The sequence below is a fragment of the Pyxidicoccus sp. MSG2 genome (assembly GCF_026626705.1).
Lineage (GTDB): Bacteria > Myxococcota > Myxococcia > Myxococcales > Myxococcaceae > Myxococcus.
Map to the genome: position 1 here is coordinate 4,763,334 of NZ_JAPNKC010000001.1, position 57,449 is coordinate 4,820,782.

Annotated in this window: 45 protein-coding genes (2 of these 45 cut by a window edge); 26 read left to right on the forward strand and 19 right to left on the reverse strand. The window is 71.6% G+C overall.

The window, feature by feature from the left end:
• On the forward strand, positions 1 to 515 hold the 3' end of the coding sequence (locus tag OV427_RS18400; protein WP_267857424.1) for an OmpA family protein. 1,036 nt of this gene lie to the left of the window's left edge; only the last 515 of its 1,551 coding nucleotides appear in the window; its start codon lies off the left edge, out of view; it ends in the stop codon at positions 513 to 515.
• A gap of 73 nt (positions 516 to 588) precedes the next feature.
• Positions 589 to 1,170, forward strand: coding sequence for a GNAT family N-acetyltransferase (locus OV427_RS18405; RefSeq protein WP_267857425.1), 582 nt, complete (start codon positions 589 to 591; stop codon positions 1,168 to 1,170).
• A 50-nt stretch (positions 1,171 to 1,220) separates the two neighbouring features.
• Here the strand turns inward: OV427_RS18405 and OV427_RS18410 are convergent, their stop codons facing one another.
• From OV427_RS18410 to OV427_RS18425, 4 genes are all read right to left on the reverse strand, one after another.
• Positions 1,221 to 3,329, reverse strand: a complete 2,109-nt coding sequence (locus OV427_RS18410) for a S9 family peptidase (protein ID WP_267857426.1) — start codon at positions 3,327 to 3,329, stop codon at positions 1,221 to 1,223.
• 103 nt (positions 3,330 to 3,432) lie between these two features.
• On the reverse strand, positions 3,433 to 5,664 hold the full coding sequence (locus tag OV427_RS18415) for a GAF domain-containing sensor histidine kinase (protein ID WP_267857427.1): 2,232 nt from the start codon (positions 5,662 to 5,664) through the stop codon (positions 3,433 to 3,435).
• Between the two features lie 110 nt (positions 5,665 to 5,774).
• Positions 5,775 to 6,557, reverse strand: a complete 783-nt coding sequence (locus tag OV427_RS18420; RefSeq protein WP_267857428.1) for a hypothetical protein — start codon at positions 6,555 to 6,557, stop codon at positions 5,775 to 5,777.
• Between the two features lie 128 nt (positions 6,558 to 6,685).
• Entirely contained in the window at positions 6,686 to 7,438 is a 753-nt protein-coding gene (locus OV427_RS18425) for a DUF1338 domain-containing protein (RefSeq protein ID WP_267857429.1), read from the reverse strand.
• Positions 7,439 to 7,560: 122 nt separating this feature from the next.
• On the opposite strand from OV427_RS18425, the gene OV427_RS18430 reads away from it, so the two are divergent.
• Entirely contained in the window at positions 7,561 to 8,301 is a 741-nt protein-coding gene (locus OV427_RS18430; protein WP_267857430.1) for an SDR family NAD(P)-dependent oxidoreductase, read from the forward strand.
• A 493-nt stretch (positions 8,302 to 8,794) separates the two neighbouring features.
• Here the strand turns inward: OV427_RS18430 and OV427_RS18435 are convergent, their stop codons facing one another.
• The gene (locus tag OV427_RS18435; protein ID WP_267857431.1) at positions 8,795 to 9,316 is read right to left on the reverse strand and encodes a hypothetical protein; all 522 of its coding nucleotides are present in this window, start codon (positions 9,314 to 9,316) and stop codon (positions 8,795 to 8,797) included.
• 165 nt (positions 9,317 to 9,481) lie between these two features.
• Here OV427_RS18435 and OV427_RS18440 point away from each other — a divergent pair, with 165 nt between their 5' ends.
• Entirely contained in the window at positions 9,482 to 10,003 is a 522-nt protein-coding gene (locus tag OV427_RS18440) for a GNAT family N-acetyltransferase (RefSeq protein ID WP_267857432.1), read from the forward strand.
• Positions 10,004 to 10,115: 112 nt separating this feature from the next.
• On the opposite strand, the gene OV427_RS18445 is transcribed toward OV427_RS18440, so the two are convergent.
• Positions 10,116 to 12,509 carry a DUF7151 family protein gene (locus OV427_RS18445; RefSeq protein WP_267857433.1) on the reverse strand — a complete coding sequence of 798 codons (2,394 nt, stop codon included), beginning with the start codon at positions 12,507 to 12,509 and terminating at the stop codon, positions 10,116 to 10,118.
• Positions 12,510 to 12,970: 461 nt separating this feature from the next.
• Here OV427_RS18445 and OV427_RS18450 point away from each other — a divergent pair, with 461 nt between their 5' ends.
• Positions 12,971 to 13,504 (forward strand): phage tail protein, encoded by a 534-nt coding sequence (locus OV427_RS18450; protein WP_267857434.1) that lies wholly within the window; start codon positions 12,971 to 12,973, stop codon positions 13,502 to 13,504.
• A gap of 86 nt (positions 13,505 to 13,590) precedes the next feature.
• Here OV427_RS18450 and OV427_RS18455 read toward each other — a convergent pair whose 3' ends face one another.
• Positions 13,591 to 15,504, reverse strand: coding sequence for a S8 family serine peptidase (locus OV427_RS18455; RefSeq protein WP_267857435.1), 1,914 nt, complete (start codon positions 15,502 to 15,504; stop codon positions 13,591 to 13,593).
• A gap of 177 nt (positions 15,505 to 15,681) precedes the next feature.
• On the opposite strand from OV427_RS18455, the gene OV427_RS18460 reads away from it, so the two are divergent.
• On the forward strand, positions 15,682 to 16,779 hold the full coding sequence (locus OV427_RS18460) for an AI-2E family transporter (RefSeq protein WP_267857436.1): 1,098 nt from the start codon (positions 15,682 to 15,684) through the stop codon (positions 16,777 to 16,779).
• A gap of 129 nt (positions 16,780 to 16,908) precedes the next feature.
• On the opposite strand, the gene bioA is transcribed toward OV427_RS18460, so the two are convergent.
• Complete coding sequence (gene bioA, locus OV427_RS18465) at positions 16,909 to 18,240, reverse strand: adenosylmethionine--8-amino-7-oxononanoate transaminase (RefSeq protein WP_267863441.1); 1,332 nt, start codon at positions 18,238 to 18,240, stop codon at positions 16,909 to 16,911.
• 209 nt (positions 18,241 to 18,449) lie between these two features.
• On the opposite strand from bioA, the gene OV427_RS18470 reads away from it, so the two are divergent.
• From OV427_RS18470 to OV427_RS18480, 3 genes are all read left to right on the forward strand, one after another.
• On the forward strand, positions 18,450 to 19,244 hold the full coding sequence (locus OV427_RS18470) for an acyl-CoA desaturase (protein WP_267857437.1): 795 nt from the start codon (positions 18,450 to 18,452) through the stop codon (positions 19,242 to 19,244).
• A 170-nt stretch (positions 19,245 to 19,414) separates the two neighbouring features.
• Positions 19,415 to 20,614, forward strand: a complete 1,200-nt coding sequence (locus OV427_RS18475) for a GNAT family N-acetyltransferase (RefSeq protein ID WP_267857438.1) — start codon at positions 19,415 to 19,417, stop codon at positions 20,612 to 20,614.
• Positions 20,615 to 20,742: 128 nt separating this feature from the next.
• The gene (locus tag OV427_RS18480; protein WP_267857439.1) at positions 20,743 to 21,429 is read left to right on the forward strand and encodes a suppressor of fused domain protein; all 687 of its coding nucleotides are present in this window, start codon (positions 20,743 to 20,745) and stop codon (positions 21,427 to 21,429) included.
• On the opposite strand, the gene OV427_RS18485 is transcribed toward OV427_RS18480, so the two are convergent.
• Positions 21,430 to 23,454, reverse strand: a complete 2,025-nt coding sequence (locus OV427_RS18485) for an ATP-binding protein (RefSeq protein WP_267857440.1) — start codon at positions 23,452 to 23,454, stop codon at positions 21,430 to 21,432.
• Between the two features lie 291 nt (positions 23,455 to 23,745).
• Here OV427_RS18485 and OV427_RS18490 point away from each other — a divergent pair, with 291 nt between their 5' ends.
• Positions 23,746 to 24,822 (forward strand): dipeptide epimerase, encoded by a 1,077-nt coding sequence (locus tag OV427_RS18490; protein ID WP_267857441.1) that lies wholly within the window; start codon positions 23,746 to 23,748, stop codon positions 24,820 to 24,822.
• A 153-nt stretch (positions 24,823 to 24,975) separates the two neighbouring features.
• The gene (locus tag OV427_RS18495; RefSeq protein ID WP_267857442.1) at positions 24,976 to 30,987 is read left to right on the forward strand and encodes an ELWxxDGT repeat protein; all 6,012 of its coding nucleotides are present in this window, start codon (positions 24,976 to 24,978) and stop codon (positions 30,985 to 30,987) included.
• 48 nt (positions 30,988 to 31,035) lie between these two features.
• On the opposite strand, the gene OV427_RS18500 is transcribed toward OV427_RS18495, so the two are convergent.
• Entirely contained in the window at positions 31,036 to 31,929 is an 894-nt protein-coding gene (locus tag OV427_RS18500) for a LysR family transcriptional regulator (RefSeq protein WP_267857443.1), read from the reverse strand.
• Positions 31,930 to 32,024: 95 nt separating this feature from the next.
• On the opposite strand from OV427_RS18500, the gene OV427_RS18505 reads away from it, so the two are divergent.
• The 3 genes from OV427_RS18505 to OV427_RS18515 all read left to right on the forward strand — a co-directional run bounded on the left by OV427_RS18505 (position 32,025) and on the right by OV427_RS18515 (position 35,949).
• A complete protein-coding gene (locus OV427_RS18505) occupies positions 32,025 to 32,468 on the forward strand; it encodes a DoxX family protein (protein ID WP_267857444.1) in 444 nt (147 codons plus the stop codon).
• Between the two features lie 106 nt (positions 32,469 to 32,574).
• The gene (locus OV427_RS18510) at positions 32,575 to 32,958 is read left to right on the forward strand and encodes a hypothetical protein (RefSeq protein WP_267857445.1); all 384 of its coding nucleotides are present in this window, start codon (positions 32,575 to 32,577) and stop codon (positions 32,956 to 32,958) included.
• A 162-nt stretch (positions 32,959 to 33,120) separates the two neighbouring features.
• On the forward strand, positions 33,121 to 35,949 hold the full coding sequence (locus tag OV427_RS18515; protein WP_267857446.1) for a sigma-54-dependent transcriptional regulator: 2,829 nt from the start codon (positions 33,121 to 33,123) through the stop codon (positions 35,947 to 35,949).
• Here OV427_RS18515 and OV427_RS18520 read toward each other — a convergent pair.
• Positions 35,912 to 36,640, reverse strand: coding sequence for a hypothetical protein (locus OV427_RS18520; protein ID WP_267857447.1), 729 nt, complete (start codon positions 36,638 to 36,640; stop codon positions 35,912 to 35,914). The two genes, OV427_RS18515 and OV427_RS18520, sit on opposite strands and share 38 nt — an antisense overlap.
• A gap of 37 nt (positions 36,641 to 36,677) precedes the next feature.
• Positions 36,678 to 37,433: a hypothetical protein gene (locus OV427_RS18525; RefSeq protein ID WP_267857448.1), complete on the reverse strand. Its 756-nt coding sequence runs from the start codon at positions 37,431 to 37,433 to the stop codon at positions 36,678 to 36,680.
• 215 nt (positions 37,434 to 37,648) lie between these two features.
• Between OV427_RS18525 and OV427_RS18530 the strand changes: the two genes are divergently transcribed.
• A complete protein-coding gene (locus tag OV427_RS18530) occupies positions 37,649 to 38,017 on the forward strand; it encodes a hypothetical protein (RefSeq protein ID WP_267857449.1) in 369 nt (122 codons plus the stop codon).
• 1 nt (position 38,018) lies between these two features.
• On the opposite strand, the gene OV427_RS18535 is transcribed toward OV427_RS18530, so the two are convergent.
• Positions 38,019 to 39,203 carry a S41 family peptidase gene (locus OV427_RS18535; protein WP_267857450.1) on the reverse strand — a complete coding sequence of 395 codons (1,185 nt, stop codon included), beginning with the start codon at positions 39,201 to 39,203 and terminating at the stop codon, positions 38,019 to 38,021.
• A gap of 123 nt (positions 39,204 to 39,326) precedes the next feature.
• Between OV427_RS18535 and OV427_RS18540 the strand changes: the two genes are divergently transcribed.
• The gene (locus OV427_RS18540) at positions 39,327 to 39,971 is read left to right on the forward strand and encodes a response regulator transcription factor (protein ID WP_267857451.1); all 645 of its coding nucleotides are present in this window, start codon (positions 39,327 to 39,329) and stop codon (positions 39,969 to 39,971) included.
• Positions 39,972 to 40,002: 31 nt separating this feature from the next.
• Here OV427_RS18540 and OV427_RS18545 read toward each other — a convergent pair whose 3' ends face one another.
• Positions 40,003 to 40,671, reverse strand: a complete 669-nt coding sequence (locus OV427_RS18545; RefSeq protein WP_267857452.1) for a hypothetical protein — start codon at positions 40,669 to 40,671, stop codon at positions 40,003 to 40,005.
• Entirely contained in the window at positions 40,637 to 41,752 is a 1,116-nt protein-coding gene (locus OV427_RS18550) for an AAA family ATPase (protein WP_324289967.1), read from the reverse strand. The genes OV427_RS18545 and OV427_RS18550 overlap by 35 nt, the downstream gene beginning before the upstream one ends.
• Positions 41,753 to 42,014: 262 nt before the next feature.
• On the opposite strand from OV427_RS18550, the gene OV427_RS18555 reads away from it, so the two are divergent.
• The 6 genes from OV427_RS18555 (at position 42,015) to OV427_RS18580 (ending at position 50,329) form a co-directional block, all read left to right on the forward strand.
• Entirely contained in the window at positions 42,015 to 43,559 is a 1,545-nt protein-coding gene (locus tag OV427_RS18555; protein WP_267857454.1) for an AAA family ATPase, read from the forward strand.
• Entirely contained in the window at positions 43,556 to 44,386 is an 831-nt protein-coding gene (locus tag OV427_RS18560; protein ID WP_267857455.1) for a hypothetical protein, read from the forward strand. Before OV427_RS18555 ends, OV427_RS18560 begins: the two co-directional genes overlap by 4 nt.
• Positions 44,383 to 46,047, forward strand: coding sequence for a M48 family metalloprotease (locus tag OV427_RS18565; RefSeq protein ID WP_267857456.1), 1,665 nt, complete (start codon positions 44,383 to 44,385; stop codon positions 46,045 to 46,047). Before OV427_RS18560 ends, OV427_RS18565 begins: the two co-directional genes overlap by 4 nt.
• Entirely contained in the window at positions 46,047 to 46,610 is a 564-nt protein-coding gene (locus OV427_RS18570) for a hypothetical protein (RefSeq protein ID WP_267857457.1), read from the forward strand. Before OV427_RS18565 ends, OV427_RS18570 begins: the two co-directional genes overlap by 1 nt.
• The gene (locus tag OV427_RS18575; protein WP_267857458.1) at positions 46,607 to 47,926 is read left to right on the forward strand and encodes an AMP-binding protein; all 1,320 of its coding nucleotides are present in this window, start codon (positions 46,607 to 46,609) and stop codon (positions 47,924 to 47,926) included. The genes OV427_RS18570 and OV427_RS18575 overlap by 4 nt, the downstream gene beginning before the upstream one ends.
• 234 nt (positions 47,927 to 48,160) lie before the next feature.
• Positions 48,161 to 50,329 (forward strand): ATP-binding protein, encoded by a 2,169-nt coding sequence (locus OV427_RS18580; RefSeq protein ID WP_267857459.1) that lies wholly within the window; start codon positions 48,161 to 48,163, stop codon positions 50,327 to 50,329.
• A gap of 3 nt (positions 50,330 to 50,332) precedes the next feature.
• Here OV427_RS18580 and OV427_RS18585 read toward each other — a convergent pair whose 3' ends face one another.
• A complete protein-coding gene (locus OV427_RS18585; protein ID WP_324290063.1) occupies positions 50,333 to 51,121 on the reverse strand; it encodes a radical SAM protein in 789 nt (262 codons plus the stop codon).
• Positions 51,122 to 51,175: 54 nt separating this feature from the next.
• Between OV427_RS18585 and OV427_RS18590 the strand changes: the two genes are divergently transcribed.
• Genes OV427_RS18590 through OV427_RS18600 form a run of 3 tightly spaced genes read left to right on the forward strand, consistent with a single transcriptional unit; the run spans position 51,176 to position 54,515 of the window.
• Entirely contained in the window at positions 51,176 to 52,474 is a 1,299-nt protein-coding gene (locus tag OV427_RS18590) for an asparagine synthase C-terminal domain-containing protein (RefSeq protein ID WP_267857461.1), read from the forward strand.
• Positions 52,459 to 53,652: a glycosyltransferase gene (locus OV427_RS18595; RefSeq protein WP_267857462.1), complete on the forward strand. Its 1,194-nt coding sequence runs from the start codon at positions 52,459 to 52,461 to the stop codon at positions 53,650 to 53,652. The genes OV427_RS18590 and OV427_RS18595 overlap by 16 nt, the downstream gene beginning before the upstream one ends.
• On the forward strand, positions 53,649 to 54,515 hold the full coding sequence (locus OV427_RS18600; protein ID WP_267857463.1) for an ROK family protein: 867 nt from the start codon (positions 53,649 to 53,651) through the stop codon (positions 54,513 to 54,515). The genes OV427_RS18595 and OV427_RS18600 overlap by 4 nt, the downstream gene beginning before the upstream one ends.
• On the opposite strand, the gene OV427_RS18605 is transcribed toward OV427_RS18600, so the two are convergent.
• The 3 genes from OV427_RS18605 to OV427_RS18615 all read right to left on the reverse strand — a co-directional run bounded on the left by OV427_RS18605 (position 54,512) and on the right by OV427_RS18615 (position 56,838).
• Complete coding sequence (locus tag OV427_RS18605) at positions 54,512 to 55,051, reverse strand: pyridoxamine 5'-phosphate oxidase family protein (protein ID WP_267857464.1); 540 nt, start codon at positions 55,049 to 55,051, stop codon at positions 54,512 to 54,514. The two genes, OV427_RS18600 and OV427_RS18605, sit on opposite strands and share 4 nt — an antisense overlap.
• A 145-nt stretch (positions 55,052 to 55,196) precedes the next feature.
• A complete protein-coding gene (locus tag OV427_RS18610; protein WP_267863601.1) occupies positions 55,197 to 55,712 on the reverse strand; it encodes a hypothetical protein in 516 nt (171 codons plus the stop codon).
• Complete coding sequence (locus OV427_RS18615; RefSeq protein WP_267857465.1) at positions 55,609 to 56,838, reverse strand: ImmA/IrrE family metallo-endopeptidase; 1,230 nt, start codon at positions 56,836 to 56,838, stop codon at positions 55,609 to 55,611. The genes OV427_RS18610 and OV427_RS18615 overlap by 104 nt, the downstream gene beginning before the upstream one ends.
• Before the next feature lie 288 nt (positions 56,839 to 57,126).
• Here OV427_RS18615 and OV427_RS18620 point away from each other — a divergent pair, with 288 nt between their 5' ends.
• Positions 57,127 to 57,449: the beginning of a S1C family serine protease gene (locus OV427_RS18620; RefSeq protein WP_267857466.1), read on the forward strand. 574 nt of this gene lie beyond the right edge of the window; only the first 323 of its 897 coding nucleotides appear in the window; the start codon lies at positions 57,127 to 57,129; the stop codon falls past the right edge of the window.

The following is a 57,449-nucleotide window of genomic DNA, read 5'->3' on the forward strand; positions in this document are numbered from 1 at the left end:
GCGCGGACCGCGTGCGGGAGTTCCTCACCTCGCGCGGCGTGCCGGCGGAGCGCATCAACATCCGGGGCTTCGGTGAGTACAGGCCGGTGGCGTCCAACGGCACGCCCGAGGGCCGGGCCAACAACCGGCGTGTGGAAATCGTCATCGAGCGCGGCCAGGCCGTGGGTGGCAGTGGTCAGGAGCAGCAGGGCACGGGCGGCACGGGCTCTCAGCAGCAGCCCTCGCAGGAAGGCACGCAGGTCCAACCGCCGCGGGCCACGCCTCCCGAGCGTGGGACGACGGGCAGTGGCGCCCAGCAGGCCACGCCTCCGACGGGTGGAAGCGGCTCGGGCGGCAGCGGGCAGGACGTGGGCACGGGACACTCCGCGCCTCCGGCACAGCCCGCGGCGCCGAGCGGCACCGACGTGCAGGGCCAGGGCGGGAGCGGCTCGCTCGACAGCGACATCCAGGAAGGCGCCACCCCGCCGCAGCCCGGCGCCCAGCCCGGGCAGAGCGACACGCAGCCGCCGCGCTGAACCCGAGCTCCCTTCAGCAGTCGCGACGACCTCCGCCTCCGGGACGCAGTAGCCTCGGGGGCGGTTTCGCGCCATGCCCTCCGACACCACCGCCCTGCTCACCACCGAGCGTCTCTCCCTGGCGCTGCTCCCGCCGGACGCCGCGTGGCGGGTGCTCGCCTACTACGAGGCGAACCGTGAGCACTTCGACCCGGTGTCGCCCGCGCGGCCCGCCAACTTCTTCTCCGTCACCTACTGGCGCACCCGGCTCGCGCAGGACCGCGAGGACTTCCGGCATGACCTGTCCCTGCGCCTGTTCCTCCTGCCGCGCACCGAGCCCCTCGCCACCGCGCCCGTCATCGGCAACATCTCCCTCACCCACATCCGCCGAGGCCCCCTCCAGGCCGCGGACCTCGGCTACGCGCTGGACCAGCGCCACGAGGGCCAGGGCCTCATGACCGAGGGCCTGCGCGCCATCCGCGACTACGCCTTCGGCCCGCTGGGCCTGCACCGGCTCCAGGCCAACCACCTGCCGGAGAACCTCCGGAGCGCCGCCGTGCTGAAGCGCCTCGGCTTCGTCGTGGAGGGCTACGCCCGCGACTTCCTCCTCATCGACGGACGCTGGAGGGACCACGTCCTCACCAGCCTCGTCGCGACTCCAGATGACGCCCGCTGAGCGGGCTACTCCGATGACGCCCGCTGAGCGGGCTACTCCGCTGACGCCCGCTAGCGCAGCGGCATCGGCACCTTCGCCGCGGGCAGGTTCGGCGGCGGCAGGTGCGCGTCGAACCACTCCACCATCCGCAGCGTCCGGTCCTTCAGGTGGTCCGGCTTGCGCAGCCCGTGTCCCTCATCCGCGTAGATGACCAACTGCGTCTCCACGCCCAGCGCCTTGAGCGCCTTGAAGAACTCGTAGCTCTGCGACGCCGGCACCTCCACGTCCCGCTCACCGTGCTCGAGCAGCGTCGGCGTGCGCACCAGCTTCACGAAGTTGATGGGCGAGCTGCGCGCGTACACGTCCGGCTCGTCGTACACGGACGCGCCGAAGTACGGCAGCATCCACGTGTCGATGTGGTTCGTCCCGTAGTAGCTCTGCCAGTTGGAGATGCCCGCCCCCGCCACCGCCGCGCGGAAGCGCTGCGTCTGCGTCACCGCCCACATCGTCATGTAGCCGCCGTAGCTCCACCCCATCACGCCCAGCCGCGCCGGGTCCACCGGCTCGCTCGCCAGCACCGCGTCCACGCCCGACATGATGTCGCGCATGTCGCCGTACCCGAAGTCCCGCCGGTTGGCCTGCACGAAGTCCGCCCCCTGCCCGAAGCTGCCACGCGGGTTGGGGAAGAAGACGTAGTAGCCCTGGCTCGTCAGCATCAGCGCCTGCGACTGGAAGGCGGACAGCACCCCCGACGCCGGCCCGCCGTGAATCACCGTCGCCATCGGCGCCCGCGCGCTGCCCACCGGCGCCGTGGGCGGCGCCAGCAGCCAGCCCTGCACGTCCCGCCCCTCGCTCTTCCACGTCACGCTGCGCACCGGCCCCACCGGCAGCTTCACGTCCGCGTTGAGGCGCGTGACGGGCTTCCACTCCCCCACCGGCCCCACCCACACGTCCGGCGCCCGCGTGAAGGACTCGCGCACCACCGCGCTCGTCACGCCGTCCTCCGCCAGCGACGCGCCCACCACCCCGCCCGCGCTGATGCGCTCGGGGCCCTTCCACAGCATCGTCACCCCACCCTTCACCGGGTCCACCGTCGCCAGCGCCGAGTCCCCCAGCACCTGCGCGCCGAACACCAGCCGCCCCTTCTCCACCCAGTCCAGGCTCGTCGCGGTGGCCTTCATCCCCGGCGTGAGGTTGCGCGCCTTGCCCCCCGCCACCGGCACCGCGTACACGTCCCCGCCGTTGGAGCCCTGGTCGCTCATCAGTCCCTCGATGAACGCCAGTTGCTTCCCGTCGGGGCTCCACGTGGGCTCGGTGAGCTGCCACTTCGGCGTGTACAAGAGCCGCGCGCGGCCCGACTTCACCTCCACCACGTGCAGCTTCGCCACCCACCAGTTCGCGTCCCCCGGCGGCGGCGCGGCCGTCACCGCGAGCTGGTCGCTGTCCGGGCTCCACGCGTACTCGTAGACGAAGAGGTTCTCCGGCGTCACCTTCCGCACGGCGCCGTCGTCCACGTCCACCACCGCCACGCGCCGCACCGGGTGCGCCTCCTGCACCACGCCCGTCTCACGCGCCGCGGGGCCGGTGGGGCCCTTGGCGTGCTCGGCGCCCTCGCCCTCGATGACGAGCAGCGCGAGGGAGTCCCCGTCCGGAGACCACCGCGGCCCGGAGGCCGGGCCCTGGAAGGACGTCAGCTTGCGCACCGGGCCTTCGGACACGTTGGCGACGTAGAGCTGCACCGGCCCGCCCAGCCCCGCGTCGGAGAGGAACGCGAGCTTCCGCCCGTCCGGGCTCCACGCCAGCGAGGACTCGTTGCACGAGCGCATCGCCAGGCAGACGGTGATGCGCTCGGGCTTCGCGTCGGACCCGGTGAGGTCCAGCACCTGGATGATGCTGCCACCCGGGTTCGCCCCGGCGGCTTCCGAGCCGGACTCCACCCACGCCAGGCGCCGGCCATTCGGAGCGAGGGCCACCTGCCGGAAGCGCACGGTGCGCTGGAGCGCCTCGTAGACGGCGTCGAGCGGCGGCCGGACGGCCTTCGCCACCGCGCCCTGGAGCGCCACGTCCGCGCGGCGCACCTCCACGCCCGCGTCACCCGCCTGGCCCTGCTGACCGAGCACCGGCCCCGCGCCCAGCAGCACCACACCCAGTCCGAAGATTCGCGCCACCCGCTGCATCATGTCCCCCAGGAGGTCATGGAAGAGGCACCCAGCCTACAGGAGCGGGCCGCGAATGGTACGCGCACCCCTTCACGTGACGGGTACGCCCTCCCGGGAACTTGACTCAGCGTGGAACGACGACGGTGAACGTCGCCCCCTGCCCCGGGGCGCTGTCCACGTGGATGCGGCCCCCCAGCGCGTCCACCACCTGCTTCACAATCCAGAGTCCCAGGCCGAAGCCGCTGTAGTGACGCTCGCTCGCCAGCCGCTCGAACTTCTGGAACAGCCGGGCCTGGTCCTCCGCGGAGATGCCCAGGCCCCTGTCCTTCACCCGCAGCGTGACGGCGTCCGCGCCGTCCTCCAGCTCCAGGTCCACCGGCTGGCCGTGGCCGTACTTGAGCGCGTTGGACAGCAGGTTCTGCACCACCTGGTCCAGCCGCAGCCGGTCCCACACGCCCTCGACGGACGCGGGAATTCGCAGGCGCAGCTCGCACCCGGCCCGCGCCGCGTCCTCGGCCGCGCGCGCCGCCACCTCGCGCGCCAGCTCCGCCAGGTCCATCGGCTCGGGCTCCAGCTTCAGCCGGCCCTCGGTGATGCGAGAGACGTCCAGCAGCTCGCGGATGAGGCTGGCCAGCCGCGCCACCTGCCGCTGGGCGGACTGGAACTTCGGGCCCACCGCCGGGCGGCCGGGGTGCGCGTCCAGCGGCAGCTGCTCCACCGCGCGCTGCAGCGTTTGCAGGTTGAGCGCCAGCGAGGTGAGCGGCGTGTTCAGCTCGTGCGAGGCCACGCCGAGGAAGGTGTCGCGCGCGGCGACGGCCTCCTGCGCCTCGCGGTAGAGGGCCGCGTTGTCGATGGCGGCGGACGCGCGCAGCGCCAGTTCCTGGGCCAGGTACAGGTCCGCCTCGGTGTAGTGACGGTCCGAGTCCGCGTACACCAGCGTCAGCGCGGCGATGATGCGTCCCCGGCTGCGCAGGGGCACGCAGATGAGGGAGCGGATGCCCAGCGCCCGCACCGCGTCGCGCCGCACCGGGTCCGACCCGGCGGCGTCCACCATCTCCTGGGTGAGGTGCTCCACGAACTCCGGCTCGCCGGTGCGCAGCACCTTGCCGATGCCACCCGCCGCGCTCAGCAAGGGGGGATAGCGGGCGTGGAAATCCATGGCCACCCGCACGCGCTCCGGGTCCTGGTGGGCCACCACCAACTTGCGCACCTGACCGTCGGGCTCGGGCATGTCCACGGCGCACCAGTCCGCCAGCGACGGCACCGCCACCCGGGCCACCGCCGCCAGCGTGCGCTCGTAGTCCAGCGACGAGGACAGGAGCGCGCCCGCCTCGGCGAGGAAGCGCGTGCGGGCCTCGGCGCGCTTGCGCTCGGTGATGTCCGTGCGCTGCGCCTCGAACAGTCGCACCCGCTCCAGCGCCTGCGCGGCGTGCTGGGTGAGAATCTGGAGGAACCAGCGCTCCGCGTCCTCGAAGAGGTGCGGGCCCTGGAACCCGAAGGCCACCCCGCCGATGACCCGTCCCTCCACGTGCAGCGGCAGGCACGCCGCCGTCATCTCATCGCGCAAGACCACCCCGTGGGCGCGCTCGTCCGAGGCAGGCACCCGCCGCGCATACTCGGCCCAGCTCGGCATCCACACCGGCTCGCCGCCCCGCACCGCCTCCGCCACGGGCACCGGGGCGTCCACCGGAAAGGCGCTGAAGACCGCCAGCGCCTCGGCGCCAAAACCGCGCGACTGCATCATCTCGAGCCGCCGCCCCGTGCCGTCCAGCAGCCAGATGCCGCAGTTGATGGCGCCGAGCGCGCTCACCCCCACCTCCAGCACCGCCCCGGCGACCTCCGGACCGGAGAGCGCCTGCCCCAGCAACCGCGTCACCTCCTGGAGCCGCCGGGCATACTCCGCCGTGCGCTCCGCGCGCGTCCTCGCCTCGCGCTCCACCTCCAGCAGCGCATCCGCGGGGAGCCGGGCCTTCGCGCTCGCGGCCTCCCCGGACACCGGGGTCCGCGGGGCTCCGGGAAGGTCCGCGGCGATGAGCCAGAGCGCCTCCGCATCGGCGTGGACGCGCACGTCCAGCCACCGCACCGGGGAGAAGCGGTACTCGAAACGCTCCGGCCGCCCGCTCTCCTCCACCCGCGCGAGGGCCTCGTGAAGCGCGCGCCCGTCCGCTCCGGGGCGCACCTCTTCCAGCGTGCGGCCGACGAGCGCGCCGAGCGCGCCGCCGAAGAGCCGCTCCGCGGCGGCATTCACGTACCGGAAGCGGCCCTCCCGGCTGAACGCCGCGATGGCCTCGGGGAGCTGAGCGAGGAGGTCCCCTGGGAAGCCGAGCCCGGGGTGCGACTCGGGAGGTGCGGACACGGTTGCAGGCGTAACACCAACACCGTGCCCATCGAATGGCCCTGAAGCGCCCCGGCCCGGCAAGTGTCCACGGCCGGGGCAATCCGCCTGTCAGCGACTGAACCGCGCGCTCAGAAGTTGAGGCCGAGCTGCAGCTGCGCCAGCGGGCCGCTGGTCATCGTCTTGCGCGGGAAGTACCAGCCGGCCAGCGCGGACAGGTCCACCGGCCCCCACGAGTAGCCGACGAGGCCACCGGAGAGCATCTCGAACTCGCGGCCGGTACCCTTCACCTCGCCAGGCTCGTCCACCACCTCCTGCTGGAAGCGCGTGTTGACGCCGACGATGAGCTTCTCGCCCAGCAGGTAGCCCAGGCCCACGTGGCCCTCGAGGTCCGCCTCGCGCTTGGACACGCCCGTGCCGGCGACGAAGTTGGCGGTGCCCAGCAACTGGCCCCAGCGCTTGCCCGCCGCGAGGAACACCTCCGCCTCGCCGCCGTCGGACGCGAAGCCAAGCTGCTTGTAGCGCACGCCCGCCGACGCGTTCAGCCCGTCCGCGGCCTGGTTGAAGAACTGGTACTTCACCTGCGCCTCCGGGCTGAAGCCCTTGCCCGTGCCCATGCGCAGCTCACCGCCCGCGCGCAGCGACAGGTGCTCGAGCACGTTCATCTCCACCCGCTGGGAGATGCCGTAGGAGTCGCCCACGCCCGTGCCGCCCTCCCGGGCGCTGCCGCCCGTCTCCGCGCGCACGTCCGTGGGCGGCGTGGCCGCGCTCTCGGACAAGGTGAAGAAGCGGTCCATGCTGTTGAGGTTCTGCTCGAGCTCGGTCGTCGTCGTGTCCTCCGCCAGCACGACGGCGGGCGCCAGCGAGAGGCCAGCGGCCAGGACGAGGGAAGGAAGAGACTGGGAAGTGGGCATGGCGCGGGAGCATAGAGAGTTTTCGGGCCGCCGTTCCTGCCCGGGGGCCCGCGCGCAGGGCAGGCAGCCGGGAAGCGCCCCGGGTGTCCTGGATGACGCGCCGTGCCCCACACGCGGAGCGCGGCGCGTCATCCACGCTTCGTCATGTCGAAGAGCGCGCGCGCCTGGGGGCCGAGGAAGCCGTCGAAGTCCGGCGCGCGCTGCGCAATCTCGAAGTACGCGTAGGGCCACGCACGCGTGCCGCCGCCCCTCAGCGTCACCGGCAGCGGCGCGGCGTGGGTGGCCGTCTGCCGCAGCGACGTGCCGGCGGCGCCCTCGATGTCCGCCTTCATGGGCACGCCCGCCTCGCGCATGCGCCGCTGCCACGCCTCCACGTCATCCACCGTGCCGGTGAAGTGGTTCACCTTGCGACCGAAGGCGAGCAGCCAGGCGCCGTACTGCGACTCCCTCTCCAGCTCCAGCAGCGCGGCCTCGTCCGGCGGCGGCGGCGGGGAGAACCACGCGGCGAGCGCGTCCACGTCCTCGGGCGCGGGCACGTCCTCGGGCAGCGCGGCGAGCAGCTCGCGGGCGCGCGGGGACAATTCCTCCTGCTTCAGCTCGGAGATGAAGACGCGCGGCAGCCCGGCGGGATGGGACATGTAGATGGCGGACAGGTGCGCGTCCGGGAAGGTGTACGTGCCCGCGGCCTTCCAGCCGAGCCGCTCGAAGGGGCGCGAGAAGAGGGCGATGCCGCCGCCGGGCCGCGCCAGCGAGCGCAGCGCGACATGGTCATTGCGGAAGCGGCCTCCGGAGAGCTGGACGAAGGTGCGCGCGTAGGGCACCTCGGCGGCGTAGCGCTCCCAGAGCAAATCGAGCAGGCGGGTGGCGTGGGCAGTCGTCATGGCGCGGCAATGTAGCGCCCCGTCCCGGGCAGCGTCGCCGCGCACGGTCCACCGTTGGCCGGGTGACGGGGCCGCTCATGTCGGATGGCCGCGCGGGCGCGAGCGCGTTAACCGGGCCGGCCATGACGACGATTGCGAAGTCGGCCGCGAAGTCAGCTCCGAAGGTGGCCGCGGTGGTGGGAGCGGGCCCCGGGCTGGGCACGGCGCTGGCGTGGCGCTTCGCCCGCGAGGGCTACACGGTGGGCCTCTTCGCCCGGAGCGAGGGGACGCTGCGCCAGGTCCAACACGACGTCCAGCAGGCCGGAGGAAACGCGAGCATCTACCCCACCGACGCCACGGACGCGGGCGCGGTGAAGGCGTCCTTCGCCCGGCTGCGCGAGGAGCACGGCGCCCCGGACGTCTGCGTCTACAACGCCGGCGTCTTCCACATGGCGGGCTTCCTGGAGACGTCGCCCGAGGACTTCGAGTCCTCGTGGCGCATCAACTGCCTGGGCGGCGTGCTGTGCGCGCGCGAGGTGCTGCCCGCCATGCTGGAGGCGGGGCGCGGCACGCTGCTGTTCACCGGCGCCACCGCGTCGCTGCGCGGCGGCCCGCGCTCGGCGAGCTTCGCCGCGGGCAAGTTCGGACTGAGGGCCCTGGCGCAGTCCCTGGCCCGCGAGTTCGGCCCGCGCGGCATCCACGTGGCCCACGTCGTCATCGACGGCATCATCGACACGGACCGCACGCACGCCCGGGGCGGACCGAAGCCCGCGCACCGGCTGTCGCCGGATGCCATCGCCGAGACGTACTGGCAGCTCCACCGGCAGGACGCTTCCGCGTGGACGCAGGAGCTCGACGTGCGGCCCGCGCCCGAGAAGTTCTAGCTGGGGGGAGAAAAAAGAGCGGCGGCGCGCGATTCCAGGTCCTTGGAGGGGACTTCACTGCTGGAAACGCGCGCCGCCGTGCAGCGCGGAGGCTGCTAGAGACTCGCCTTGGAGTTTCGAGTCTCTACACCGATGGTATGCATTGACTTCCTTCCCGCCACCACTCCTCACCGCCCGGAAGCGAGCGCGGGAATAGGGTGTGCCGGGGGAAAACGCCAGGGGGAGGCAAGCACCTTCACCAACAGCGCATTGCGCCATCCTGAAGCACAGCTAATTGACACGTTCGACACGGTAAGATTACGCCATGGATGCGCGAGAGCCCCTCGGCCAGGTCCGCGAAACTCCTGGGCTTTGAGAGGTTGAAGGCGAGAGTGGGGACGAGCCCCCAGGCCCGTCCCCACCCCCTGCCAGCGCGGACTCCCACACCGGAGCCCGCGCCGGTGGCAGTGGAACGCGCCCGCCGGTGAATCTTCCCGGCGTCCGGCGCGGAGGCTCAGTGCAGGTGCTCGGGGTGCATGGGCAGGCCGTGGAAGAAGCGGCGCCCGCTCTCGAAGCGGCGGTGGAAGCAGAGGCGGTCCTCCATGTAGAGCCGGGCCATGTCCTCCTCGCCGTAGGCGCGGAAGAAGGTGGCGCGGGCCTCGTCGCAGGCCACTTCGTACTCCACGCACAGCGCTTCCCAGTCCTCGGGCGTCTCCTCGTCGTCGCGCCAGACGCCGTCGCCCACGCCGTACTCGGCTTCCATCAGGTCCAGCTCGCAGGCGAGCCGGCGCACGCGGGGGTCCTCGGCGATGGCCTCGTCCGCCATGGCGGTGAGGATGTGGGCCACCAGGAAGAAGCCCGCGTCCGGCGGCACCACGCCCTCCTCGCGCGCGGCGCGGAAGGCCACCAGGAGCTGCGCGTCCATGGCGTCGTCGCCCAGCTCCAGCAGCCGCGCGGCCAGCCCTCGCCACCGGGCCTCCGTCTCGCGGGCCTCCTGGAGGGCCAGCGTCAGCTCCTCGTCTCGCGTCTTCTTCATGGCGTGCTCCTGAATGAAAAGTCCCCCCAGACTCCCATCCGGGTCTGACGTCTGAGCGGTGAATCCCGGGGTGTCGGAGCTGGCGGTTGCAGGCCTCCGCCGTCGGGTGGAGGACGCGGCGGGTGGCCCGAGTGCGGTGGTGGACGTGGGGTTGCCCGGAAGTCCATGCTCCGTGCCACCTTGCCCGTCACGCTCCGCCCCGCCTCCGCCTCGGACGAGGCGTTCCTGTTCACCCTGTACGCGAGCACGCGCGAGGGCGAGGTGGCCATGTGGGGCTGGGCGCCCGCGCAGCGTGACGCCTTCCTGCGCATGCAGTGGATGGCGCAGGGCCGGGACTGGGCGACGCGGTACGCCGGGGCGGACCACCGGGTGGTGCTGGTGGATGGCGCGCCCGCCGGGAGGCTGCTGGTGACGCGCGGCGCGAAGGAGTGGCGCCTCGTGGACATCGCCCTGTTGCCGGCGCACCGGCGCGCGGGCGTGGGGACGCGGCTCTTGCGCGAGCTGATGGACGAGGCCGCGAAGGCCCACGTCCCGCTGCGGCTGCGCGTGCTCTCCGCCAGCCCGGCACGCGCGCTGTACGAGCGGCTCGGCTTCCGGCCGGAGCCGGCGGCGGCGACCCCAGGTCCGATGACGGACGCGGACCCGTACCTCGCCATGGAGTGGTTGCCGGGGCCGCGCGGGGGCTGAAGCTCCCGGGCCCGGGCTTCGAGAAGACACGGCATGCGCCTGGAACACGAACGGCCCGCGAGCTGATTGCTCGCGGGCCGCCGTGTGCCGTCGGGGGACGACTCGGGGGGAACTAGAGGAAGAGGTTCTCCGGAGCCGGAATCACCGTGCTGATGGTGTAGCCCGCGGTACCGGCCGTGGCCGCGACGAACGCCTGGCCCGCGACGGGGTTGCCGTTGCCGCCGTTGCCGCCGTTGCCCGCGGTGGCACCGCCGCCGCTGCCGGGCTGGTTGGTGCTCGAGGAGGAGGCGTCCGTACCGGCGGCGCCACCGCTCACGAGGAGCTGGGAGCCGGGCGCGTTGATGGTGCCCGCCGCGATGAGGTGGATGATGCCACCACCACCACCACCGCCGCCGCCGGCACCCGCCGCACCACCGTTGCCATTCACCCCCGGGCCTCCAGTGCCACCCACCGCCCGCAGGAAGCCGGTCACGGTGATGTTGCCCTGAGAGCCGACGACGATGATGCCGCCACCGCCGCCACCGGGGCCCGGGATGTCCGTGGCGCCACCCGGGTTGATGCCGCTGGCGCCGTTGGCGTTGATGGCGCCACCCGCCGCGACGCTCACGTTGCCGCGCGCCACGATGACCAGCGAGCCACCACCCTCGCCGCCCGTGACGGCGCCCAGCGAGATATTGCGGTCACCCGCGCCGCCCGCCAGCGGTCCCGGACGCCGCACGTGGGACGCCTGGAGCACGCCCATGCCGATGCCGCCGTGGATCTGCCCCGCGGGGGCCAGGGACACGCCAGGGTTCGGCGCGCCGTTGCCGGAGTCCTGCGTGCCCGCCGCCACGATGATGGTGCCCGTGCCCGTCACCGAGACGCTGCCGGTGGCGCGCAGCACCGTGCCGCTGGGGACGATGAGGGTGCCGCTGATGGTGATGTCGGTGAACTGCAGGTGGTGCCTGCCGGCCAGGGAGTTGAAGCCCGACACGGTGGTCAGGTCCAGGGTGTTGCCGAACGCGACGTTGAACGAGCCGCCCGAGCCGTCACCGTAGACGCCGGTCGAACCCGCGGGGCCCTGCGGACCCGTCGCGCCCGTCGCACCCGTGGCGCCCGTCGCGCCCGTCGCGCCCGTCGCGCCCTGGGCGCCCGTCGCACCCGCCGGACCCTGGATGCCCTGGGGACCCTGGGCGCCGTTGCACACGTAGCGCGTCAGCGCGGCGTTGATTTCGCCCGCGTCCAGCGTGCCATTGTTGTTGGCGTCCGAGCCGAACTGGAGCCGCGCGCCGCCGGTGGCGCAGTTGGCACCCGCGGGCTCGGCGGCGGTCGCCGCCACCGAGTGGAGGCCGGCCGCGCCCTGCGGGCCCTGCGGACCCTGGAGGCCCTGGGGACCGGTGGCGCCCGTCGCTCCCTGGATGCCCTGCGGACCCTGGGCACCCTGCGGACCCGTCGCGCCCTGCGGGCCGGTGGCGCCCGTGGGGCCCGTGTCGCCCGTGTCACCCTTCACGCCCTGGGCACCCTGCGGACCCTGGGCGCCCTGCGCACCCGTCGCGCCCGTCGCTCCCTGGATGCCCTGCGGACCCTGGGGCCCGTTGCACACGTAGCGCGTCAGCGCGGCGTTGACTTCGCCCGCGTCCAGCGTGTCGTTGCGGTTGGTGTCGACGCCCGTCTCCAGCTTCACGCCGGAAGTGGCGCAGTTGGCGCCCGCGGGCTCCGTGGTGGTTTTCACCAGCGCGCTCAGGCCGACGTTGCCCTGGTTGCCCTGGGGGCCCTGCGGGCCCTGGGGACCGGTGTTGCCCGTGTCACCCTTGGCGCCCTGGGGACCGGTGGCGCCCTGGGGACCGGTGGCGCCGGTGTTGCCCGTGTCGCCCTTGTCGCCCTTGTCGCCCTTCAGACCCTGGATGCCCTGGGGACCGGTGGCGCCCTGCGGACCGGTGGCGCCGGTGTCGCCCGTGTCACCCTTGGCGCCCTGGGGACCGATGTTGCCCTGCGGGCCCTGGATGCCCTGGTCGCCGCGCAGGCCCTGCGGGCCCGTGGGACCTTCCGGACCGACGTCGCCGCGGTCGCCCTGCACGCCGTTGCACAGGTGGCGCGTCAGGTCCGCGTCCACCTCGTCGTTGTCCAGCTCGCCGTCGCCGTCGGTGTCGATGCCCGCCTCGAACAGCACGCCGCCGGTGGCGCAGTTGGCGCCCGCGGCCTCCGCGCTGGTGCGCACCAGTGCGCTCAGGCCGGTGTCACCGCGCGGACCGCCCGCGGGGCCCTGGGGACCGGTGGGACCGATATCTCCCTTATCGCCCTTCTCGCCCGCGGCGCCGGCCGCACCGGCCGCACCGTCCGCACCGTCCGAGCCAGCGGGACCCTGCTCACCCTGGGGGCCGCGCGCACCTGCGGGCCCCTGTGGACCCTGTGGACCCTGTGGGCCCTCCTTGCTTTCGTCGCACCCCGACAGCACCAGCAGCGCCGCCAGCGGGAGTGCCTTCAAGAACGTCCAATGGGTAGGGCGCCGCCAATTCACGTGAGCCATCTTTAAGCATCTCCTTGTCGTGGGACTCAGTGCCGGGGGCCAGAGCAAGCCCCACGCCAGATCGCGGTCAGGGGTAGCCGCGCGCGTGCTTCAGCAATGAGGAGGCGATTGTGTATCGAGTCGACCCCGCAGGGCCATACCCCCCCTGCGCGTCCCCCTGGAACGCGGTTGCGTTTGGACCCGACGCGTTGGCCGCGACATGGGGCGAATCCAACCCGTCGTCCTCGAGGAACGCAGTTGCGTCTCGGCCGGACGCACCGACCTGACGCGACACCCACGCAGGGCGGCGCACGCCCCTGTGGGTGACGCATCGCGACTCATGGAATCCCGACTTCGGGCGTGTGGCCGGTCCTTTGCTCAGCGAGCAGCCGACGTGCTCTGCTGCGTCTGAAACGCTCTTCAACTCAAGCTCCTCAACTCAAGCTCCTCAACTCAAGCTCCTCAACTCAAGGAAGGTGTACGTGTCCGAGCCATTCATCGGTCAGATCATGATGTTCGGTGGCAACTTCGCTCCGCGCGGCTGGGCGTTCTGCCAGGGGCAGCTGCTCTCCATCGCGCAGAACACCGCGCTCTTCTCCATCCTGGGCACCACCTACGGCGGCAACGGGCAGACGACGTTCGCCCTGCCGGACCTGCGGGGCCGGTATCCCATGCAGCCCGGCCAGGGCCCGGGCCTCTCGCCGCGCACGCTGGGCGAGCAGGGCGGTAGCGAGACGGTGACGCTGATTGCGAACCAGATGCCCGCGCATACCCACTCGCTGACGGCGAGCAACTCCGCGGCGGACCAGCCCATCCCCGAGGGCAACGTCACGGCCACGCGCATCGAGTCGGGCGTTCCGGTGAACTCCTACACCACGCCCAACAACATCAACACCACCATGGCGCCGAACTCCATCGGCATCGCCGGCGGCAGCCAGCCCCACAACAACATGTCGCCCTTCCTCTGCGTGAACTTCATCATCGCGCTGGAAGGCATCTACCCGTCGCGCAACTGAAGTCGTCTTGAAACGACACGGCGCGCCCCGCTCCCAGGCTTCGGGAGCGGGACGCGCCGGACGCTTCCCCCTCTACGCGGCTCCGACTACGGCAGCGGCACGAGCCGGTCCACCGCCGCGGTGCCGGTGTACTGCGTGGGCGTGTTGAGGAAGCCCTTGAGCTGCACGCGCCAGGTGCCCGCCGCCGGGTGCGGAATCGACACCGACTCACCGGTGGAGGTGCCGTTGGCGCTGGAGCCCACCAGCTCGCCGTTGGGCCCGTAGACGTTCATGTCCAAATCGAGCGCCGGGTTGCCCCAGTCGGTGGTGATGCGCAGCGCGCTCGCGCCTTCGGGCACGACGACGCCGTGGTTGTCCTCGGCGGCCAGCAGCGTCACGTCCGCGACGGGGATGTTGATGCTGGTGTCCACGCTCCCCGTCCAGCCCGGCAGCATGGTTGTCTGCGTGGAGTAGCGCGTGCCCGCCGTCTCGGAGGCGACGCGCACCGCGGCGTACGCATCCGCGTAGCCGGCGCCCACCTCCCACACTTCGAGCTGGCGCGTGGTGCCGTCCGCGTTCTTCGCGAACATGGGCTTCGCGGTGGAGGTGAGCGCGGCGAGCACGCTGTCCATGTTCATCGCCGGGTTGACCTCCAGCATCAGCGCGATGACGCCGGCCAGGTGCGGGGTGGCCATGGAGGTGCCGGAGATGGACGCGTAGAAGGGCTCCGGGTGCAGCGCGTCCAGGCCGAGGTACGGCGGGACGATGGCCGGGTTGCCGGTGGTGGCGCGCGCCGCGACGATGTTCACCCCGGGCAGGGTGATGTCCGGGTGGTGGAGCGCGTCACCGGGCACGCCGCGGCTGGAGAAGTCCGCCAGCGCACCGGGCAAATCCTGGCTGACGAGCGGGTTGGTGGCCCCCATCGTGTCCTTGGCGGTGCCGGCCGCGACGGAGATGACACACGGCGAGGCGCTGTACGGGTTGAGCGTGTCCGCGTCCGGGCCCTCGTTGCCCGCGGCGAAGACGACGACGACGCCCAAATCATAGGCGCGCTTGCTGGCGATGGAGATGGGGTTGAACGGCGCGAAGCGGCCGGTGGTGCCCCACGAGTTGGAGATGACGCGGACGTTGTGCGTCTCGCGCACGTCCGGGTCCAGCAGGAAGTCGAAGCCCTCCACGCTGTAGAGGATGCTGATGGCCTCGCCGGCGCCCACGCCGAGCAGCGTCGCCCCCGGCGCCACGCCCTTGTACTTGCCACCGGAGCGCGCGCCCGAGCCGGCGATGGTGCTGGCGCAGTGCGTGCCATGTCCGCTCGTCAAGTCACTGTCCGGCACGTCCACGTAGAGCGCGCCGCCCACCGGCACGCCCGACACCGGGGCCACCACCTTCACGTTGCGGGCGATGTTCGGGAAGTCGCCGTGCGTGCCGTCGATGCCGGAGTCGATGACGCCCACGCCGATGCCGGCGCCGGTGGCCTGGAAGGCGGTGCGCGCGGTGTCCGCGCCGATGTACGCCACGCTCTGGTCCAGGAAGTACTGCAGCGGCCGGTCCTCGTAGATGGAGAGCAGGCCCAGCGGCTGGAGCTGCGTGCGCAGCAGCGTCAGCACCAGCGGCGTGACCGGCAGCTTCACCACCACCATGGGCAGGGCCTTCAGCGTCCCCAGCCCCTTGCCGACCTGCAGCCCCAGGAGGCCGGACAGCGTCGTCACCGCGGGCGCCAGCGCCGCGTCGGTGTTGAAGGACAGGATGAGCGTGCGCGTGGTGCCGTCCGCCTTCAGCCCCGGGTCCACCACCGCCTGGGTCAGCGCGGACTGGGCCTGCGGGGTGGCGTAGAGCGCGGCGCAGGCACTGGGGGCGGCGGCCGTCGGGGACTCGACAATCTTCTTGGAGGTGCGGCTCGCGGCGGCGCGAACCGAGCCGGGTGCGGCCGACGGAGACACTGTCTCGGACGGCTGCCCCGAGCCGCATCCCAGTGCGGCACAGGTGGTGACGGCCCAGCCCAGCGACTTCAACCGCTTCATGTGGAGTACCCCGGCGAACGAGGCCCGGTGCATCCGGGCATGAAGATGTTGTGCATTGCCGTTGGGATTGGATCGCCGCGCCGCGGACGTCTGCTGTTGGACACCTCCGCGTCCGTGGCGGCGTGGGTGGGTATGGTTTTTCCACAGGTGCATGCCGACCCTGGACGCGGGAGGAAGATGACCGCGGAGCGTGAAGTGGGAAGGCAGTCCTCGCAGGTGACGCTGAAGACGGCGTTCACCGTGTGCTTCGCCGTGCTGACCGTGGTGGCGCTGGTCGCGCTGGTGATGCGCACGACGGTGGCGCTCACCCTCACGGGCATCGCCATGCTGCTGGCGCTCGCGCTGGAGCACGGAGTGTCCTGGCTGGAGCGCAAGGGACTGCCGCGCATGCTGGCCATTGCGGTGGTGATGCTGGGGCTGCTGACGGCGATTGCCGCGCTCGCGCTGCTGGTGGTGCCCGCCGCGGTGGCGCAGGTGGACGCGCTGGTGGTCCAGTGGCCACACCTCTGGGCGGAGCTGCGCGACTCGCGCCTGTTCCGGCTGCTGAGCAGCCGGCTCTCCACCCTGGGCTGGCCGCGCAAGCCGGAGGACGCCGCGTCCCACCTGGCCGGGGGGACGACGCTGCCGGAGCTGGTGGTGCTGGCGATTGGCGGAGTGGTGGGCCTGACGGGCGGAGCGCTCACCGTGTTCTTCCTGGTGGGCTTCATGCTGGCGTTCGGCGGCGGCATGCTGAAGCGCCTGCTGGACCTGGCGGGACCGGAGCACCGGCTGCGCTATGTGCGCGTGCTGCGCAACGTGTACCGGGCCACCGGCGGCTACCTGGCCGGGCTCACGCTCATCTGCACCGTCAACGCCACGCTCACCACCACGGTGCTGGCGGTGCTGGGCGTGCCGTACTTCCTGCCGCTGGGCATCGCGAGCGGCTTCTCCAGCATGGTGCCGTACGCGGGGCCGGTGATTGCCGGCGGCCTCATCACCCTGCTGACGTGGGCCACGGGCGGCATGTGGATGGCGCTCGGGGTGATGCTGTACTTCGTGCTGTACGGGCAGCTGGAGGGGAACGTGCTGGCGCCGCTCGTCTTCCGGCGCACGGTGCACGTCAACCCGCTCATCGTCCTGCTGGCGGTGCTCTTCTGCGCGGAGCTGGCCGGAGTGGTGGGCGCGATGGTCGCGGTGCCCGTCGCGGCCGCCGCGCAGATCATCACCCGCGAGGTGCTGAGCTTCCGCAAGGAGCGCCGGAGTGCGGCGAGTCCGGCCCCTCCGGACGCGGCGTGAGGTGAGGAGCAGGCAGAGGGGGGCGCCTCCCGGAAGCGCGCCGAGACCGTCCTGTTCGGAAATGTCGGGGGGTTTGCGCGGCGAAATGTCCCGACATTTCCGAACAGCATGCCCCTGGACGCGTCCGCCTCAGCCTCCCGCCACCTCGCGCAGTGACGCCTCCACTCCGGCGAGCAGCTCGTCCAGCGCGGCGTCCGGGAGGTTGAGCGCGGGGGCGATGTACACGGTGTCCCCGAGGGGCCGCAGGTAGAGCCCGCGTCGCCGGGCCGCCTCGTACACGCGCCAGCCGCCTCGCGCGAGGTAGCCGCCCCCACCGAGGTCCACCGCGCCCACCATGCCGAGCGCACGCGGGCGCACGAGCCCTGGAATCGTCTGGGCCATCCGCTCGAAGGCGGCCCGGATGCGCGGCGCCTTGCGCGCCACCTGCCCGAGCACGTCCTCGTCGCGGTACACGGCGAGCACCTCGCGCGCCACCGCCGCGCCCAGCGGATTCCCGCAGTACGAGTGCCCGTAGTACAGCGCCCGTTGCGGCGCGCCGAGGAAGCCGGAGAAGACGCGCTCGGACGCGAGCGTCGCGCCGAACGGCAGCAGCCCGCCGGAGAGCGCCTTCGCCAGGCACAGCAGGTCCGGCACCACGCCGGCCAGGTCCACCGCGAAGCGCGCGCCGGTACGGCCCAGGCCGGTGAAGACCTCGTCGGCGATGAGGAAGGTATCCACCTCGCGGGTGGCCTCTCGCACCGCGCGCACGAAGTCCGGCGAGTACATCAACATGCCCGCGGCCCCTTGCAGCACGGGCTCCAGGATGACGCCGGCAATCTCGTCCGGGTGCGCGCGCAGGGCGGCCCGCACCTGCTCGAAGGCGCGCTCCCAGCCGCCCTCCTCCGCCGGAGACGGCACGTGCACCACGTCGAACAGGAGCGGGCCGAACACCTCGCGGAACAGCGGCACGCCGCCTACACTGGTGGCGCCAATCGTCTCGCCGTGGAACGCGCCGGACAGGGTGATGAAGCGCGCGCGGCGGGGGCGCCCGTTCTGCGCCCAGTACTGAGCCGCCATCTTGATGGCCACCTCCACCGCCGTGCTGCCGTTGTCCGAGAAGAAGACGCGCGACAGCCGCTCGCCCGCCGGCAGCGAGGCCCGGTCCGAGCCCGGGGCGATGGCGGCCAGCTCCGCCGCGAGCAGCGCGGCCGGCTCATGGGTGACGCCGGCCAGCGAGACGTGCGGCAGGCGGCCCGCCTGCTCGGTGAGCGCCCGCACGAGCCTCGGGTGACGGTGGCCCAGCGTGGACACCCACCAGGAGCCGTTGGCGTCGAGGTACCGCTGGCCGTCCACGTCCCAGAAGTACGGCCCCTCCGAGCGGGCGACGACCATCGGGTCCGTCTCCGCGATGTACGCCTCCATGGCGGTGTAGGGATGCCAGACGTGTCCCTTGTCCGACCTGACGATGTCTGCCCGTTCCACGCGTGCGCTCCGGGTCATGGGATGTTTGCTGCTCCTTGGAAGTGCCTCGTACCGCGAAAGACACGGCCACGGCACCGTGCGTCACGAGGGGTGGCACCCCGTTCTTCTGATGGAAACCTGAAGCCAGGGCCCGCTCTCCCGCCCTCTGTCACGCGGTTCGGGGCCGGCCATGACGCTGCCATGACATGGGGGGTGTTCCCTCACACATCATGGTCGTCATCGCCTTCTTCATTTCGCACTGGCTGCTCTGTGTCTTCTTCCAGAGCTTCTTCCAGCACCGCTACGCCGCGCACCGCATGTACACCATGGGTCCCCGCACGGAGCGGGTGGTGCACCTGCTGACGTACCTGGTGCAGGGCTCCTCGTACCTGTCGCCGCGCGCGTACGCCGTGCTGCACCGCGAGCACCACGCGTTCTCCGACACGGAGAAGGACCCGCACTCCCCCCACTTCTTCAAGGACGTGGGGCGGATGATGCTGCACACCAAGAAGCGCTACGAGGACTACTGCGCCGGGCGCGGTCAGCCCGAGGCCCGCTTCCTGGGTGGCTACCCGGAGTGGCCGCTGGTGGACGACACGCTGCGCACCTCGTGGTGGGCGACGCTGTTCTGGGTGGCGCTGTACACGGCCTTCTACGTGGCCTTCGCCACGTCGCCCTGGCAGTTCCTGCTGCTGCCCATCCACTTCCTGATGGGCCCGGTGCACGGCGCCATCGTCAACTGGTGCGGGCACAAGTACGGCTACCGGAACTTCAACAGCACCGACAAGTCGCGCAACACGCTGCCGGTGGAGGTGCTGTGCATGGGTGAGCTGTTCCAGAACAACCACCACAAGTACGGCAGCAGCCCGAACTTCGCGGCCCGCAGGTTCGAGGTGGACCCCACGTGGCAGGTGATGCGCGTGCTGGCGAAGCTGGGCGTCATCCGCATCGCCACCCCGCAGCGCGCCGTCTGGCCGGAGCCCCGCGAGGCCGCTCGCGAGGCCGGGTCGGCCCAGGCCGCCTGACGTCTCCGGAGGGGCCCTGCCCCTCCTCCGAGGCTCGCGCCCACCGGCATGCTGGCCGGACGCGCGGGCCTCCCGGGGACGGGCTCGAGGCCCCACCCGCCGTCCGCCCGCCACCGGACCGGGCAGTCAGTCCGCAGCACGGGCCCGGGCTCCGCGTTAAATGAGCCCCCGTGCCCGCCGACACCCCGCTCCGCCTCCGCATCCTCGAAGCAGTGACAGACGTCCCGGCCGCGGCCTGGGACGCGCTCGCCGGCCCCGACGCGCCCCCCTTCGTGCGGCACGCGTGGCTCGCGGCCATGGAGGAGAGCGGCAGCGCCACCGAGGAAACGGGCTGGGCGCCGCACCACCTGACACTGTGGCGCGGAAAGCAGCTGGTCGCCGCCGCGCCCGCGTACCGCAAGTTCCACAGCATGGGCGAGTACATCTACGACTTCGGCTGGGCGGACGCCGCCGCCCGCCTCGGCGTCGAGTACTACCCGAAGCTCGTCGTCGGTGGCCCCCTCTCCCCCGCCACCGTCCCCCGCTTCCTCATCGCCCCCGGCGAGGACGTGCCCGCCCTGCGCCGCGCCCTCCTCACCGCCGCCACCGAGAGCGCCCGTGAGTCCGGCTGCTCCTCCGTCCACATCCTCTACCCCACCGGTGAAGAGGCGGACTTCCTCGAGGGCGAGGGGCTCGCCCGCCGCATCACCCTCCAGTTCCACTGGAAGAACCCCGGCTACCGGAGCTACGACGACTACCTGGCCCGCTTCGACTCCAAGCGCCGCAACCAGCTCAAGCGCGAGCGCGGCGCCGCCGCCACCCAGGGCATCTCCCTGCGCACCGTGCGCGGCGGCGAATTGACGCAGGCCCACGCGAAGCGCGCCTACGGCTTCTACACCTCCACCTGCGAGCGCCACGCCTGGGGCCAGATTCAGCTCACCCCGGACTTCTTCGCCCGCGTCTTCAGGGATTTGCCCGACGCCGTGGAGATGGTGGAGGCGGTGAAGGGCCCGAAGGTCATCGCCGGGGCCTTCAACCTGGCCACCCGGGAGCGGCTCTACGGCCGCTACTGGGGCGCCTTCGAGGAACACCCCTTCCTGCACTTCAACGTGTGCCTCTACCACTCCGTGGAGGACTGCATCCGCGCGGGCCGCAAGGTGTTCGAGCCCGGCGCGGGCGGCGAGCACAAGGTCTCCCGCGGCTTCGAGCCCACCGCCGTGCACAGCGCCCACCTCCTCTTCGACAAGCGGCTGGACGGCGCGGTGCGCAGCTTCCTGCACCGCGAGCACCAGCGCCTGGCGCCAGCCATAGACGAGGCGGAGAAGATTTGCGGCCTCAAGCCCTGGCCCCTGGCCGCCAGCCCCGCCGCCGGGGGAGCCACCGGTACCTGAGCCGCCCTCCGGGCGCCGGGCGCCGGGCCTGGAGGGGAGCCCTGGGGCCGGCCGGATTGTCAGCCCGAAGCAGTCAGCCCTCTTTACGAAGTTGTGAAACCTGGGTGGGCTCGTAGAGTGTCCCCGCTATGAAAGCCCCGGAGACGGACGAAGACTTCATCCAGTGGTACGAAGACTGCTGGGCGGACCGCGACGAGGTCGAGTACCCCAAGATGTTCGGCGCCATCGACGAAGGCGTCTTCACGCTCGACCAGACGGACGCCATTCAAGCGTGGATGGAGAGTGAGCTGGCGCAGGTGAAGGAGCCGGACCCGAACTGGGGTCCCATGGGCGTGCGCGTGGCCCCGCCGAGCGCGGACTACCCGTACTGGACCTATGTCACCAGCGGCCTGTCCAACCCCTTCACCGTGGCGCCCGGGGAGGAGTTCCCGGACGACGCGCCCAGCGGGATTGGCTACGAGATGGTCATCCACACGCCCGAAGAGGCGAAGTGGCCGGTGTTCCGGCTGCTGGACATGATGGCCTACAACCTCGTCTGCATGCGCGCCTTCGCCATGGGCCACCGCTACCCGGTGGAGGGCACGCTGGACGGCGGTGACTCGAAGCTGGCCGGCTTCGTCTTCGTGAGGGACCCGTCCCGCCCGGACCACTTCGCGCTGCCCAGCGGCAAGGTGCAGCTGATTACGCTGGTGGGCGCCACGAAGAACGAGATGGCCTTCGCCCGCTCCAACGGCATGGACAAGCTGATGGCGAAGCTCGTCGCGGCCGGCAGCGGCTACATCACCCGGCCCGAGCGCGACGAAGTGAAGCTGTAGTCACTTCCCTTCCGCCGCGCGCGCCGGTGGCCCTCGTGCCCCGGCGTGTGGCGGCGCGCCCTCCACCAGGGCGCGCAGGGTGGCTGGCTCGAAGGGCTTCTCGATTCGCGGCAGCGGCACCATCTGCAGGAAGGTGCGGGCGCGCTCGGTGAAGCCGCCGCCCGTCATGAAGACGAGGCGCGACAGCACTTCCGGCTGGCGGCGGGCCAGCTCCTCGTACACGTCCATCCCCGTCACGTCCCCCATCATCAAGTCGCAGAAGATGCGGTCGAACGCGTCGTCGTGCGCCAGCAGGTCCAGGGCCTCGCGCCCGCTGTGCACCAACACCACCTCGTGCTGGCCGCCGAGCACGCGGCGCAGCACGGCGGCGACCTGCGGCTCGTCGTCCACCACCAGCACCCGCTTGCGCTCGCCGTCGCCCTCCGTGGCCTCCGGCTCGGCGGGAGGGGCGACCTCGTGCGTGGTGGGCAGGCGCACGCGGAAGGTGCTGCCTCCGCCAGGCGTGCTGGTGGCCGTCAGCTCCCCGCGCATGCTGCGCACCAGCCCCAGCGCGGTGGACAGCCCCAGGCCGGTGCCGGCGCCCACCGGGCGCGTGGTGAAGAAGGGCTCGAAGACGCGCTCCAGCACCTCGGGCGCCATGCCGTGGCCGGTGTCCGTCACCTCCACCACCACCCACGCGCCCTCGGCGCGCGAGGTGAGGGTGACGCGGTGGTGGCCCGCGTCCCCCTCCGGAATCGCGTGCGCGGCATTGACGAGCAACTGGAGGAACACCTGCGCCAGCCGCGCCTCATGTGCCATGACGGTGGGCACGACGGCGAAGTGCCGCTCCACCTGCGCCCGGTAGCGCAGGTGCGGCATGGCCATGGACAGGCCGAACTCCAGCGCCGCGTGCACGTCCACCGGCGACAGGTGCGGCTCGTCCGCGCGGGCGAACGTCAGCAGGTCCCTCACGGTGACGCGGATGCGGTCCGCGCCCTCGCGGGCCTCGCGCAGGGCGTCCAGCGCCTCGCTCAGCGCCTCGCCGTCACCGGGGTTGCCCGCAACCAGCTCCAGTTGCTCCAGCGCGAACTGGAGGTTGCCGGTGACGTAGGAGAGCGGGTTGTTGATTTCATGGCCCACGCCCGCCGCGAGCTGGCCGGCCATGGCCAGCTTCTCCGTGCGCACCAGCTGCTCGCGCGCGGCCACCAGCTCCTCGGTGCGCTGCTGGACGAGCGCCTCGGCCTCCAGGCGGCCGGAGTGCTCGCGGGCCAGCAGCATGTCGCGCTCGGCCTCCAGGTGCTTCTTGCCGGTGATGTCGGTGCCGAAGACGGACAGGTTGCCGTTGGCGCACCAGGCGTGCACCTCGTGCCAGCGGCCGGGGGAGATGCGCACCTCGAAAGTCGTGGCCGCGCCATCGGTGGCCACGCGGCGCAGCTCGCGCTCCAGCCGGGTGCCGAGCATCTCCGGGCACGCCTCCCACAGCACGCGGCGGAAGAGCTGCTCCTGCGTGCGCCCGGCGATGGCGGCGGCCTGGTGGTTGACGTAGGTGACGCGCCAGTCCGGGTCCACGGTGAAGAAGGCGTCCGGGGTGCCCTCGAGCACGTCGCGCACCCAGGCCAGCGTGTCGCGCACGCCCTCCTCCACGCGCACGGCGCTGGTGACGTCGCGCAGGCGCAACAGCACGCCGTCGCGCAGCGGCACGGCGGTGCCCTGCAGCCACGCCTCGCCCTCCGGGAAGCTGTCCGCGGCGGGCCGGCCCGTCTCCACCACCTCGCGCAGCACGTCCACCCGGCCGCCCAGCCCGGCGTCCGCGGACACCTCTCGCAGCCTCCGCCCGCGCAGCATCTCCGGCGAGCGGCCCAGCGCGCGCGCCGCCGCGGGGTTGGCCCACAGCCACTCGAAGTCGGTGATGGCGCCGCCAGGGTCGCGCACGGCGCGCAGCACCATGCAGCCCTCCGGCTGGCAGCGCTCCGCCTCCTCCAGCGCGGACAGCAGCACGTCCGCGCCCGGAGCCGGGGTCCTCGGGGATGTGTCTGTCTCCTCCATGCGCCGCCTACTCCGACCTACGCGCGCCCGGAGGCCAGCGTCCAGAAACAGCAGGGGTTCCGGCGTATGTCGCCACGAACCGGGGGCTTTCTCAAGCCACGCCGGAGATGGTTGCCGCGTGACAGCACGAGAACCCGCGAATCAATTCAGGGTAGACGACCCGTCACGGTGGGCTCCGGCCACGCAGCTTCCCACCGTGGGAGTGGCACGTGGCGGCCTTCCGGACGGACACACGGGCTTCTCTTGGGTGTCCCGTCTTCACGGAGAGCGGACTAGGGTGCGGCCTCCGACATGACGCCCACCCTCATCACCGCCGTCGCCTTCGAGCCGCTGCACCTGCCTCTCACGGAGCCCTTCGCCATCGCCACCGGCGCGCAGCACGCCGCTGAGAATGTGCTGGTGCGCCTGACGCTGGCGGACGGCACGGTGGGTCTGGGTGAGGCAGCGCCCTTCACCGCCGTCAGCGGCGAGACCCAGGGCAGTACGCTGGCCGCGCTGGAGACGGTGCGCGCGGGGCTGCTCGGCAAGGACGTGCGCGCGTGGCGGCCGGTGTCGGAGTGGCTGGGAGACTCGCTGGCGTTGGCGCCGTCCGCGCGGGCCGGCGTGGAGATGGCGCTGCTGGACGCGCTGGCGCGGCACCACCGCGTGCCGCTGTACGTGCTGCTGGGCGGCGCGGGGACGGCGCTGGAAATCGACATGACGGTGACGGCGGGGGACGTGCCGCACGCGCGCGAGTCCGCGAAGGCCATCCTCGCGCGAGGCATCTCCACGCTGAAGGTGAAGGTGGGGGCGCTCGCGCCCGACGAGGACGCGGCGCGCATGGTGGCCATCCACGAGGTGGCCCCGCGGGCCCGCCTCTTCGCCGACGCCAACGGCGGCTATGACGTCGGCGAGGCGCTGGCCTTCCTGAAGGAGTTGGAGCGGGCGGACGTGCCGCTGGCGCTGTTCGAGCAGCCGGTGGCCGCGTCGGACTTCGCGGGCATGGCGGAGGTGTCGCGGCGCTCGAAGGTGAGGGTGTGCGCGGACGAGTCGGCGCGCTCGGCGAAGGACGTGCTGCGGCTCATCCGCGAGGGGGCCGCGCACGGCATCAACATCAAGACGATGAAGTGCGGCGTGGTGGAGGCCCTGACGATGTGGAGCCTCGCGCGCGCGGCGGGCATGGAATTGATGGTCGGCGGCATGGTGGAGAGCGTGCTGGCCATGACGGCCTCCGCGCACCTGGCCGCGGGCCTGGGCGGCTTCACCTACGCGGACCTGGACACGCCGCTGTTCATCGCGAGCCACCCGTTCCAGGGCGGCGCACGCTACGACGGCGCACGCCTGGATTTGGACCCGGACGCGCCGGGGCACGGTGTCACCCTTGCCTGAGTCCGGGTGACGGCGCACCCGGACGGTGCGAGCACCCTCCCCGCACGGCCGGCCGCTGTGTTGCCGGGGTGACGGTGCCGGACGCGACACGCGGTAGATTGCGCCCGTCGCTCAGGCGGGAAGGCACCCGCGCGGCATCCGTCCGAGGGGGACATGGAACACCTGGGGAACCTGCGCCAGCCGCTGCTCTGGCTCGCCGTCACGCTGGCCGTGGTGGGCGGGTGCACGGAGTCCGTGGCCCCGAAGCCTGACGGCCCGCGTGGCACGTCCTCCGCCGCGCTCGAAGTCACGGGGCCCGAGCTCGTCGCGGACCTGCGGTCGGGTTACTGGAGCACCCGCCCCGGGAGCGCTCCGTCCGGCTTCATGGACCTGGGCGGCACGGCCCTCTTCGCCGCCACGGAAGCCAGCAGCGGGCGCGAGCTGTGGACGAGCGATGGCACGGAAGCCGGCACGCAGCTGCTCAAGGACCTCCGGCCCGGCGCCGAGAGCTCCGCTCCCAGCGACTTCGTCGTCATGGGCGGCGTCATCTACTTCACCGCCGATGACGGCAGCTCCGGGCGCGAGCTGTGGCGGACCGACGGCACGGCCTCCGGCACCGTGCTGGTCAAGGACATCGCCTTCGGTTCGGACTCCTCCAGTCCCAGCAGCCTGAAGGTCGTCAACGGCATCCTCTACTTCTCCGCGACGGATGGCGTCCTGGGGCCCGAGCTGTGGCGCAGCGATGGCACCGACCCGGGAACGAGGCTCGTGAAGGACATCGTCTCGGGCGCCAACGGCTCCTCGCCCCAGCACCTCACCGCCGCGGGCAACCTGCTCTTCTTCTCCGCCACCACGCCGAACAACGGCCGGGAGCTGTGGCGCAGCGATGGGACGTTCAACGGCACCTTTCTCGTCAGGGACCTCGGCTCGGGGTCCCAGGACGGTTTCATCTCGGAGCTGGTGGCCGTGGGCACCCGCGTCTTCTTCGTCGGCCTCGAGCTCTCGACCTTTCGCGCACTCTGGACCAGCGACGGCACTTCGGGTGGCACCCGGCTTGTCCATTCCACGCGACCCAACATCCCGAGCGAGAGCGACAGAATCCAGTCGCTCACGGCGATGAACGGGAGGCTCTACTTCGCCTCGATAGGCACCTCCGGCGGCGCCTCTGTCGGCTCCGAGTTGTGGACGAGCGATGGGAGCACGACGTCGCTGGTGAAGGACATCGCCCCCGGGACCGGTGGCAGCTCGCCACGGGAGTTGGTGGCGGTGGGCAGCACGCTCTACTTCAGCGCGAACGACGGCAGCACCGGCGTCGAGCTCTGGAAGAGCGACGGCACGGCGGCGGGCACGCAGCGGGTCGCCGACATCGCGCCGGGCGCGATGGGCTCCGGTCCCCAGAAGCTGACCGACATCCACGGCGTGCTCTACTTCAGCGCGAACGACGGAAGCACGGGCCGGGAGCTATGGCGGAGTGAGGACATCCCCTTCGGGACGCAGCGGGTGATGGACATCAACTTCGGGCCGGAAGACTCCAATCCCGAGGGGATGACCGCCGTCGGCACGCGCGTCTTCTTCGCCACCGACGGCCTCGGCTGGGGCGTGGAGCCCTGGTGGACGGACGGCAGAGACTACATGCCGACCCGGGACATCTACACCGAGATGGGCCACTCGGACCCCCGGGCACTCACCGCGCTCGGCGACAGGCTCTACTTCACCGCGGACGCGGACGAGCTCGGCCGGGAGCCCTGGGTGACCGACGCCTCGGGCACCTGGATCCTCCAGGACATCTACACGGGCGCCTTCAGCTCCAACCCGACCCGCTTCGTCCCGATGAATGGCGCCCTCGTATTCGACGCCAACGACGGCCTCACCGGCCAGGAGCTGTGGACGAGCAACGGAACCCCGGCCGGCACCCGGCTCCTCAAGGACCTCCAGCCCGGCGCCCTCTCCAGCTCCCCTCGGGACCTGAAGGTCCTTCCGCAGTTGGGCAGCCGGCTTCTCTTCACCGCGAACGACGGGCAGACAGGCTTCGAGCCGTGGATCAGCGACGGCACCGCCAGCGGGACCCAGCTCCTCAAGGACGTCTGGGCGGGGAGCGCAGGTGGCTCCCTGAGCGGGGGCTTCGTCGAGTTCCAGGGCAGGGGCTATTTCGGTGCCTCGGACGGCACGAGCACCACCCTCTGGCAGACCCCGGGCACGGCGGCCGGGACGGTCTCCCTGCAGAACGTCGTGCCCTACTTCGACAGGGCCGTCGCCGTCACGCCCGGCTTCTTCTACTTCGCCGGCTCCCTCGGCACCTCGAACGACGTCGAGCTGTGGCGGAGTGATGGCACCCGCATCTGGACGAACCGCGTCAAGGACATCAACCCGTCGGGCTCCAGCTCGCCGGCCGACTTCGCCCTGATGGATGACCTGCTGTATTTCAGCGCCGCCCCGACTGCCACTGTGCGAGGCCTCTGGCGCAGCAACGGCACGGAGGCGGGCACCCAGGAGGTGGTGAATTACGCGGCGGGAACGAGGGGCTTCAACCCGCGCTACCTCTCGGTGGCGAACCGGGTCCTGTTCTTCCAGGCGCAGGTCCCGAATCTCGGCATCGAGCTGTGGCGGAGTGATGGAACGCTGCCGGGCACCCGGCCCGTGAAGGACGTCAACCCCGGCCCCACTGGCAGCATGGCCGACGAGCCGATGCTGGTGCTGGAACCGGAGGGGCTGGTGGTGTTCGCCGCCTCGGACGGTGTCACCGGCATGGAGCCGTGGATTTCGGACGGCACCGAAACGGGGACGCTGCCGCTCGGTGACCTCGCACCGGGCGCCCTCTCCTCCAACCCCCGCCTGTTCACGCGCAAGGGCAAGGACATCTACTTCGTCGCCAACGATGGGACCACCGGCTTCGAGCTGTGGCGCATGACGCTGGACATCCCGCCGGACACCACGCCGCCCACCGTCACCTGCCCGTCCTCGGTGACCGTGGAGGTCCAGAGCAAGACGGGCGCGACGGTGAGCTATCCAGCGGCCACCGTCACGGACAATGCGCCCGGCAGGCCGGCCCTCGTCTACAGCAAGGCATCGGGGACTGTGTTTCCCCTGGGGACGACGAGCGTCACCGCCACGGCGACGGATGCGGCCGGGAACAAGGGCGCGTGCTCCTTCACCGTCACCGTCCAGGACACCATCGCGCCCGCGCTGACGTGCCCCGCGGACGTCACGGCCGAGGCCACCGACAGCACGGGCGCCATCGTCAGCTACCCGTCCGCCAAGGTGACTGACACCGGCTCGGCGCCGGAGGTCACCTACAGCCAGGCGAGCGGGACGCTGTTCTCCGTCGGCACCACCGCCGTCACCGTCACCGCGACGGACACGTCCGGGAACAGCACCACGTGCTCCTTCAACGTCACCGTGCGCGACACCACGCAGCCGGCCGTGACGTGTCCGGCCAGCATCACCGCCGAGGCCACCCGTTCCTCGGGAGGCCTCGTCAGCTATCCGCCCGCCACGGCTTCCGACACGGCCAGCCCTCCGGTGACGCTGAGCTACAGCCAGGACTCCGGGACGGTGTTCCCAATCGGGGAAACGCTCGTCACCGCGACGGCCACGGACGCGGCGGGCAACAGCGCCACGTGTACCTTCTCGGTGACGGTCCACGACACCACCGCGCCCGTCCTGGTCTGCCCCACGGACGTCATCACCGAGGCAGCCGATGCCTCGGGCACCGTCGTGAGCTACCCGCCCGCCACCGTTTCGGACTCCGTCACCGCCTCGCCGGAGCTGACCTACAGCCAGGCCTCGGGCACGGTGTTCGCCCTGGGGACGACGGGCGTCACCGTCACCGCGCGGGATGCGGCCGGCAATACCTCCTCGTGCGCCTTCAGCGTCACCGTCCGGGACACCACGGCGCCGTCCCTGAGCTGTCCCACGGACCTCGTCACCGAGGCCACCGGTGCAGCAGGTGCAGCCGTGCCCTATTCGCCGGCCACCGCCTCCGACGCCGTGACGGCTTCGCCCGCGCTCACCTACAGCCACGCCTCCGGGACGACGTTCCCCATGGGAATGACGAGCGTCACCGTCACCGCGACGGACACTGCGGGCAACTCCGCCACGTGCACCTTCGGCGTCACCGTCCGGGACACCACCGCGCCTTCCGTGAGCTGCCCGGCGGACGTCATCGCCGAAGCAGTCAGTGCCTCGGGAGCCACCGTGAGCTACGCGCCCGCGACGGCTTCGGATGCAGTGACATCCTCGCCCGCGCTCACATACAGCCAGGCGAACGGGACACTGTTCTCGCTGGGCATGACGCGCGTCACCGTCATCGCAGAGGACGCGGCCGGCAACACTGCTTCATGCGCCTTCAACGTCAGCGTCCGGGACGAGACGGCACCCGTCGTGACGTGCCCCATCGGGGTGCCGTCCGAGGCCACCGGTGCAGCGGGCTCCGTCGTGAGCTACGCGCCCGCCACGGCGGCGGATGCCGTCACCGCGTCGCCCGTGCTCACCTACAGCCAGGCTTCCGGAACGGTGTTCCCGCTCGGAGTGACGACCGTCACCGTCACCGCGACGGATGCGGCTGGCAATGCCGCCTCGTGCGAGTTCGACGTCCTCGTCCAGGACACCACCGCGCCCACGCTGAGCTGTCCCGCGGACGTCACCGCCGAGGCCACCAACGCCTCGGGTGCCACCGTGAGCTACCCGCCCGCGACTGCTTCCGACGCCGTCACGGGCTCGCCGCAGGTTGCCTACGGCCAGGCGAGCGGAACGCTGTTCCCGGTCGGCACCACCGCCGTCACCGTCACCGCGAGGGACGCGGCCGGCAACTCGGTCTCGTGCTCCTTCAACGTCAGCGTTCGCGATGCCACGAAGCCAGAGGTGTCGTGCCCCGCGAGCGTCACCGTCGAGGCCACCAGCGCCTCGGGCGCCACCGTGAGCTACCCGCCGGCCACCGCTTCCGATACGGCCAGCCCTCCCGTGACAGTGGGTTACAGCCATGAGTCCGGAACGGTGTTCCCGCTCGGGGTGACGACGGTCACCGTCACCGCGACGGATGCGGCGGGCAACGCCGCCTCATGCACGTTCGAAGTCACCGTGCAGGACACCACCGCGCCCTCGTTGAGTTGCCCCGCGGACGTCCTCACCGAGGCCACCAGCACGTCGGGCGCCACCGTGAGCTACGCGTCCATGCATGCATCGGATGCCGTCACGGCTTCGCCCGCGCTCAGCTACAGCCGCGCCTCGGGGGTGCTGTTCGCGCTGGGGACGACGCATGTCACCGTCACCGCGACGGACGCGGCCGGCAACGCCGCATCGTGCTCCTTCGACGTCACCGTGCAGGACACCACCGCGCCCGCCCTGGTCTGCCCCACGGGCACCACCGCCGAGGCCACCAGCGCCTCGGGCGCCACCCTGGAGTACGCACCGGCCACCGCGTCCGACGCGACCACCTCCGCGCCGGAGCTCGTCTACAGCCAGGCCTCGGGCACGGTGTTCCCGCTCGGCGCCACGGACGTGGCCGTCACGGCCCGGGATGCGTCGGGCAACGAGGCGACGTGTCACTTCACCCTGACCGTGCGTGACACCACCCCGCCCTCCGTGGGCTGCACGGCGGACCTCACCGTGGAGGCCGAGGGTGCCGACGGCACGCCCGTCGCCTTCGAGCTGGCGAGCCCCCTGGACACCGTCACCCGCGCCCCCCAGGTGTCCACCAGCCATGCTCCGGGCAGCCGCTTCCCGCTCGGGACGACGGCCGTCACCGTGACGGCGCGAGACGAAGCGGACAACGCGGCCTCCTGCACCTTCTCCATCACCGTGCGGGACACCACGGCGCCCGTGCTCTCCTGCCCCGCGGACATGACCGTCAAGTCGCAGGACGATGCGGGCGCGCCTGTCACCTTCACCGCCTCCGCCAGCGACGCGGTGACGAGCTCGCCCGAGCTGACCTACAGCCACGCCCCCGGCAGCACCTTCCCGCGAGGCACCACGCCCGTGACAGTCACCGCGCGGGACGAGGCCGGGCAGACCGCCGGGTGCACCTTCCAGGTGACGGTGCGGCGGCCGGCCTCCGTGCCGGTTCCCGCGGAGCCGGTCGGCTTCGGCTGCGAAGCAGGAAGCTCGGGCGGTCGCGGAGCCGGCCTGTGGCTCCTGCTGCTGGTCAGCGCCGGCTGGCTCCAGCGTCGCTCCCGCTCGCTCGTGCGTTGAGGCCCCCGGGCGCGCCGGGGCACGGAGTCACGCGGGCCCGAGGGGCCGCTAGCACGCCCGCTCGCAGGACACGAGGTGCTGGGACAGGAAGTCGCGCAGCAGCGTCACCCGCTTGGGCAGGTGCCGGGAGGCATGCACGAGCGACTGCAGCGCGCCCGTGGCGCTGAACTTCGGCAGGACGTGCTCGATGGGCATGGCCGACGCGGAGAGACGCGAGAGGAGCTGCTCGGGCAGCAGGCCGATTCCATGGCCCCCCACGACGGCCTCGAAGACGAACTGCACGCTGTCCCCGCTCAGCGGCCCCTGGACCTTGATGCTCTCGGGACCGCGCGGGCCCACGAGCTCCCACGTCGCGTGGCCGCCGCTCCCCCGGTACAGCACCGCATCGTGGCGAGCCAGGTCGGCCACCGTTCGGGGCACCCCGCGCCGCTCGAGGTACGCGGCGGAGGCGTACAGCCGGTGCACGCTCACCCCGAGCCTCCGGACGATGAGGTCCGAGTCCCGGAGCTGCCCGGAGACGATGGCGATGTCCACCTGGCCTCCGACGAGCTCCGCGCCGCGGGCCGTGGTGACGACGTCGACGTGAATCCTCGGGTGCTGGCGGATGAACTCCCCCAGCAGGACGGCGAGCTTGCCTCCCAGCTCGGGCGGTGCCGCGACGTGCACCATGCCGCTCGGCTCACGCGCGGCCTCCCCCGCCAGCAGGTTCGCTTCGTCGAGCCCGGCGACGGCCTCGCGGGCGCGCTCGTAGTACGCGCGGCCAGCGTCGGTGAGTGCAATCTTCCGCGTCGTGCGCTCCAGCAGCACGATGCCCAGGTCCTCCTCCAGCTTCGCGACGCTGCGACTCACCGAGGATGTGGGCAACTGGAGGTGCGTCGCGGCGGCCGTGAAGGAGCCGGCCTCGACGACGCGGAGGAAGGTGGCGACGCGGTTCAGGTCCATTGCTCCCACAGCAATAATACGTTGCCTGGCGGTGGACTAGTGCTCAACGGGAAAGGCCGTTAGCGTGCGGGGCGACCTTCCTTGGAGCGTTCCCAATGTCTCTCGTTTCGAAATGGGGCCCGCGCGTCGCGCAAAGCCTGCTCGGCCTGGTGTTCCTCGTGTTCGGCCTCAACTTCTTCCTCCACTTCCTGCCGCAGCCCCCGCATCCCAAGGAGGCAGCTCCGTTCATCGAGGGGCTGATGGCGAGTGGCTTCGTGTTCCCGCTCATCAAGGTCATCGAGGTGACCGCCGGCATCGCGCTGCTGACGAACCGGTTCGTCCCGCTCGCGCTGACGCTGCTCGCCCCCATCATCATCACCATCACCGGCTTCCACTTCCTGCTCGCGCCGGCGTACGCGGTTCCCATCATCCTCCTCGTGCTGGAACTGTACCTGGCGTGGAGCTACCGCGCGGCCTTCGCGCCGATGCTGCGCGCCCGCGTGTCGCCTACTGCCTCGGCCGAAGCGGCTCCGGCGGGCCAGGCAGCGACCGCTCGCTGAGCCGCAAGGCCGCCGCCGGCCCGGTCTGCCGGCGGCGGTCGGTGAAATCACCTACGCTGTCCGGGGTGCGCTTCCATCCGCTCCCCGGGCACGAGGTCCGCTCCCCATGACTGAACCCACGCGCTTCGGTGGCCATGGCGTGCGGGCGCGCAGCATCTTCCTGTTCCTCTGGTCGGCGATGTCGCTGCCCAATGTGCTGGCGCTCATGGACGCGGGCCCGGTGCCCACGGCCGTGGGTGCCGCCGTGGCGCTCGCGGCGGGCGTGGGCCTGGGCTGGGTGGCGTCCCGGACGGATGAGAGCGTCGGGTGCCTCTTCGTCATGCTGGCGGGTGGCGGGGTGTGGCTGGGCTGGACGGTGGGCGAAGCCTGGGCCGGAGTGCCCGTGGGCAGACATCTGGGTGCGCTCGTGGGTGGAGCGCTGCTGCCCTCGCTGGCCGTCGGGGTCCGCGTCGTCATCGACTCCCGCCGGGAACGCGCGGGCGACGCGTGACGCGGCCCCCTTCGGGCAGCGACCTCGCGGAATGAACGTTCCTTCCACGCCCCCCGGCTCCCGGGCGGGGTGGCCCCGTCCTGAACCCGTGCCGCGCCGCAGCGGCAGCCGCCGGGTGGGTGCCTTGCCGCCCCAGCGCGGTTGGCGCGAGTCTTTCTTGAAATGCCCGTCTCTCCCAACGAAACACTTGCATCGTTGCTGCACCCCCAGCGGCGTGAAGCCGCGCGCAGGCGTCGACTGGCCGTGTTGGTGGCCTGCGCCCTGCCCCGGCCCGTTCCCCTGAGCACGCTGGTGACGGAGTTCGGCGAGGGCCTCCAGGAGGGCGCCGAGCTCGCCTGCGAAGAGGGCCTGTGCGAGCTGCGCCCCGGCGACCTGCTGGTGCCTGCGGGCCCAGCCACGCTGGACATGGCCATCAACCAACTGGAGGTCTCCGAGGTGCGCGCCACCTGCGCACGCGTCGCCCGGTGGGCCGCTTCCCCCGACGAGACCCTGCTGCTGACGCTGGCGGCGGATCCGCTGGGCGAAGGACTCCGGCACCTGGCGCACGCCGAAGGGCGCGCGGCGGGCATGGTGGAAGGGCTGCGCCACGCCCTGGAGTCCCCGCTGGACGCGCCCCTGCCCACCCCCTGGGACTTCCACGCGTGGGGCGAGCGGGGACGCTGGGCCTGCGCGCTGCTGTCCACGGCGGCGCACGTGCTGGTGCGGGTGGGCCGCCCGGAGTCGGGCCGCGCGTTGGTGGCCTGGGCACTGGGCCCCGAGGGGCTCGCGGGGCGCGTGGCACACGCGCACAACTTCCTCGCTCCCACCCACTTCCAGTTCCTCATCGACACCGGCCAGCGCGAGGAGGGCGTGGCCTATGCGCGCGAGGCGTGCCGCCACCTGTCCGCGCCAGAGGACACCTTCTCGCGGCTGATGCTGACGGTGCTGGACGGGCGCGTGACGATGGACGCGGGCGACGAGAAGCTCGCGCGCCGCCTCTTCACCACCGTGGAGCTGCAGGCCCGCGCGGCCGGCCTGGGAGACATGGTGGGCCTGGCCAAGGTGGCCTTCGCCACGCTCGCGCGGCGCGCGGAGCAGAACACCGCCGCCATCCAGCTCGGGCTCGCCGCGCTGGAGTTGCTGCGCGGGGACGTCCCCTTCGAGGCGGTGGCGCTGCTGGGGCTCGGCCTCGCCTACGCGAAGGAGGGGCGTCCCGTCGAAGCCCAGGCCGCCCTCACCCGAGCGCTGCCGGGCCTGGACATTCCCTTCCAGCAACTGCGCGCGTACCCGCAGGCCATCGCCGCCGACTGCTTCCTCGGAGACACCGCCGAGGCGGAGCGCAAGCTGGCGGAGCTCACGTCCCTCGCGCCCGACACGCCGTCGGGACGGAGGGCCATTGGCCTGGGCCGCGCCCACGTGCGGTGCGCGCGCGGTGAGTGGGAGGCCGCGCTGGAGACGCTGGACGGTCTGGGCACGATGGACGACGCCGGGCGCGAGGACCCGCACACCCTGCCCGAAGGCTGGCTGCGCGTGGAGGCGCTGCTCGCGCTGCGCCGCGCGAGGGAGGCGGCACAGGTGTTGGACGCGCTCGCCCGGGGCCTCTACCTGCGCAACCGCTCCACCGAGCCCGCGAGGCTGCACCTGTTGGATGCCCGCGTTGCCCTGGAGAACGGAGACGCCGCGCGCGCGAAACGAGCGCTCCGTCGCGCGGAGGCCTCTCCCGAGCGGCTGCGCGCCCACGACTTCGCCCTGCGAGCCCGGCTGCTCGCGCTCCAGCTCGCCGGGGAGGGCGGCAGCGAGGCCCAGCGCCAGCGCACCCAGCAGGCCGCGCGCGAGGAGTGGCGGCAGCTCGGCGCGCAGCTCCCGGCGGAAGCCCTGCACCGCTTCCGGCGCGCGTATGACAGGCCCCAGCTCCAGGCGCTCCTGGGTGAGACACCCGTGGAAGACGTGTCCGCGCCGGAGTACCTGCGCGGAGGCTCGCCCGCCTTCCGCGCCGTGGTGGCGCAGCTCAGACGCGTGGCGGGCTCGGACGCCAGCGTGCTGCTGTTCGGCGAGACGGGCGTGGGCAAGGAACTGGCCGCGCGAGCCATTCATGATGTGTCCCGCCGCGCGGCGGGGCCCTTCGTCGCGGTGAACTGCGCCGCCATCAACGACGAGCTGCTGCTGTCGGACCTCTTCGGCCACGAGCGCGGGGCCTTCACCGGCGCCATGACGCGCCAGCGCGGCCGCTTCGAGCAGGCGCACGGCGGCACCCTCTTCCTGGACGAGGTCGCCGACATCAGCCCGAGAGGACAGGCCGCCCTGCTGCGCGCGCTACAAGAACGCGCCTTCCAGCGCGTGGGTGGCACCGAGGAGGTGCGCGTGGACGTGCGCGTCGTCGCCGCCTCCAACCGGAATCTCGCGAAGGCGGTGCGCGCGGGCGAGTTCCGGCAGGACCTCTTCTTCCGGCTCAACGGCATCCAGGTGGAGCTGCCCCCGCTGCGAGAGCGAGACGGCGACGTGCTGCTGCTGGCCACCTGGTTCCTCCAGCAGGCCGCACTGGAGCGAGGAGGCCCGCCCCGCGCCTTCACACCCGAGGCGGAGCGCCTCCTGCGCGCCCACCCCTGGCCCGGCAACGTGCGCGAACTTCACAACACGGTGCGCGCGGCCGACGTCCTCTCGGACACTCCGTCCATCGGCGCCGCGGTGCTCGCGCCGCTGCTCCAGCGGGCCCTGGAGTGCGCCGAGCCGCGCCCCGTGCCCTCGGGGGGGACGGACCTCACCGGCCTGTTCCGCCAGCACGGCGGCTCGCTGCGAGACTTCCTCACGGAGGTGCAGCGCCAGTGCATCGCCCAGAGCCTGGTGGAGAACGGCGGCAACATCGTCGCCACCGCCTCCGCGCTGCGCATCTCCCGCTCGCGCCTCACCCAGTTGGTGCTGGGCAACGCGGAGCTGCGCCGCATGTCGGGCAGGGAGCCGGACGCGCTCCCCGCGCCTACTTCACCTCGAAAGACGGCTTCTTCACGCCCATGACGGACACGTCGGTGACGGGCTTCTCCACCACGTCACCGAGGACGCCGGGCAGCGCGCCGTCCTCTGACGCGCGCTGGAACCCCGCCGCCATCGGCTGGAGCCCCACCACCTGCGTCAGCCAGCGCGAGGTGAACTCCGGGTCGTCCAGATAGGACTCGCGCACGACGAGCGCCGTCGTGACTTCCACCAGCATGTGGTCGTCGACGCGCAGGAACTCCGAGGCAGCGCGCTCGGCCTTGCGCTCGCCGAGCACCCGGTCCGCCGTCTCCTCGTCGAGCACGTGGATGACGGCGCGGAAGCGGCCGGGCTTCGTCGTGCGGCCCACGCCGACAATCGACTCCTTGGGCTCCAGCCGCTCCAGCGCCAACTCCGGCCCCGGGCAGCCCGCCTCCACGGTGGGCGTCTTCGCGCCGAAGCGCGCCGCGGCCCAGTCGGGGTGGCCGCCCACGGCCTTCAGGCTCGCGCCGAGTCGCTCGGTGACGCGGGAGCCGTGGGCGCTCAGGGACGGAGCCTCCCGGACGCACAGACGCAGGGCGTCGCGGTTCGTCGTCAGCAGCGCGCTCTGGTCGGTGAAGTGGACGTCGCCATCCAGGACGTTGGGCGGAGCCTCGCCGCCGCAGCGGACCGCCGCGAGCACCATGCCGGACATCGCGGCCACGTGGAGCAATTCACGCAAGGGGAAACGCTTCATGGGGTGTTCCTCGAAGTCGAAAGGGGGTGGGGGGACATCAGTTGGTGCGGTCCGCGATGGAGCGCACGGACACGAAGTCGGACGTGGTGGGGTACCAGACGGGGTCCGTGCACCCGAGGCTGGCGTACAGGTCGTTGTGCATCACGCTGTGCATGCAGTGCCCGTAGTAGTCCGGGTCCCTCAGGCCCAGCAGGTGGCCCGTCTCATGGTTGATGAACTTGCGAGCGCGCGTGGTGGTGGCGAGCGCGGCGAGCTGCTCCCGCTTCAGGTGCGCGTTCATGTAGAGGTAGTGCTGGTGCGCGCCGCTGGAGTCCGTCACGGGGGACATCGCCGTGACGCACGCGTACTGCTCGCCGCCGCACAGCGAGGCCCAGGACTCGCGGATGCGGTACTCCAGCTCGATGCGGTTGCGGTCAGCCGTCGCGTACTCGTTGCAGAACTTCTGCGTGCGCCACAGGTCCACGCGCCAGTCGGCGGAGCCGTCCCAGACGATGTCGAAGGACAGCTGCGTCAGCGTCTCCTGGATGAAGGGCGCGATGGAGGAGGCGGGCATCGCGGACGTCTCGGACATGATGCAGTACTCCTCGTCCTGCGTGCCCGGGCCGCTGCCGCCGCTCGCGGGCCCGTTGTTCCCGTGGATGGTGGCGACGTGCCGCTGGTCCCACCCGGTGTGCGTATGCGACGCGTCGGCCGTGGGCATGAGGCGGTACCCGGCGAAGGCGGCGGTGGCCATCCAGCCAGCGAGCAGCCAGCGCGAGACACGCGGGCGAGGGGTGAGCGGGTTTTCAACCATGTGAGGTCTCCTGAGGGGATTGCGCTGCGGGGATGAGACGCGGCCCGCTTTTGCAGCACGTGTGCCGGGACTCCTCCCGTGGGCCGCGGTGCCCCCGTGCGGCCGGAAGCAGTCATGTGACGCATGGAATGACCGGAAAGTGGTCAGCCGCCCGCGAGACGCGAGCCCCCTCGCGCCATGAGCACACGCGCGCCGGTTCGGGTTACGCTCCGGGCATGACCCTGGCTGTCTGTGTCCGCTGCGGTGAGTCGAAGGTGGGTGCGTTCACGCCGTGCGCCCGCTGTGGCCTCGACCCCGCCGCGCACGGTACGGACAAGGAGTTGCAGGCCAAGAGCCTCCTGCTCACCGACCGGTACTTCCCGGGAGGCGAGCTGGAGGCGATGGGCCGCAAGCTCCGCGCCGGGGAGCTGGTGGCCTTCGACTCCGCGAAGCTCGCCGAGCTGGTGGAGGAGCTGAAGACGCAGAAGCTGCCCATCGTGTCGAAGGCGGCGCCGGGGTGCTCCATCATCGGCTGGGCGCTGTTTGGCGGGGCAATCCTGTTCGTCGTGGGCGTGCTGTGGCTGTGGCGGGCACGCGGCGCGTGAGTCAGCGGCGGCCCGCGGCGGAGGCGGCCACGTCGAGCGCCTTGTCGAGCTGCGGGTCCTTCCCTTCCGAGTACGGCAGCGCGTCCGGGACCTCGACGTCCACGTCCACGCCGGTGCCCTCCAGGCGCACGCCCTCCACCTCCACGTCCATGACGGCGAGGTAGAGCAGGTCCCCGTTGGACAGGAACAGGGGCGCGCCCGCGAGCACGGCGCCCGCGGTGCGCTGGCCCACGAGCGTGGCGCGTTTGTGCTTCTTGAGGGCGAAGGCAACCATCTCCTTGCCGCTGCGGGAGTTGCCGTTGACGAGCAGCACCACCGGCTTGCGCCACGTGGTGGAGCGGGTGTTGCGCTGGCCCTCGCGGTTGATGTCGGTGAAGAGGGGCACCAGCGGATTGAAGAGGTTGAGGAAGTCGGGATTGCAGCCGCCCCAGCCGTCGCGGAAGTCGATGACCAGCGCCTCGGCGCTCGCGAAGGTGCTCGTCAGGGCGTCCTGGAGCACTTCCTGGTGCTCGGTGCCGGCGCACGAGTAGAGGTGCTGGTACGCGACGCGCCGGCCGTTGTGCTCGATGACGCGCGAGCTGCCGCGTTGGACTTCCAGCCACTCGGCCTTGGGGTTCACCGTGCGCGGGGTGACGGTGAGGGCGAGGGGCGCGGCGCCGCGCGTGCGCTCCACGGAGATGCGCGTGGGCCTGCCGGCGCGTCCTTCGAACGAGGCACCGGAGAGAAGCCGGTCGCCGCGGAGGAGACCGGCGCGAGCGGCGGGGCCTCCGGCGAAGACATGGCGGACGAAGACGCCATCGGGGCGCTCCACGAGGTCGGCGCCGATGCTGGCGTATTCGACGCGGGGGAGGCGGAGGAACTGCTGGAAGATGGCGGACAGGGCGGTGTGGCCCGGGCTGCCCTTCGGGTAGAGGACGCTGTGCGAGGCGCCCAATTCGGCGAGGGCCGCGTTGGTGCGCTTCGCGAAGTCCTCCGCGCTCGTGGCGGCGGCGCCGTAGTTCCGGTGTGTCGCGCCCCAGGCCTCGGCCTTCTTCGCGTCGAAGAAGCGGGTGCGGACGAACTCCACCACCTCGTTGCCGGGCTTCACGTACGGCCCGGAAGCGGCGGCAGGGGCCCCGGTGGCGAGCAGTGCGCAGGCCACCAGGACGGCCCGACGGATTCCGAACACAGTGCGCGAAGCGCTCATCCCGTGCCTCCTCCTTCAAACTTCTTCATGGACGCCGAGCCCGCCGCCCGTGACGTCTTGAGGCTACCAGCCCCACCGCCCACACGAGCGGAGCCGCGACGTGCTGGTTATGGAAGAGGTCCCGTGCTGGACGCAGCCACCGCCCCCCTACGCCTCGCCCTCGTCGCCGAGGACCCACTCGCTCGGGGTGCGCTCTCCCGCGCGCTGGGCGACCAGGGAGGCGAGTTGCTCCTGGTGGCGGCCGGCACCCAGGCAGAGCTGGAGTCCGCGGCCGGCGAGGCCCCGGACGTGGTGCTGTGGGACACCGGCCTGCACCTCCCGGAGCACGACGCCCGCGTGGAGCCGCCCGACCTGGGTGCCCCCGTGCTCGCCCTGGTGGCGGACGAGGCCGCGGGCGAGGTGGCGCTGACGGCGGGGGCGCGCGGGCTGCTCTTCCGGGACGTGGGCCCCGCGCCGCTCGTCGCCGCGCTGCTCGCCGTGGCCCGGGGGCTCACCGTGTTCGACCCGGGGCTCTCGGAGGTCCGCGCCGCGCCCCGGGCCGCCACCTCCCCCACCAACACCCCGGGCCCGGACTCACTCACGCCCCGAGAGCGCGAGGTGCTCGCCCTGCTGGCGGAAGGGCTGTCCAACAAGGCCATCGCGGACCGGCTCTCCATCAGCGAGCACACGGCCAAGTTCCACGTCAACGCGGTGCTCGCCAAGCTCGGCGTGCAGCGCCGCACCGAGGCCGTCGTCCGCGCCGCCCGGCTGGGGCTCGTCACCCTGTGAGCAGCAGCCGGTAGCGCTTCACTCCGAAGCGTTACCGCGTCGTCTTCCGACGCGTCCGGGCCGCGCTTCCACGCTTCGAGGCCTTCGAGCGCGCGGCCTTCGCCGTGGGCCACGGGCGCCCCGTCTCCTCTTCCCAGCGGCGAACGGCCTGTGCGACGAGCGGCGCCTTCCGCTCCAGATAGCGCAGGGAAATCTCTCCCTGCTCGTACTCCCGGAGCCACTGCCGCCGGTAGCGGACGACCCGCTCGTCATGGTCCAGCCCGAGCAGCCGCAACGTGTCCTCCGCGCGCTTGCGATGCTTCGGTGGACACAAGCTCGAAACCTGGAGCTGGAGCGAAGGCAGGAGCAGCTCGAACCAGCCCTGGCGCACCTCGAACGGGTCCAGCAACTGCGAGGACTTCAGGGCCTGCTTGCGGCTGTTGAGCCACGCCGCCGAATAGCGAAGGTTGCTCCACTCGTAGGTCTGCCCGCGGTCCTCCTCGAGCGAGACGAAGTGGTCCGCGGTGCCCGGTGCGCCGAGGAACATCGCCGTATAGGCACAGCGCTGCTCGAAGGCCTCCGCGAGCTCCGCATTGAAGGCGCGCCACAAGGCGGGAGGCCGTCCCGGATGGCGCGGATTCTCTCGCAGCCACCGGGCTCCCGGCCGGCGCACCTGCGCGTCGAAGTCAGCGGGCTCGTCGGCGGGAATGCAGCGAACCACGGCGACCTCCCCCTTCCCGTGTGACGACCCACCGCGGCCAGAACGGGTCCTGCTCCGGCAGCAGTCGCTGCAGCTCGGCGTCAATCTCCTCCATCGAGGAGAGCCCCTCGGGCAACGCCTGCATCTCCTTCCGCATGAAGGCCTCGGCAGCCTCCACGGCCCTCTCGGCCTCCAGGGAGCGCGGCTGCTCCAGGCCGAAAATCTCCGACGTCAGCCAGTCATTCGCGTCTCCCTGCTTCGCCCAGGGAAGCTGCCGGAGCTGCACGGCCTCCCCCTGAAGCTCGAAGAGGAAGAGCGCGTCCCGCGCCTCGTCGAAGAAGGGCTCCAGCGATGCGAGCACCAGGGGCGAGTGCGTCGTCAGCAAGGCCTGGACGGAGGTCTCCTGGGCCAGCCCGTCGACGACCTCGATGAGCGAGCGGACGATGCGGCGCTGCCACAGCGGGTGCAGGTGCGTCTCCACCTCGTCCACGAGCAGCACGAAGCGTGAGTCCCGGGGCTGCCCGAGGATTTCGGACGCCTGCACGTGCTCGTGCCACGTCCAGACGATGAGATAGGCCAGGCCCAGGACGCGCTTCATTCCCGCCGAGGCGTGCACGACGGGGATGTTGCCGTAGGGCATGTCGATGGTCGGGTAGTCCCGAACATCCTCGACCGACAGGCGCATGGGCCTGCCGGGACGAATGGGCTCATGGCGCGGAGAGAGCTGCGCCAGCGCCCGGGTCAGCATCTGGAAGGCGGAGCCGGGTGTCCCATCGTCCTGGAGCTGCCAGCTCACCCAGTCGCGGACGAGGCCATTGCAGACCGTCTTGCCCTCGTACTGGAGCCCCTCCCAGAGTTCATCGGGCGAGAAGTGGAAGGCGTCCGGCCGGCGCGGTGCCTCGGGCTCGCTCTTCGCCTGACGGTGCCAGTAGTTTCGCGCCGGGTCCCAGACGGAGAAGCTCCCATCGACGCGGGCATAGACTGTCAGGCCGGGCATGTTCGGCCGCCCCGAGGGCCACGGCCAGAGCTGGCGGGAGGCGTCGAAGCGGCTCTCCTTCGCCGCGGCCCGGCCGCTCTTGCCGATGATGGTCCAGTCAATCAACCGGCGCCGAGCACCCCGGCGAGGCCACGCCGGCATTCCTGGCCAGGTTCCGGTCAGGGACCACCAGGCCACGTCCAGGAGGAAGCTTTTCCCGAGGCCGTTGTCGCCCGTCAGGACGTTCAACCGCGGAGCGAACGTGACATGGAGCTGGGGTGAGGGGCCCACGCCTTGAAGCCCGAGCTCTCGGAGCATGCGCGACACTTAGTCCATCCGTCCCCGCTCAACCAGTTTCACGCGCTCTGGTGCTACGCTCCCGCGTCGAATGGCCAATCAGGACTGGGTATCGCGCCTGCTGTTGGGGCGTGCTTCGGCGGACACGGCGGACAAGGGAATCACCGTCCACCTCTCGGAGCGCGACGGGGGCAGTCTCCACGACAAGATGCGGCAGGCGTACTGGTGGATCACCAACAACGCCGTCATCTGTCCTTACTACGACCTCGAGTTCGGCCAGGCCACGTCCCTCAAGACGCCCGCGGGTGACGTGGTCCACCTCCCCGAGGACACCAGCTACAGCTCCTTCGTCCTCATCCCCCTGCTCACCCTCTTCACCTGCCGCCGCGCCCTGCTCGTCGGCGGCCCCGGGCGCGGGAAGACGACGTCCGCCGTCCTCATGGCCCTGCTCTCCGGCATGAGCCGCGACGAAGTGCACCGCGGCATCCAGCGCGGCCACCCGCAGCTGTCCATCGCCGACCTGCTCGGCGCGCCGCTGCCGTCCGACATGCTCAAGGCGGAGGACCTGTCCGCCGTGAAGGTGAGCTGGCGCAAGTGGATTGGCCAGCGCGTGAAAATCATCGACGAGTACAACCGCATCCCCACCAAGACACAGTCCGCGCTCCTGTCCCTCATGGCGGAAGGGTACGCGGAGATGATGGACCAGTACGTCTACGCGGGCCGCTCGTCCTGGTTCCTCACCGCCAACGACGACCAGGGTGGCGGCACCTTCCAGGTCATCGAGGCCCTCAAGGACCGCATCGACGTCGTCGTGCGCGCCGTGCCGTTCAACTCCGGCTTCATGGACCAGCTCCTCCAGCGCCTGGAGGCGGACAAGTCCCCCGAGGAGCTGCTCCCGAAGGAAATCGTCTTCACCCCCACCGAGCTGGAGCGCGCCTACGCGTCCATCCTCGAAGTCGAGGTGCCGAAGGCGGTGCTGGAGCGCATCGCCTTCTTCCTCGGCCAGCTCGACTTCTGCCGCATGGCCTCGCCGCGCTTCGAGTTCAAGCACAAGGACACGCTCAAGCTCGCCGGCCAGTCGGTGGCCGCGGTGTGCAACGAGCAGTGCCCGCTGGACAAGCGGGTGCACCTCTGCACGCAGACGGAGAACGGCGTCAGCGTGCGCGCGTACCAGACCATCCTCCACTTCGCGAAGGCGATGGCCTTCTTCCGCGGCCATGACACGGTGGAGCTGGAGGACTTCCGGCAGATTGCCCCCTGGGTGCTGCACGAGAAGCTGGTGCCCAACACGCGCAGCGCCTTCTTCGAGGTGAAGGGGCACCGCACGCTCCTCCAGGACCGCGTGGCCTGGATTCGCCACATGTTCGACATGGCCATGTTCCGCTACGAGACGCACGAGCCCATCCGCCGCCAGGTGGCCGGGCTGCGCACCGAGCTGGACCAGGGCCTGGCTGGCGTGGACCTGCCCACCACGGAGCAGCGCATCGCCGGCATCACCACCCTGATGAACAGCCTGCTCACGAAGCAGGAGCTGTCCGGCCCCATCTACGAGGACCTCATCCACCTCAAGTCCATGTACAGCCGCTACCGCAACTACGCGACGTGGCTGAAGGAGAACCCAGGCGGTCCGGCATGAGCAGCTTCGTCGACGAGCTGGAAGCCAATGCCCGCGGGCGCTTCGTGCGCTGGAATCCCGCGCTGTGGCGCGAGCTGCTCGAAGGCCCGGGGGCGAAGCTGGGCCAGGCCCTGTCCACCTCGGGCGCCAATCCGGAGGCGTCCGAGAAGCTCCTGCGCACCTGGCTGCGCCTGGGCGCGGAGGCCATCGGCCTGGGCTACCTCTACCCGTCCAGCGCGGGCCGGCGGAACTTCTTCACCCTCGCGTGGTCGGACCTGCTGCCCCGGCTGCTCGCGCAGGCCCCCGAGGCCGGGCGCGCCGGAGCGCTCGCGCAGCTGTGGAACCTGGGGGAGAACCTGGAGTCCGCGCCGCCCTGGATGCAGCGCATCTTCTGCCGCGTGGGCGAGGGGCTCACCTCGCTCGCGGACATCGAGGCACGGCTGCGCGACACCGCGTCCCGGGCCCTGGAGCCGCCGCAGGCGAAGCTGGGCCAGAAGACGACACCCTTCCTCGTCCACCTGGCCGCCGAGGACAGCCGCTTCCTGCCCGGGGCCCTGCACTTCCTGTCCCCCACGGTGCTGTGCGTCCATGACCGGCACCGCCAGGCCACCGGCGGCCGCGAGGCGGCCACGCAGGGCCTGTGGCTGACGGGCGACGCGCCGATGCGCCTGGGCGCCATGGGCTGCCGCGAGACGCCGGAGCCCACCCACGAGCAGACCCCGGCACTGGGGTGGCTGACGTGGAACGACCCGCGCGTGGATGACTGGTACGCCACCACCGTCAATGACTGGCGCGCCGCGGGCACGATGTTCACCTCGCAGTTCGTGGTGGTGCTCCTGCCGTCATGAGCCCGCCGCGCTTCACGCCCGAGCAGGTGGACACGTGCTGGCGCGACGCGCTGGACGTGTGGGACGTGCGCGTGCACCTGAGCCCGCCCGAGCCGCACGTGCCCTTCCATCCGGATGCGGACCACCAGAACGAGCCGCTCGCGTACATCGACCTGGCGACGCGCCAGGTGTTCGTCCACTTCGAATTGCTGCACGAGATGCGCGCGGCGAACAGCCTCACCGCCGTGCTGGCGCACGAGATTGGCCACCACGCGCGCTTCCCGCACACGCTGGGCTGGGATGCGGAGCTGCGCGTGCTGGAGCAGCGGCTCATCCCCGGGCTGAAGCAGTCGCTCACCAACCTCTTCTACGACTTGCAGGTGAACGAGGTGGTGGGCCGCACGCGCGCGACGGAGCTGGCCGACGTGTACCGCGGCTTCCAGCGCATCCGGGGCACCACGGACACGTCCCCGCTGTTCTTCTTCTACCTCGCCGTCTACGAGGAGCTGTGGAGCCTGGCCCCGGGATTCCTGGCACCCGCGGTCCTGGAAGCGCCGCTGGAGAAGCGCTACCCCGGCATGCGCGCCGAGGCCCGCATGTTCGCGCAGACCTTCTACGCGCTGCCGGACGCGCGCCTCCAGTTCCTCTACTTCTGCTCCACCTTCATCCGCTACATCGACAAGCCCGAGGAGCTGACGTACTGCCTGCCCCTGGGCGGCGACGTGTCGACGCCGGATGTGGACGACCTCGACGCGGCCCTCCACGGCGCGGGGCGCTGGGAGGACGCGCTGGAGGAGGCGAAGGAGCGCGGCTGGCTGCGGGGCACGTCCGGGGACTCGTCGCCGGAGGACGCGCTGACCACCATCCGCCGCGTCACCCACCACCTGCCCGGCAGCGGACGAGGAGAGCTCCAGCGAGCGCTGGTGGGCCGGCACTACAAGCGACTGGTGGACCAGCACATCCTGAAGCTCCCGTCCGCGCCGTCGAAGCCGGAGCCGTACCTGCGCACCACGCCCGAAGCATGGGAGTACGGCGATGACCCGTCCGCCATCGACTGGACGCTGACGGTGATTTCCCAGGGCCACCTCGCGGCGGTGTCGCCGCTGCGCCGGGAGCTGGAGGCGGACCTGCCTCCGCCGTCGGACCTGGGGGTGCCCTCCGTCGAAATCTACGTGGACACCAGCGGCTCCATGCCCGACCCGGCGACGCAGTTCAACGCCATGACGCTGGCGGCGCAGGTGCTGTCCGCCTCGGCGCTTCGCAAGAAGGCGACGGTGAAGGGCGTCATCTACTCGCACGGCACGCCCGTGGTATCGCCGTGGATGTACGACGAGGAGACGGCGCGCGACTTCCTGCTCGGCTACATCGGTGGAGGGACGCAGTACCCCTTCGGGCTGCTGGACTCCCTGTCGAAGGAGCGGCCGGACGCCATGCGCGTCATCATCTCCGACAGCGACTTCCTGTCGAACGTGTCCGATGGCGACAGCATGAAGCGGCTGGTGGAGGCGGTGCGGCGCTCCCGCATGGTGGTGGCGTTCCTCGCGCTGCCGGACGACCAGGCGGCGCGCAAGGTGCTGGCGCCGGTGCTGGCGGAGCGGCGCTTCCGTCTCGTGGTGGTGACGTGGCTGTCGGACTTCGGTCCCGCGGCCGCGGCCCTGGCCCGGGCCCTGCTGGAGAACTGATGCTCTTCGACATCCAGACCCTTCGGAAGCAGCTCGCGGCGGCGCCCATCGTCTCGCCGTATCCCCACGAGTTGGCCGTGGCCATCATCTGCGACACCTTCCGGCTGGCGAACGTGCGCCCGCCCTCGCGGCAGGACTGGTTGGACCTGGAGCAGTACGCCCACCACCCGCTCTGGCGAGAGCAGGTGGTCATGCTCGCGCACCTGCTGGCCGGCTCCGCGCTGCGGGACGACTCGGCGAAGGCGCTGAAGAAGGGCACGGAGGCCACGGCCGTCCTCCGGCACTTCTTCGAGGACATCGCCCCGCTGACGGCGGAGATGGTGCGCTCGAATGCCTTCCGGCAGGAGGAGTTCCTCCGCAAGTGGGTGCGCGCGCTGGGCGGGCTGGTGCTGAACGAGTCCGCGAAGGAGTCCGCGAAGCGCCTGGACCAGCTCGACTACCGCAAGGCCCAGCAGGAGTTGAAGCGCGCGGAGGAGGCACGCAAGCAGGAGGCGGAGCGCCGCGAGCAACTGCTCCGTGAGGCGCAGCAGCGCGAGTCCGAAGCGCGAGGCTGGCGCGAGTGACGCTGGCCTTCCCCGCGGACCTGCGCGTCGCCCCGCGCGCCCACATCCGGCGGGACACCTCCACCCAGCGGCCCCACATTCCGTGGGCCGGCGCCATCGCCGGGGACCTCGCGCACCTCGCCTCCCTGGCGGATGAGCCAGAGGCCCGTGCCCTGCTGGAGGCCCGCCTGGAGGGAATGCGCACCGCGCTGCTCGCGTCTCCGTATTACGTCCGGCGACTCCAGGAGGAAGGGCTCCACCCGGGAGACCTCCAGCGACTGGAGGACCTGGGCGCCTTCCCCACGCTGGAGCGGGAGACGCTGGCGCGGCACTGGGACGCGGTGCCCACGCTGCCGGCCGAGCATGACGCGTGCGTGGTGGTGAAGAGCTCCGGCTCCACGGGCGCCCCGGTGCGCGTGGTGCGCGACAGGCGGGACTGCCTGCACATGTGGGCGGTGCTCCGCTTCCTCGTGGCGCGCGCGGGCGCCGTGCTGCCGCCGCGTCCCCGCGTGGTGTTGCTGGACGCGCTGCCGGGCGGGCTGGAGTACTCGGTGCGGCTGCCCATCTTCCATGACGGCGCGCTGCACCGCGTGTCCGCCCTGCGCGACGACGCCCGCGAGCGCCTGTGCCGCGTGCGCCCCGCGGTGCTCTTCTCGGACCCGGAGGGGCTGCGCTGGCTCGCGGAGCAGCACGACGTGCCCACGCCCCGTCTGATTCTCACCTCCGCGCAGCACCTGCCCGCCGGGCTGCGCGCCACGCTGGCGCGCAAGGTGCCCGCGCCCGTCCTCAACTACTACGCGACGACGGAGACGGGCCCGCTCGCCTGGGAGTGCCTGCGCGAGGATGCCCCCGGCCGCTTCCACGTCTTCGCCCCCGACGTGTGGCTGGAGCCGGGAATGGACGAGGTGGTGGTGACGCGGCTGCGCCCCAGCGTGCTGCCCCTGCTGCGCTACCTTCCGGGAGACGCGGGCACGGTGGGGCGGGACGCGTGCGCGTGTGGCTTCCACGGCTGGACGCTGGAGGGCTTCGGCGGGCGCGGCGCGTGTCACTTCCTCACGCCTTCCGGCCGAACCGTGGATGCATGGGCGCTGGCCTGGGTGTTCAAGCACCATGCATTGCGCGCCTTCCGCCTGTCCCAGGTGCAGCGCGCGCGATTCACGCTGGAACTGGCCGACGCGGTGGAGCAGGACGTCGGCCCCCTGTGCGAGCGACTCACCGCGGCGCTCCGCAACCTGGGATGGATGGAGCTCCAACTGGATGTGTCTCACGTCGAGCCCACGACGCTCGCCACTGGAGCCAAGCCCCAGCCGTTCCGTACAGGCCCGCTTGCCGGCTGAGTCATCTCCGCACGCCACTCAACACCGGCCCCCGGAGGCAGCGCGCACCCCCATCGAGCGTGCTACTCCGGAGACACTCGCCCACCTTCCGGGGGACACACCCGTCATGAACGAACAGCGCCGTCGAGTGGCCAGGGTGTCCCGGCCTCCCGAACCCCGCCTGGATGAGCACCTGGCCATGGCGACTGACCGGGCCCACGCTCTTGTCTCCGCTCCGTGAGGGAGTCCGTTTCCGTGTCCACCCCTCCGCCCTCGCAGCCAGCGCTCCCGCCCGCCGCCCCCCGCCTCACGGTGCCCGCCGCGCCCGGGCTCCGGCTCCTGTCCGGAGACTCCGAGCGCCCGCGCCGCCTGCAGGCCCGCCACTACGGCGAGGCCCTGCTCGCGTTCCTGACCGCGCTCCTCGTGCAGCGCCTGCTGTGGCCCTACATGGACGCCAGCCCCTTCGTGCTCTTCTTCGCCGCCATCATGTTCTCCGGCTGGCGGGGTGGCTGGGGACCGGGACTGCTCACCCTGGTGCTGTCCCTCGCGGCGACGGACTACTTCTTCCTGGCGCCGGTCCATTCCATCAAGCTCCAGCCGTGGAACGGCCTTGCGCTGGTCCTCTACTCGCTCGTCGCGGTGTTGATGACGAAGCTGAACGCGATGCACCGCGAGGCAGACACGGCGCGCCTGGAACTGCTGGAGCGCGAGCGCACGGCCCGGCGCGCTTCGGAGACCGAGCAGGCCCGGCTCCACGCCCTCTTCATGCATGCCCCGGTGAACATCGTCTTCACCCGGGGGCCCCAGCACGTCTACACCTTCTCCAATGCCCTGAACGACGCGCTGCTGGGCCGCCAGCCGGTGATGGGAAGGCCGGTCCGGGAGGTGGTGCCGGAGGCGGAGCCCCAGGGCCTCGTCGCCGTGCTGGACCGGGTCTACACCACCGGCGAGCCCTTCATCGGCCCGGCGCTGCCCGTGCGCTTCACACCGCCGGACGGCCCGCCGCGGGAGGCCTTCCTCAACCTCGTCTACCAGCCCACGCGGAACGAGCAGGGTCGGATTGACGGCCTCGCCGGGTTCGGCTTCGACGTGACGGACCTGGTGAAGGCCCGCCAGCAGGCGGAGTCGCTGGCCACCGAGCTGCGGCACGCCGAGGCCCGGGCGCGGGTGCTCGCCGAGGCCAGCGCGGCGCTGTCCGCGTCCCTGGACTACGAAGCCACCCTGCGCAACATGGCGAAGCTGGTGGTGCCCACGCTGGCGGACTGGTGCTTCGTCGACCTGGCGGAGCCGGATGGGACGTTCCGCCGGATGGAGGTGGCCCACGCCCTCCCGGAGGACGCGGACCTGGCGCGCGACGTCCAGCGCTTCCAGCTCCTCCCCGAGGGCAACCGCCACCATCCCCCCACCGAGGCCCTCCTGCGGGGAGAAGCCATCCTCGTCGATGGCATGACGCCCGAGCGCCTCCGCGAGAGCGCGCACGACGAGGAGCATGCCCGGGTGATGGTGGCCACCGGCCTCGTCTCGCTCATCTCCGTGCCGCTGGTGACGCGCGGGCGGACGCTGGGGGTGCTCACCTTCTTCACTTCGCACTCCGGCCGGCGCTACACGGAGGCGGACCTGTCCTTCGGCAGGGAGCTGGCGCACCGGGCCGCGCTCTCCATGGAGAACGCGCGCCTGTACCGCGAGGCCCAGGAGGCCGTGCGCCTGCGCGACGAGTTCCTGTCCATCGCCAGCCACGAATTGAAGACGCCGCTCACCCCGCTGAGCCTGAAGCTGCAGGCGCTCGCGAGGGAGCTGGCCCGCCACCCGGAGGCCGTGCCCAGGCGCGTGGTGGAGAGCTACGTGGAGGTCGGCGCGCGCCAGATAAAGAAGCTGTCGGAGCTGGTGGGCGACCTGCTGGACGTGTCGCGCATCACCGCGGGCCGGCTCACGCTGGAGCTGGAGGACGTGGACCTGGTGCCGCTCGTGCGAGAGGTGCTGGCCCGCTACGAGGCGCAGGCGGCCCGCGCCGGCTCCACGCTCCACTTCGAGGGCGTCGACGCGCTCCTCACGGGGCGGTGGGACCGCCTCCGGCTGGAGCAGGTCATCACCAACCTGGTGGACAACGCGGTGAAGTACGGCAGCGGCAGGCCCGTCCACGTGCGCGTGGAGCCGAGCGGGAGCGGGGCCCGGCTGACGGTGCGCGACGAGGGCATCGGCATTGCTCCGGAGCACCTGCCGCGCATCTTCGGCCGCTTCGAGCGCGCCGTGTCCGAGCGCCACTACGGCGGCCTGGGGCTGGGGCTCTACATCACCCGCACGCTGGTAGAGGCGCTCGGAGGAAGCGTACGGGTGGAGAGCGAGCACGGCGAGGGCTCGACCTTCACCGTGGAGCTGCCGGTGAGCGCCGAAGCAGCACCCGTGAGAGCAGCGGCCGCGCGCTGAGCCTCAGACGCGGGCGCGCGGCAACTGTGCGTGAGGCCGCCACTCACCACTGGCGCCCAGGCAGTAGCGGCAGGTCTCCAGCGGCGTGTCGCGCTCGAGGTAGCCGAGCATCCGCTCCAACAGGTCCGGCGCATCCAGCGGTACGCCGTCCACCTCGGCCAGCGAGGGCATCTCCGGATACCGCGCGCCAAGCACCGTGGCCACGTGCGGAGGACGCGTGCAGGCGTAGAAGCGGCCGGCGTGCACGAGGTGACAGCGGACCTTGAGCCAGCAGCGCTCGTACACGGCGCGCACGGCGGAGTCCGAGGTGTGCGGCGCGTCGGGCGTCAGTTCCTGGAAGGCGTCGATGCTCTTCACCGAGAGGTGGACGCCATGCTGCTCGCAACGCTCGGTGATGCGTTGAATGGAGCGCTCCGGCAGCGGCGCGGAGGAGTAGACGGACAGCGTCATCCGGTCCAGCCGCTCGTAGACGGCGTCAGGCGCGCTCTGGGCGAGGAAGCCGTTGGTGGTGATGGACACCTGCTCGCAGATGCCGGAGTCGCGCACGGCGTCGAGCACGGCGGGAAGGTCCGGGTGGAGGAAGGGCTCACCGCCGGTGAGCTTGAAGATGTTGGGGTGGAGGACGCGGGCCAGCCGGCGCAAATCGTCACCGAGCGCGGACGGCGCCACGGCCCAGGTGGGCAGGTGGGGCGAGAGCGGGCAGCACTGCACGCAGCGCAGGTTGCAGTGCGTGGTGACGTGCGACTCCAGGGACCAGGTGAGGATGCGGCCGTCGTGGAGCTCGTAGCGCACGCCCGCGACTATAGCGGGGTTGCCCGGGCCTCCCGCGCTTGTCACAGTCACCGCGTGTCCCACGCTCCCAGCGGTCCGCTTGCCACCCTGCCCCGCTACCTGCCTCGGGAAGACGCGCCCACGGCGGAGTCCGTGTGGCGCCTCGCGCCGGAGGGACTGGACCCGGAGGCCGTGGCCACGTTCCTGCGGCACGGGCTGCCCCCGGAGGAGAGCCTGTTCCAGGATGTGGGGCGGATGCCGGTGATGCTGCCTCGGATGCGGCGTGCGGCGGTGCCCACCGAGGATGAAGACCGGCTCGCCGAGCGCCTGCTCTCCGCCCTTGCCGGCACCGTGAGTCATCGCGTCGCGGAAGGGGCGCGCGACGTGAGCCTGAGCGGCGGCGTGGACAGCGCGGCCCTGTGCCTGCTGGCCGCGCGCGCGGCGCCCGGACAGGTGCGCGCGTGGACCATGGATGTCCACTTCGCCGATGCGGTGGAGCGGCAGCACGCGAAGGCGGTGGCCCGGGTGGCGGGTGTGGAGTGCGTCGATGCGCCCATCCCCGACGCCGTGCTGCCGGACCTGTTCGAGCCCGCCGTCCTGAGCAATGAAACGCCCCTCATCAATGCCCGCGCGGTGGCGAGCTTCGCCTTCTATGCGGAGGCCCGGAGACACGGAGCCTCGGTGATGCTGAGTGGCGCGGGCGCGGACGAGGTGCTGCTGGGCAATCCGGAAGCGCTCGCCGGAGCACGGGCGCGCGTGGACGAGGACCGGCGTCTCGCCCGCGAAGTGCTGCGGCCCTCCGCCGTGGACGACCTGGGGGCGAATCACGACGCGGACCGTGCCCCCTGGGGCCTGGTTCCCGAGGACGTGCACCGCCCGGAAGAGGTCCGCTATGCGTCCTGGGTCCTGCGAGAGCTGGTGCTCCCTCCCGAGGTGAGAGGTGCAAGGGCCCACGGCCTCACCGTGCTCACGCCGTATCTCGACGAGGACTTCATGAAGGTGGCGCTGGCACTGCCCGTGTCCGTGCTCGTGCGCGACGGTGTCGGCAAGTGGCTCTTCCGCCAGGCCGTGCGCGGGCTCGTCCCCGACGAAGTGCGCCTCGCGCGCAAGACGCCGCGCTACGCGCACACGGCCCTGTCCAGCCCCGTGCGAGAGCGCTGGCTGGAGCTGTACCGCGCGTGGCTCTCGCCCTCGCGGCTGGAGCCGCTGGAGGTCATCGACTCCGCCGCGGCGCTCGCCTTCCTGGAGCGCTACACCCGTCTGTCACCCGACGCTCCCGAGGCCAGCGGGATGGACCGGCTGTTGATGCGGCTCGTCTCCCTCGCCATGCTCCACGCGCACTGCGCCTCTAGCTCCCCATGTCCCGAATCCTGATTGCCACCTCGCCCGAGAAGGGCCACCTCAACCCGATGATTGGCGTGGCGCAGTGGCTGCGCCGCCTGGGGCACACCGTGGGCTGGCTCTGCATCCCCGAGCCCGCGCCCCAGCTCGCCCGACTCGGCGTGGAGGTCCTCCACCTGCCCCATCCCGAAGCCCCGGCCCCCGCAATCGAGACGGGCGGAGAGGCCCTGGCACGGCTCGTCCTCGACGAGGTGGCGCTGGGAAAGTGGATTCGCGGCCTGCTCATCGACGCGGTGCCCGCGCTGCTCGAGCCCGTGCGAAGGGTGGTCCGCGACTTCCGCCCGGACCTCATGGCGCTGGATGGGATGCAGTACGCCGCCGTGCTCGCCGCGCACGAGCTGGGCATTCCGTGGGCCGGCGTGTCGTCGGCGCTCTCGCTGCTGGAGCCGCCCCTGGACTACGGCCTCAAGCGCAACGTGCGCGCGCTGGCGCCGGAGCGGCAGGCGCTGTTCGCCCGGCACGGCTTCGACGCGCGCTTCCGCAACTGCGAGTGCCTCTCGCCGCGCCTCAACGTCATCTTCTCCACCGAGGCCTTCCTCGGCTCCGATGCCGGAGTGCCACCCGCCACACACCTCGTCGGCCCCTCGACTCCACTCACCGAGCGAGGTGACGAGGTGGACTTCCCCTGGGAGCGCCTGGGCGCGAAGCCGGTGGTGTACGTGTCCTTCGGCAGCCAGATTTCGTGGCAGCCGGAGCTGTTCCGCACCATCGCCGAGGCCGCCGCCCCGCTCGGCGTCACGCTGGTGCTCAGCGCGGGCGAGCTGGCCGACACGGAGTTCTCCCGCTCGCTGCCCGGGGACGTCGTCGCCGTGCCGTACGTGCCGCAGCGACAGCTCCTGCCGCGAGCCTCGGCCTTCGTCTCGCATGGGGGCGCCAACTCGGTGATGGAGGCGATGACCGCGGGAGTGCCGCTGCTGCTGTTGCCCATCTGCAACGACCAGCCCATCCAGGCGCACTTCCTCACGAAGTCGGGCGCGGGGCTCGCGCTGGAGCCGCGCACGCTCACGGTGGAGGCGTGCCGCGCCGCGCTCCGCCAGCTCCTGGAGCCCGGCACGCCGCTGCGCCAGAAGCTGGCCGCCATCTCCGCCACCTACCAGGCGCGCGACGGAGCGAAGGAAGCCGCCGAGCGCATCGCCGGGCTCGCGGCATGAGCCGGAGCCCGCACGGCTGGGACGTCCGGCGCCATGTGCCCGAGGGTGTGACGTCGCTGGAGGTGTGGAACCTCCCGGTGCTCGGACACGAGCTGTGGGAGCTGCTCGGCGCCGCGCGGGTGGAGAGGGACCGGAGCGAGGGCGTTCCCGAGTCGATGATTGCCTTCCACCTGCTCCCCGTGCTCGCCGGAGCGCTGGCGGAGCTGGTGCCCCGGCATGACGCGGACGCAGTGTGGCTCTGCGGCGGGCTGGCGTGTCTCGAAGGCTTCGCGGAGCTGGTGGAGGAGGCCACGGCGGCGCTTCCCTTTCCCGTGTACGTCGCCGAGGACCCGCGCTTCGCCGCCGCGCGCGCGGGCCTGCGTTTGCTGGAGCCGCTGCGACTGGCGAGCCCGGTGGCCATCGACGTGGGGCAGACCAGCATCAAGTGCGCGAGCCCCAGCGGCCAGCGCGTCTTCGAGCGAGACACCGCCGCGGTGCCGTTCCGCCTCATCGGCACGCCGCGCCCGGAGGACGGACACCACGTGCGCGCGGCGGTGCGCTTCATCGGAGACGCCCTGCACACCTTCGTGGAGCAGGCAGTGCCTCTGGACGCGCTGTGCCTCGCGCTCCCGTGCCCGCTCGATGCCGCGCTGATGCCTGGAGGCTGCACCTACGGCTGGGAAGGACACGCGCCGCTGGTGGCAGACGTGCTTCACGCTGCCGGACTCACGGGCCCGGAGCGCGGCGGCACGGTGCTGGTGCTCAACGACGCGGAGCTGGCCGCGGAGGCCGCGCGATACGACACGCGGCTCGCGGACAACCCGCGCGTGCTGTGCCTCACGCTCGGGTTCGGCCCGGGAGGGGCGCTGCTCGAACGGGGTTAGTGTTGCAGGTCCAGCTCCTTCTTTGGCGCAAGCTCGGGGCGCTGCTTCGTCACCAGGGCCTTGGCGGTGCTGAAGAGGACCTGGAGCTTGCCTCCCGCGGGGTGGACGTACTCGGCGTGCTCGGGGACGAAGCGCAGCAGGGCGATGTCGCCCTCGTCGGGGCCCTTGGGGAACCACGGCTTCCAGTCCGCCTCCCACAATTCGTGGATGACCTGCCGGTCGCGGACGATTTCCACGGTGCCCGACACGGAGAGATACGTGGCGCTGTTCTCGGTCGAGTGGAAGGCGAGCGAGCAGTGCGGGTCCGTCTCCAGGTCCTGCACCTTCTGCGTGTCCACCCAGGTGGCGAACCAGATTTCGGAGCCGGACTTGCGCTTCCTGGACAGGGCCATGGGCCGCGTGTGGAAGTGCCCGTCGCTGCCGCGCGTGGTGAGGAGGGCCACGTCGTAGTCCTTCAGCAGGGACTCGAACTCCTGGCGGTCTCCCGGAGCGACTCCATGCGCCGGCTTCGTCGTGTTCTCGCGCGTCTGTTCCATGGGCTCACCTCGCGTTCGGTTCCAGGATGGTGTTTCGCGGAATCGGGATGGACCCTGGACAAGCTAGGAATGCCCTCGCACGGTGCGAGCCACGGGACGGGAGGAGGAGGCATCGCCCGCCTGGCTGTCTGGCGGCCGGGCCCGGCTACCACCAGATGGGCGCGCGCTGGGGAACGAAACGGGCGCAGTACCAGGAGGACAGCTCGTCCGAGGCCCGCTTCGTCAGGCCATGTCCGACGCGCAGCACGTCCAGGAAGCCATGCCACGAGACGACACGGCCGTGGAGCTCCTCGATGCCGCGATGGAGCGCCCTGCGGTCATTGAGGACGGCCGTCACGTCCCCGTGGTGAAAGGCGTAGGCGATGACCGAGTGCTCACCGAGTCCCTCGGTCGGCGGTGGAAGCTGAAGCTGGACGAGCGTCCGCGCCTCGGGACTCTGCGGTGTCAGCATCATGGGCGCGCCCGCGATGGCGCGCAGCATGTCATCGGCTTCCTTCACCAACCTGGGCGCGGCACCGTTCAACCGGGCGTTGACCGTCAGCTCGTCCCAGACCGTGTCAGTGATGACGACGGGAAGCGGGCCCAGCCCTCCCAGGGTCCCCGCGTGACCCGCTCGCTGGATGTTGGCCAGGATGTCCGTATCCACCACGTACCGCATCATGCAGAGAGCGCTCCTCCAGGGAGCCACCAAGCAACTCTCGTGCACGGCTTGCGGAGATGATGTCCCGGGAGTGGGCCTCCAGCGTCCTGCGCTCCAGGCCGTCGAAGCGGGACTCTTCCTCGAAGCCCGTGAGCGGTGCTTCATCCGGCGTGGTCAGCAGGGCTTCGACGGTCTCCGCGGAGCGGAAGTAACGGAGGTTGTAGAGGTGCCAGGCCATGGCCGGGAAGCTGAGACCGAAGCGAGTCCGGGCCCGGGTGACCAGCGCCTTCGCCTCCGAGAGACCGTATCCCACTGCCTTCGCAGGCCCCAGCTCCCGCCGCACCGCCTCCTCGGGTGCGAGCAGCATGGCCGCGAAGGCGTTGGCCCGCTTCTCTTCCGGCGGGTTCTCCATCCAGAAGCCCGAGGTCTCGAAGCGTCCCTCGTCCGTGGTGACGCCGCTGTCGGAGAGGTCGAGCAGTTGATGGGCCAATTCGTGCGCGAGGACGAAGCGGTACACGGGCTCGCGCTCGATGCGAGTGCTGATGACAATCAGGCGTGCTCGCCCGGAGCGGCAGCTCGCACCGAGCACCGAGGACTGCTCGAAGGGGTGCCGCAGAACGAGGATGTCGAAGCGGCCCTCCACCAGTCGCGCCAGTCCGCGCAGGGGCCCCTGGCGCTCGGGGAGCAGGGCACGCACCTGGAGCGCGCTCGCGTAACCGGCGCGGTGCGCGTTCCTCGTGGGCGCGGACTTCGGGTGGAAGCCTTCCGCGAGCCGTTCTACGCGCAGAAGATCTCCGAGCAACGAGAACGCCTGGGCCTTCTGGAGTCCCCTCGCGAGCGCCTCGCGGTCCTTGGAGGACAGGGAGGCGCCCACGGAGCGGCCCTTCAAGAGGACCCCGGGCTCGACTGGCGCCCTCTCCTGGGGAGCCGAGGTGTGCAGGAACGCCGTGGGCGCGACCCCGAGGGCACTCGCGAGCCGCGTGAGTGCCCCCGCGCCCAGCGCTCCCTGCCCCTGCTCGAAGCATTCGATGAGTCGAGCGGGAACTGCCGTGCGAGCAGCCAGGGCGTCGATATCGAGCCCCGACTCCCTCCTTCGCCGCGACAGCCGTCGTCCCAGCTCCTTCAGTGCCTCCACCTGACGCTCCATGCCTCCACGCCCTCCCTTCATGTGCGGCGACGTCCCCAGCCAACCCGCCTACCTGCCACGTACTGCTTCCACACGACAGTATAGGCAGCCCCTGACACGGCGGCTCTGACCTCCGAGGTCACTCTCATACGAGCGCTTCCGCAAGGCGGGCTGACCCCACCCGAACCACCAGTCCCCTCCCCCAGATGGCCAGCCGGCCTACCCGAACGGGTAGCTCCGCCCCCTGCCCGGTCCGCCGATGTGGCGCCTTTTCGAGGTCTTTACCTTCAGCCTCGAAAGGAATCCGTCATGTCCACCGACCTCCAGTCCCTCTCGCAGTCCCTCGCCTCCGTCGTCGAGCGCGTCGCCCCCAGCATCGTCCGCGTCGAGGCGCGCCGCCGTCGCGGGGCCTCGGGCATCGTCTGGGGCACCGAGGGCCACATCGTCACCACCAGCCACGCCGTCGAGCACGAGGGCCACATCCAGATTGGCCTCGCTGACGGCAGCACCGTCTCCGCCGAGCTCATCGGCCGCGACGCCAGCACCGACCTCGCCCTCCTCAAGGCCGACGCCTCCAGCCTCACCCCACTCCCCCCGGCACCGCTCGACGAGGTGAAGGTCGGCCACCTCGT

Bases quoted from the DNA above. Each gene is read 5' to 3' on its own strand.
- OV427_RS18515 (WP_267857446.1), top strand. From the start codon at position 33,121: ATGCCCGTCTCTCCCAACGAAACACTTGCATCGTTGCTGCACCCCCAG.
- OV427_RS18425 (WP_267857429.1), bottom strand. From the start codon at position 7,438: ATGACGACTGCCCACGCCACCCGCCTGCTCGATTTGCTCTGGGAGCGC.
- OV427_RS18535 (WP_267857450.1), bottom strand. From the start codon at position 39,203: ATGAGCGCTTCGCGCACTGTGTTCGGAATCCGTCGGGCCGTCCTGGTG.
- OV427_RS18595 (WP_267857462.1), top strand. From the start codon at position 52,459: ATGTCCCGAATCCTGATTGCCACCTCGCCCGAGAAGGGCCACCTCAAC.
- OV427_RS18570 (WP_267857457.1), top strand. From the start codon at position 46,047: ATGCTCTTCGACATCCAGACCCTTCGGAAGCAGCTCGCGGCGGCGCCC.
- OV427_RS18520 (WP_267857447.1), bottom strand. From the start codon at position 36,640: ATGAAGCGTTTCCCCTTGCGTGAATTGCTCCACGTGGCCGCGATGTCC.
- OV427_RS18430 (WP_267857430.1), top strand. From the start codon at position 7,561: ATGACGACGATTGCGAAGTCGGCCGCGAAGTCAGCTCCGAAGGTGGCC.
- OV427_RS18495 (WP_267857442.1), top strand. From the start codon at position 24,976: ATGGAACACCTGGGGAACCTGCGCCAGCCGCTGCTCTGGCTCGCCGTC.
- OV427_RS18510 (WP_267857445.1), top strand. From the start codon at position 32,575: ATGACTGAACCCACGCGCTTCGGTGGCCATGGCGTGCGGGCGCGCAGC.
- OV427_RS18435 (WP_267857431.1), bottom strand. From the start codon at position 9,316: ATGAAGAAGACGCGAGACGAGGAGCTGACGCTGGCCCTCCAGGAGGCC.
- OV427_RS18480 (WP_267857439.1), top strand. From the start codon at position 20,743: ATGAAAGCCCCGGAGACGGACGAAGACTTCATCCAGTGGTACGAAGAC.
- OV427_RS18485 (WP_267857440.1), bottom strand. From the start codon at position 23,454: ATGGAGGAGACAGACACATCCCCGAGGACCCCGGCTCCGGGCGCGGAC.
- OV427_RS18565 (WP_267857456.1), top strand. From the start codon at position 44,383: ATGAGCCCGCCGCGCTTCACGCCCGAGCAGGTGGACACGTGCTGGCGC.
- OV427_RS18445 (WP_267857433.1), bottom strand. From the start codon at position 12,509: ATGGCTCACGTGAATTGGCGGCGCCCTACCCATTGGACGTTCTTGAAG.
- OV427_RS18405 (WP_267857425.1), top strand. From the start codon at position 589: ATGCCCTCCGACACCACCGCCCTGCTCACCACCGAGCGTCTCTCCCTG.
- OV427_RS18455 (WP_267857435.1), bottom strand. From the start codon at position 15,504: ATGAAGCGGTTGAAGTCGCTGGGCTGGGCCGTCACCACCTGTGCCGCA.
- OV427_RS18560 (WP_267857455.1), top strand. From the start codon at position 43,556: ATGAGCAGCTTCGTCGACGAGCTGGAAGCCAATGCCCGCGGGCGCTTC.
- OV427_RS18490 (WP_267857441.1), top strand. From the start codon at position 23,746: ATGACGCCCACCCTCATCACCGCCGTCGCCTTCGAGCCGCTGCACCTG.
- OV427_RS18615 (WP_267857465.1), bottom strand. From the start codon at position 56,838: ATGGAGCGTCAGGTGGAGGCACTGAAGGAGCTGGGACGACGGCTGTCG.
- OV427_RS18600 (WP_267857463.1), top strand. From the start codon at position 53,649: ATGAGCCGGAGCCCGCACGGCTGGGACGTCCGGCGCCATGTGCCCGAG.
- OV427_RS18610 (WP_267863601.1), bottom strand. From the start codon at position 55,712: ATGATGCGGTACGTGGTGGATACGGACATCCTGGCCAACATCCAGCGA.
- OV427_RS18440 (WP_267857432.1), top strand. From the start codon at position 9,482: ATGCTCCGTGCCACCTTGCCCGTCACGCTCCGCCCCGCCTCCGCCTCG.
- OV427_RS18605 (WP_267857464.1), bottom strand. From the start codon at position 55,051: ATGGAACAGACGCGCGAGAACACGACGAAGCCGGCGCATGGAGTCGCT.
- OV427_RS18460 (WP_267857436.1), top strand. From the start codon at position 15,682: ATGACCGCGGAGCGTGAAGTGGGAAGGCAGTCCTCGCAGGTGACGCTG.
- OV427_RS18420 (WP_267857428.1), bottom strand. From the start codon at position 6,557: ATGCCCACTTCCCAGTCTCTTCCTTCCCTCGTCCTGGCCGCTGGCCTC.
- OV427_RS18500 (WP_267857443.1), bottom strand. From the start codon at position 31,929: ATGGACCTGAACCGCGTCGCCACCTTCCTCCGCGTCGTCGAGGCCGGC.
- OV427_RS18505 (WP_267857444.1), top strand. From the start codon at position 32,025: ATGTCTCTCGTTTCGAAATGGGGCCCGCGCGTCGCGCAAAGCCTGCTC.
- OV427_RS18555 (WP_267857454.1), top strand. From the start codon at position 42,015: ATGGCCAATCAGGACTGGGTATCGCGCCTGCTGTTGGGGCGTGCTTCG.
- OV427_RS18530 (WP_267857449.1), top strand. From the start codon at position 37,649: ATGACCCTGGCTGTCTGTGTCCGCTGCGGTGAGTCGAAGGTGGGTGCG.
- OV427_RS18410 (WP_267857426.1), bottom strand. From the start codon at position 3,329: ATGATGCAGCGGGTGGCGCGAATCTTCGGACTGGGTGTGGTGCTGCTG.
- OV427_RS18525 (WP_267857448.1), bottom strand. From the start codon at position 37,433: ATGGTTGAAAACCCGCTCACCCCTCGCCCGCGTGTCTCGCGCTGGCTG.
- OV427_RS18470 (WP_267857437.1), top strand. From the start codon at position 18,450: ATGGTCGTCATCGCCTTCTTCATTTCGCACTGGCTGCTCTGTGTCTTC.